This window comes from Corynebacterium sp. MSK073 (assembly GCF_030232085.1).
GTDB lineage: Bacteria > Actinomycetota > Actinomycetes > Mycobacteriales > Mycobacteriaceae > Corynebacterium.
The window spans coordinates 1-56275 of sequence record NZ_JASPIY010000012.1 but is presented as its reverse complement, the minus strand read 5'-3'; the positions used below and the strand labels follow the sequence as shown (position 1 = coordinate 56275).

Genomic DNA, 56275 nt, shown 5'->3' with positions numbered 1-56275 from the left:
GTCCAAATTATTGGTGGGCTCATCAAGCAAGAGGAATTGCGGGCTGGGATCGGCCAAAAGCACCCTGGCAAATTCCGCGCGGAAACGTTCGCCACCGGATAGCAGGCCGGTGCGGCGGTGCACCTGGTCATCGCGAAATAACAGCTGCGCCAATTGATCGCGGATGAGTTGTGGGGGAGCAGTGGGGTTGGCCTCTGTGACCATCTCTAAGATTGTGCGATCTTCCGGCAAGGTGATTTTCTGCCGCAAATATCCACAGTCCACGCTGTACTCAACGCCGCCCCGCGCAACCTCATTAAGGAACGTGGTTTTCCCGCTGCCGTTTGGACCCATAAGACGAACATGCTCAGGGCCGGTTATATCCACGATGTTACTGGTGAGCACGCGGGTGCCATTGGGCAACTGCGTGCCTGGGAGGTCAAGGTGAACGTGCTCGTCTGGGCGGATCTTATGTTGCGCAGCTTGATAGGCAGCAAATGCTTCCTGCACCGAACCCGATGCCTGAGCCGACCGCTTAGCCGCGGTATTTTGGGCGCGGTTCTTATCGTTTCCCATCGCCATCCCGGGCTTTCGGCGGTTGTGCGAGAAGGCTTTGCCGCGGCGATTGTCCCGGGAAATGCGCACCTGCATCGCCTCGCGCTCGCGCACTTGCTTGCGGTGTTCGGCTTTGGCCTCGCGAGTTTCTGCTTCGGCGGCGCGCTGTTCGGTTTCTATGGCCTCCCGGTAGGCGTGATAATTTCCGGAAAATAACCGCAAACTTCCCGCGTAGAGTTCTGCAATGTGCTCGACATGGGAGAGCAGGTCTAGGTCATGGGAGATGACAAGAATGGGCGTAGAAGCGCTGGAAATAAGGTTGATGACCTTGGATTTTCCTGCTGCGTCCAAGTTATTGGTCGGCTCATCGAGGATGACAAAGTCTGGGTGATCAAAAAAGGCGGCGTTTAATGCGATGGTGACCGCTTCGCCTCCAGACAGCGTACCGATGGTGCGATCTAGCGGGTAGGGAACGCCTGCGTTATGGAGGCAGGCATGAATCCTGTCTTCGATATCCCAGTCGTTACCAATGGTTTTCAGCAGTTCCTCGGAGTAATTTCCCGCTTCTAGTGCGTGGAGCGCGGCAATCTTTTCCGCCGCGCCGAATACTTCGGCGATGGTTAAGGAGTCACGCAAGCCAAGATCTTGGTCTAGATACGTGACCTCTGGTGCCGTGAATGTGCCCGAGGATGGTGCGATCTGGTGGGACAGGACCTTAGCAAGGGTTGATTTTCCGGATCCATTATCGCCAATCATTCCAGTAACCGAGTCAGGGATTGTTCCGGAAAGTTGGGAAAAGCAGGGCGTGCCGTCTGGCCACGACAGGCTGAGCTGGGAAAAAGAAATCGGCATGAAGAATCCACCTTTAAAGAACGAGTGTGCAAGGGACGTCGTACTAGGCGGAAATCTTCATAGACCTCAACAATAGCAGCTGTGGTGCAAAACACAAGGGCTCTAGCTAAAATTCATCTCTTGCTGGAACCAGAGGCCTGCAAGAGACAGACGCCAGATTAGAAGCGGCGGAAGAACTTACCCTGGGTGAGCTCCTCGAAGCCCGGTAGTGGCGTGGCGGACGCGATACCAGGGGCGGTTTGCTCGGCCGCGAGATCGATAGCGTTAGCAACGAGCAGGTCGTGGGCTCGGTCTGCTTCGTCGCCGGTGCCGTTCGTGGCGACGATGAGCTCGGGGATGTCCTCGGGGTCGAAGGGGGTGAGCCAGGTGGCATCGTCAAGCGGGTCAGCGCCCGGATCCCCAAGGAAGGCTGGGCCCTTGGCGGCGGCGGGGTAGTAGCGCAGGAGCGCGGCCCCCACGGGCTCTACAGTTGGGTCCTCGTTGGCGGCAAGGGGCAAGGCGATGACGCCGCCATCAACGATGGGGGACCAGTCCGCGATATGGGAAGGGAAGAGGCCCGCAAGGTAGTCGCGGTCCTCTTCCTTGGCCAAGCGAACACCAAGAGAAGAATCAGTCATTCTTCCAGGCTAGCTGGCGCGGCTACTTAATTTCCAGCAGCTGCGCGCCCTTGGTGGTGGACGAGCCGGCCTCGACCGCCAGCCCGGTTACTGTGCCGGACTTGTGGGCCTTGACGGGGTTTTCCATCTTCATGGCCTCAAGGACCATGACGATATCGCCCTCTTCTACCTCTTGGCCCTCTTCCACGTTGACCTTGATGACCGTGCCCTGCATCGGTGCGGTCACGGCATCGCCGGACACCGCAGACTTGGTGCCGGCACCCTTGCGCTTTTTCCGCTTGCGCGCGCCGGTAATGCCAAAGGTGGCGGGCAATGCTACCTCGATGCGGCGGCCGTCGATTTCCACGGTGTGGACCTGCGAGGCCTCGGGCGCGCCGGCTTCCGCATCGGTGGAATCATCGTGCGGCGTCAGCTGGTTATCCCACGCCTCCTCGATCCACTTGGTGTAGACATCGAAGGAACCATTTTCCGCGGTAAAGGCGGGATCTGCAACGATGGCTCTGTCAAAGGGCAGCACGGTGGGCAGGCCCTCAACCTGGTATTCATCCAGGGCTCGGGCGGAGCGCCGCAGGGCGGTTTCGCGGTCCGAACCCCAGACAATGAGCTTGGCCAGCATGGAATCGAATTGCCCGCCGATGACGGAGCCCTCGACGACGCCCGAGTCCACGCGGACGCCCGGCCCAGCGGGCTCGGAGTACTTGACGATGGTCCCGGGAGCGGGCATGAAGTCGGCCGCGGCGTCTTCGCCGTTGATGCGGAACTCAAAGGCATGCCCGCGCGGTGCTGGATCCTCACTGAGCGAAAGCTTTTCGCCTTGGGCAATCCGGAACTGCTCGCGCACGAGGTCCAGCCCGGTGGTTTCCTCCGAAACGGGGTGCTCCACCTGCAGGCGGGTATTGACCTCGAGGAAGGAAATCAGGCCATCGGCGCTGACCAAATACTCCACGGTGCCGGCACCGCAGTAGTCAGCCTCGCGGCAAATGCGCTTGGCGGACTCGTGGATGGAGGCGCGCTGCTCGTCGCTCAGGAAAGGCGCCGGCGCTTCTTCTACGAGCTTTTGGAAGCGGCGCTGCAGAGAGCAATCGCGCGTGCCGACGACCACCACATTGCCGTGCTTATCTGCCAAAACCTGGGCCTCCACGTGGCGGGCCTTATCGAGGTAGCGCTCGACAAAGCACTCGCCGCGGCCAAAGGCAGTGGTGGCCTCGCGGGTCGCGGATTCAAATAGCTCCGGAATCTCTTCAGCGGTGTGCGCGACCTTCATGCCGCGGCCGCCGCCGCCAAACGCCGCCTTGATGGCTACGGGCAAGCCGTGCTCATCCGCAAAGGCCTTGACCTCATCCGCGTTGGCCACCGGATCCTTGGTGCCAGGGGCCATGGGAGCTTCGGCGCGCTCGGCGATGTGGCGGGCCGTGACCTTATCTCCCAAAGCGCGGATGGATTGGGGAGGCGGGCCAATCCAGGTCAGGCCAGCATCGATAACTGCCTGGGCAAAATCGGCATTTTCGGACAAGAAACCATAGCCGGGGTGGATGGCATCCGCGCCGGACTTAGCGGCGGCATCCAGAATCTTGTCAAAGACAAGATAAGAATCAGCAGAGGTAGAACCGCCGAGGGCAAAAGCTTCATCGGCCAGCGTGACGAAGGGTGCCTGCGCGTCCGGCTCGGCATAAACGGCGACGGAGGAGATCCCGGCATCGCGAGCAGCACGAATAACGCGTACGGCGATCTCACCTCGGTTCGCTACGAGAACCTTGGAGATCTTCTTGGTTTCTACTGCCACGGCAGTAACCTCCTGAATACACTTCGTTTACTACGGGATCTATTGTTGCACACCAAAATATAAAGTCGTCCGTTTGGCAATGATTGTTACGTTTAAACAAAAATAAACCCACATCGCTGTGATGTGGGTAATTATTGGCCGGACGAAAATCTACTTTTCAATCGGCATATTGACCATGTTGCCCCACTCAGACCATGACCCATCGTAGACCTGCGCCTTTTTAAAGCCCAAAAGGTAAGTGAGCACGAACCACGTGAACGCGGCCTGCGCTCCTAGGTGGGAATACAAAATGGTGTGGGTATCAGGTTCCAGCATGCCGTAGTTGACCTTCAGGTCATCAACGTTGCGGAAACAGGAGTTGGGGTAGGTTGCGCGATCCCATTCCAAGTTGATCGCACCCGGAATGTGCCCGTGGCACATGGTGGTGCCATAAGGCGAGTTTCCATTGGGGTCGAACTCTGTCGCTTCACCTGCGAATTCTTCCGGCGGCCGGGTATCAACCAGGGAGCCGGTTGCCTCGTGTACGTCGGCGACAAAGGCGCGCAGGAGGGAGTCGTCCCGGGTTACCTCTGGATAGTTGGATTCGGGGAATTCTGGGACCATGAAGGAGGTATCGCGCTCTTCTGACATCCACGCATCGCGTCCGCCATCGAGGAGGCGGACGTCTTTGTGGCCAAAGAGGGTAAATACCCATAGTGCGTAGGCCGCCCACCAATTGGACTTATCGCCGTACAGGACAACGGTATCGTCTTCGTGGATGCCCTTTTCCCGCATCAAGCGGGTAAATTCCTCACCGTTGATAAAGTCGCGCGTGAGCGAGCTTATTAGCTCGGTGCGGAAGTTGATCCGCGTCGCTGTGGGAATGTGCCCGATATCGTACAAAAGAGAGTCTTCATCGACCTCGATAACGCGTAACCCTTTAATGCCTAGGCGCGCGGACAGCCACGGAGCGGAAACAAGCCGCTCTGGGTGCGCATATTGCTGGAATGGGGGATAGGGGTCTACGTCTGCCACTGCCCGCCTACCTTTCTAATAAACCTATTTTTTCGCTCCCACTACTTTAACTCGAATTTTCTCGATTTATCACATTGGAATAGTGAAAGTGGTTTTCCATACATAACGTGCGTGGAATGAATTGACTCGGTAGGGGCCGCGACGTTGCGAAGGGGTGAGCTGCGTCAGAGATGGATAAATTTTGGGTTGACGCTGTAACCTGCTTAGTGGCCCCGCGAATTAGTGGCGTGGGACACTTTCCTACCTACCCTGACTACAACTAAAAGGACCAGATAATGGCTGAAAACGACCGCAACTCTGACGCCCCTCAAAGCTTTACACCCCGTGATTTTTCGGAACAACCCCGTCAGAACACTGAAACTCCTGAGTCCGCCGTTCCTAAACCACAGAACGATCAGGCGCAGAAAAATGGTGGACAGGAGCCTCGTGCGCAGGAGGCCAAAGAACCTAGTACGTCTGCTGAGAATGCAGCTTCAACTCCAGGCGGCGATCAGCCTGTAGATGCTGGTTCGGATAAGTCCAGCCCCCAGGATTCCCAATCGTCCGCAGCAGATGCAGAATCCGCATCGCAGGACCATAAATCTGCTACTGATTCGGAGCCCTCGTCCGCAAACTCGGCAGAAAACAACCGCCGGCCTGCTAATGATGCTGGGCCAGACGCCGGGTGGGGCACGGGACAACAATCACAGGAGGCATCGGCTGCAGGCGGGTACAACCCGGAGGCAGGTTCTCACCCAAATTTTGGTCAACCCCCTCAGGGCACTGAGGCCCCTCAAAGCTATGGGCGAGTAGCTGGACAGAACAAACGTGGATTCGGTGCAGCTATGAAGGGCCTGGGGAATAAAAAAGGCCTCTTAGGTGGGCTTTGGGAATTTGAATTTAAAGATTTCATGACTCTGACCCATGTGAAGGCGATCTATGTCGTGGGCGGAGTTTGGTGGGCTCTCCACGTTCTAGTGGCATTTATTCTAGGGACCATCGTCGGTATAGATGGAATTTCGGAGGGCGAGTTTGGATACGTTCTCCTCAGCTTTATCGGATTCATCGTCCTCGTCCTGCTAGCTACTGTGGTTTTTTATGCTGGGATGGTGATCACAAGGCTCGCCTTGGAAGCGTTAGTGGCAAACGTGCGCACAGCGCAAAACACCGGAGACCTATTGGACAAGGAGTCTTAGGATAAAGACTGGGCACTATGAATTGTGCCTGAAACTCCTATAGATAATGACCCCGCGGCAATCCGCGGGGTCATTTTTATGTGGTGCGCGAAGACGAATGGAAGACGGCAACTCCTATGGCCTAGCCATAAGAACCGAGCATGAACGTCATGTGCTCATTCAAAGCCTTATTGAAAAGGTCAATATCGCCAGAGACTGGTTCCACCGAGTCACCATCAACCTGGAGGCGCACTGTGTGATGCGCGGTGATCCCCGCGGACGTAGTAATTGAGCGCTCTCCCCACGTGAAGTCGACTGCATCGTCTGAGACGCGGCTGACCTTATCAACCGAGTCAAACATGGTGACTTCATTCACGGGCTCTCCATGGACGTATAGGGCCAGTGCATGGCCGACCGATGCTGCGTTATTGTTGGGGCCATTTTTGTCCCCCACCTCACCGTTGAAAGTAATCCAACTGATGGGCGCACAGGGATCGTAGGAGTTGTCGATATCCGCGATCCAAAAGTTGAAGTCATCACCTCTATCAGAGGGCATGCGCCCGGGCGCGGTGCCAGATGCATAGGCTTCCCGGGGATCGTTTGGTAGATCCGCGCATTCGGAATCGGTGGAAGAATCCTTGCCCTTATTATCGTTGGGTTGTTCCGGGGCTTCTTCAGTGGGCGTTTCGGTTACCGTGTGGGTCTGCCCCGAGGTTTCTGGGCTGTGGGTAGAAAATTCGGATTGGGACGAAGCTGAATTAGATTCCTGATCGCCCGAGCCACACGCCGCCAAGCTAAGCAGCAGGGCCGCAGCGAGGAGCGTTATTGCGGCCTTGGAACTTAAGCAGCGGGATATATTTCTAGCAAACATACTTAATCGAGGAGCTGAGAGACGCTATCGGGGTCGGCATCGGAAAGCATCTGGCGAATGCGGTCGTATTCATCGTCCTCGCCGATGGCCTTGGCGGCACGTCCAAGGGCTGCAATGGCGCGCAGGACACCCTGGTTGGGCTCGTGGGAGAAGGGGACCGGGCCCCATCCCTTCCAGCCATTGCCGCGCAGGCGGTCTAAGCTGCGGTGGTAGCCGGTGCGGGCGTAGGCATAAGCGGTGATGTACTCGTTGGGATCCGCGCCCTCTAGCTTGTCGAGCTCCTGCTCCGCGAGCATGGCCCACAGCAACGGGGAATCCGGGTGGTCTACGATGCCGGCCGCAGGCGCGGCCGCGTCCTGAGCGCCGGGATCAGCGGGCAATTTAATCGGTTCTGGGGCAAGCATGTCTTTCATTTCCATAAGACACACTCTAGCGATGCTCGTGCGGGCCTACCAGAAATCAGAAACGCTGAGCCCAAAAGAGTAAAGCGCGCGGCGCACCACCGGCAGGGACAGCCCGATGACAGAAGAGGGATCGCCGTCGATGCTATCGATAAACCAGCCGCCCATGGCCTCCAAGGTAAACGCGCCCGCGCACTCCAAGGGCTCGCCGCTGCGAGCGTAGGCCTCGATATCGGTGGCAGAAGCCTCTGCGAACCGGATGGTCGTGGTAGAGGTTTCCACGTGGCGTTGCGTGCCAAAAATCAGGCAATGGCCGGTAAGTAGCTGCGCGGTGCGCCCAGCCTGTTGGTGCCAACGCTCGATTGTGGCATCGACGGTGTGCGGTTTGCCCTGCAACTGGCCATCCAATAGCAGCATGGAATCGCCGCCAATAACCGGCTCGTCGGGGTACCGGCAAGCGACCTTTTCGGCCTTGGCGGTGGCAAGCTTTGCCACGGTATCGGCAGGCGAGTGCCCCGCCAACTGGGTTTCCAGGGCGCGCTCGTCAATATCGGCGGGCTCGAGCACCGGTTCCACGCCGGCCGCGCGCAGGATGGCGGCGCGCGAGGGGGACTGCGAGGCCAAAATGAGGCGCATTAGTAATACCGCACGGTGTGGAAGGCAGATGGATTAAAGACGCGCTGCGCGCCGTAGTGGTCGAAGCGCTCACCGGGCCTGCCCCAGTGGTTGCGATCCCCAAAGGCACCGGAGTGGTCCTTTTGCATCTGCTTGAGCACCGTCGAGAGCGCGGCGGCCTCTTCTTCCGTGGGGTTTCCCTTCAGGACTTTGATTTCGGGTTCAGACATCTTTTCCTAAACAGTTCCGTGCTTCTTGGGTACCTGGGCCACGACCTTGCGCTCTAGCAGGCGCAGGCCTTCAACCAGGTAGTGGCGGGTAGCGGAAGGCTCGATGACATTATCGGCCAGTCCGCGCTCGGCGGCAGCGTAGGGGTGCAAGAAAAGCTCGTCCATTTCTTCCTGCTTATCCTCATCTCCGTAGATGGTCAGCGCGGTCTGGGCTGCCTCGGCGACGGCGATTTCCGCGGTCGGCCAGGCATAGACCAGATCCGCGCCCAGATCCTTGGATCCCATAAACGCGTAGGCCGGGCCAATGGCCTTGCGGGTGACCACCGTAAGCTTGCCGACGCTCGCTTCCGCCTGCGCATACGCAAACCCCGCCGCCCGGCGCAGGAGACCGGCCTTTTCTTCTGCCGGGGTGGCAACGAAACCGGGCGAGTCCACGAACTCAATGATTGGGGTATTAAAGGCATCGCACAGACGCACAAAGCGTGCCGCCTTTTCCGCCGCGGCCGAATCCAGCGCGCCGTCCAGCGCTAGCGGCTGGTTGGCGACGATACCCACGGCGCGGCCATCCACGAAGGCAAAGCCCGTGATGATATTGGGCGCGGCCTCGGCCGAAAGCTCAAAGAAGGAGCCCTTATCGACGACCGCGTTGACCACCTCACGCATGTCATAGGCATCCGCTGCCGAATCCGGGATGACGGAATCCAGATCGAATTCGGTGACCTCGCGCGTATCGATGCGCGTTGCCTCGGCGCGGTTATTGGCCGGCAGGTAAGCCAGTACGTCGCGGACCAAGTCGAGAGCTGCCTGCTCGCTCGGGGCGCTGATCTGCGCGGTGCCCGACTTCGCGTGGACTGCGGCACCACCAAAGGTTTCCGGTTCCGCTTCGGCGACATCGCTGCCTGCTTGGTGCAGGCTGGTGCCGTGGGTGACAATGAGGACATCGGCAAGCGTGGGCGCAAATGCCGCAATGCCGCTGGTATCCCCGGCCACCACGGAGATCTGCGGGATAAGACCTGAGGCCTCGGTCGCGCGGGCGAGGATGCGGGCGTAGCCAGCAAGTGTGACGATGCCCTCTTGCGCGCGCGGGCCGGTGGAATCATAGATGCCGACGATGGGCACGCCGGTTTTCAGCGCAAGGTCATAGACCTTGGTGAGCTTTTCCGCATAAACCTCACCCATCGTGCCGTCAAAGACGGTGGCATCCTGGCTGAAAATGCACACGCGGCGCCCGTCGATGGTGCCGTAACCGGTGACGATGCCATCGGTGTACGGGCGATCGTGCTCGCGGCCAAAGTCGGTGGAGCGGTGGCGGGCCAGTGCATCGGTTTCTACAAAGGAACCCTCATCTAGCAGCTGATTCACGCGAGTGCGGGCGGCTGGCTCGCCTTCCCCCAACGGCGCGCGGGACTCGGCGAGCTTGTTGTCCAGGTCCTCAATTTTGCCAGCGGTGGTCTTCAGGTCAGTCATAGGCGCTGAGTGTACTAGTGGAAGGCCAAAGATGCGGAAATTGTGCAGTTTGGGCATCGTCACAGGGGTCGGTGTCGGAGCGCTATCGGTGCGGCATCAGCGCAACCGGAGTACCTGCCAGACATTAGGAAATATTAGCTCCCCTTTATAGGGGTAAGGGTGAAATGTGATGTGCAGCGTTCGTTACCGGTAAGGGGCGTTTTCCCACCGTATCGACGATAAATGTCATAAAGAGAGATAGCCGTAACTGTTGAGGAGCTATAACGAAGAGCTTAATATCGGCTGTGTCTTCATGAATTATTTCTCGTATCCTTAAACAACCACAAGGACGGTCTTCTGGTGATTTCAAAGGGACTGCGACTTGTCGCGCCGCTTGCCATCGCGACACTTCTCGCGCCCGCGGCACATGCGCGCGATATTCCCCCGATGCCACAGGCATATCCCATTACCAACCTCTATAAAAGCTGCAGCGCCGCCGGAGATAACACCGAACGCGAATGGCGGTTTGCTGAAACAGGCCGTCGCTACATGAGCGACGGAACCTTGCAATTCAAAAACACCACCGACCAGGAGGTGCCGTACACCGCCGAGGTAGAAACCGGCACCAACCACGAAATTGACGCCAACTCCAAGGCCAAGTTGCCCTCTGGTTGGGACACCACCGCCAAATCCGATATTGGCCTAAAAATGGCCAATGGCTGGCGAGATAAAGAAACCTTCGGGCCCGTCAAACTCAAGCCGGGCGAATCCTTCCGCGTGGAATACGGCGTGGTGGAAAAGGACTTTATTTCCATGTTCGTCGGCTGCAATGATGACCGCCTCGAAAACATTCCCGGCGCCAACGTCATCCGCGGTAAAGCCCCAGCAGAGCGCTATGCCTTTGCCTATATCATCAAGGCTGATGGATCCGTATCGGACTTGGCAATGGAAATTCCGTCTCGTTCCGGCAGCACTAACTCTAAGCCCATCGAAGGTAACTACACTGCGGTTTCCGGACCCAGCTTGGAAAAGATCGCTGATCCGAGCAAAGACGAGATCATGCAACCAGCCGCCGAACCCCAACGCGATCCTGCGTGGCCCAAGGAAGGCGAAAAGTGCGAGGCCAACGATAACTCCTGGTATCCGCTGGATATCACGGCGGTGAAACCCACCTTCCGCAAACCCGGTTATTCCACCGACTTCCTCAACTGGTCTCAGGGTGACTATGAATTCGCGCCGGTAACGGACTTCGTAGTTGGTGCCCAGCACGATCCATATACCAATTGGCGAGGCAATAGGGGCGATATTCCCCAGGGCTGGCTCGAGTCGGTCGGCGCCATCAAGCGTGCCTATATGCCGGTTGGTACTGAGCTCAAACACGTAAACCTTGCGCCCGGAGAGCGCGTTCGCGTGGAATACGGCACCACCATGACCCGTATCAACTATCGCGAGGTGCACTGCGGAAAATCCGGCAAGTACGACCTTACTTCGAACTATAAACAGACCACCGCCCCGAGCGGTTTCTGGGCCGAAGCCACAATCACTTCCAAAGACGGTAGTACCCGCACCGTAGACGTCACCCCTGACGAATACCGCGATCTGCCCGTACCCACCCAAACCATCTACTAACTACCTGCTAGGAGTACATCTCATGCGCATTTCCAAGATTGCGTCCACCACCGCGGCTTTAGCCGTTGCCACCGGCGTATTCGCTGCCCCAGCCGCCAATGCATTGCCGCAGCGCGACCTGGGCCCAGCAAACCCCACCACGATTGGCGAGCGCTGCGCCAATCCTGGCGATACCGGCCAGACCATTGATATTAAGCGCACCTATTTCGACGGTTCCGCCGGCACCTGGACCGTTTCCAACTACAACGATGAGCCACTTCCAGTCACCCGTTCCATCAAGGAAACCAAGACCAAGTCTTGGGACGTTTCTGCTGGTGTGGACTTTAAGTTGTTGGATCTGATTCACTTCACCTTCTCCTCCAGCTACACCTCTAGCCAGACCTACGAGGTAGGCGAGCAGGTCGGCCCATACGATATTGCTCCGGGTAAGACTGCCGTGCTGAAGGCTGGCTGGGTAGTCTCTGACTTCGAGGGTCAAAAGACCGTGTGCGGTTCCGACCACACCTGGCAGGCCAATGGCGGTAAGTTTACCGCAACTCTGCCCAAGGAACGCCACGTCGCGGTCTCCACCCGTGATAACAACGATTGGGGTTAAACCTTGAAGGCTAAGACCATCGCTAGTGCAATCGCAGCGCTGAGCTTGGTGGCCGTTCCAGTAGCCCACGCCTCTGACTTCGGCGGAGACTTTGAACTGCCCCAGCGCTGGAACGATGACTATAAGCCCGGCACGCATTGCGCAACGCCGGGGGAGAACTCCACCTATGTCACCGCGAAGCGCCGCTGGTTCAAGCAAACTGATGCCGCCAGCGTGGCCAACCACAATGCTGAGCCGGTGCCGGTCAAACACACCGTATCCAAAGCGCGGACAGAAACCGTTGAGGTTTCCGGCTCCGTGCAGGGAGAGGGAGATTTGGCCAAGATCCTGACCAAGACCTACGGCTTCAACTACGTCAGCGAACAGCACTGGAAGATTAACCAGGTAGTTGGGCCATATACTTTGCCTGCAAATTCCCAAGGCAAGTTGGTGTGGGGCTTTACCATGCTGGATACCGATGGCCAGGATGTGCGCTGCAACCGAGACCAAGTATGGGAAACGGTAGGAAAACCATATTCGGCCACTGTCCCTGAAGCTCGCTATTCCGAGCTGCGCTTAGAAGACGCTCCGGACTGGAGTTAATTCATCAGGAAATGAGCCCACCCGCACCCTATGAATCGGGGTGTGGAGCTGGGCTCTTTTTGGCAGCTACGGTGCCTTATTAGAAGTGCATCCTCTGAAGTGCATCCTCCAAAGTGCAGGTTCCTCTGCAACATTTGAGGAAGATTTGCGATATCTGAGGGCCGGGTTTGCTCAGTTATCGCAGTGGAGGATGCACAAATGGCAAAGCCGGGCCCATCCACCGGCATGGCTGGCTGTGCAGTGGCTATGCAGGGCCGAAGGCGGCCGCTTTAAGCCGGCAACCACGCATACCCGTAAGGCCCAAGCTCAACGGGGCCTAGGTCAACGGAGCGGTCGCTGAAATTGTGCAGGCACAGCAGGTCGCCGCGCTGGTAACCGAGCACGCTTTCCTTACCGGTTTCCACCGGCTCGCAGGGTGCTGTACCCAGCTCGGGGTGCGCGTGGCGCTCCGTGATCATGGTGCGCACGCTGTGCAGCAGGGAAGTGGCATCATTGAGCTGCGATTCCACGGACGTGCCGCCGACAATAGGCAGCCGCGCCGGGGTGCGGGCACTAAAGCCCGCGGTTTCGCTATCGTCCCACTGCATAGGGGTGCGAACGGCATAGCGATCCGGCAAAGAGGTGTCATCGAGCATGCCAATTTCATCGCCGTAATAAATAAAGGGCGCACCCGGCAGGGTCATCAGTAGCGAAAACATCAGCTCCACCTTGCGGCGGTCCCCGCCCATGAGCGGCATGAGCCGCCTGGCGATGCCCACATGCGCCCGCATGCCTTCTTCTGGCAGGTAGGTCTGATACATCAGCTCGCGGACGTCATCGTCGACCATTTCCAAGGTCAACTCGTCATGGTTGCGCAGGAAGGTACCCCACTGGCACCCCTCGGGCAGCGGCGGTAGCTGGTTGAGGATGTCGTAGACGGGGGTGGCATCGCCAAGCGCGAGCGCCTGGTACAGCCGGGGCATGACCGGGAAGTTGAAGACCATGTGGAAGCGATTGCCGGAGCCGTAGTACTCCATGGTCTCCTTGGGAGGCTGGTTGGCCTCCGCAATGAGGACGGCCTCGGGATAGTGGGTATCCATAAAGGCGCGAATCTTTTCCACGAACTCCACCGTCTCCGGCAGGGACTCGCCGCCGAGCTCATCGCGCTCGAAGAGGTACGCGATGGCATCGAGGCGCAGGCCGTCGAGGCCCTTGTCCATCCAGAAGGACAAGATATTAAAGACCTCATCCTGCACGTCCGGGTTATCGTAATTGAGATCCGGCTGGTGGGAGTAGAAGCGGTGGAAATAGTACTGCTGGCGCTTATCATCCCAGGTCCAGTTGGAGGTTTCAACGTCGGTGAAAATGACGCGAATTTCGGGGTAGCGCTCGGGGTCATCGCCCCAGACGTAGAAATCCCCAAACGGGCCATCCGGGTCGGAGCGCGAGGCTTGGAACCACGGGTGATCGGAGCTGGTGTGGTTGAGCGCCAGGTCCGTCATGATGCGCATATCGCGACGGTGCAATTCCTCAACCAGTTCCTCGAAATCCGCCATCGTGCCGTAATCGGGGTGGATAGAGTAATAATCGGCGATATCGTAGCCGTCATCGCGCAGCGGCGAGGCATAAAACGGCGAGAGCCAGAGGCAGTCCACGCCCAACCACTGGAGGTAATCCAGCTTGTCGATGACCCCGCGCAGTGTACCGATCCCCTTATTCTCGGCCTCGTTATTGCCGGAGTCCTTAAACGAGCCCACCAGGGCTTGGTAGAAGACGGCGTTGTGGTGCCAGCTCATTGCAGATCCTTTCTTTTTGCCCGCCACGCAAAGTACGTCAGTGCGCACAGCACGCCGGCCACCAGGCTGGGCCATACGGCGGGAGAGTCTTCAAATAAGTTCACTACGGCTTGGATGACCGCAAGGCACGCGAAGAAGCCGAGGAATCCGAGGAGCGAATCCCACAGCAGGGACCGGCGCATTAGGCCTTGACACCTCCTGCGGTAAGCCCGGCGACGATGCGGTGCTGGAAAATGAGCACCATGATGATAAGCGGAATGGTCACCAATGCACCAGCCGCCATGGTTGCGGCATAAGGGTACTCGAAGGCCGAGGGGCCAGAGAAACGGGCGATGGCCACCGTGACCGGCTCGGTGCCCGTCGTGGACAGCTGCTTGGCCAGCATGAATTCATTCCACGTGGTGATAAAGGCAATGATCGCGGTGGTAAAGAGCGCCGGGGCGGCCAGCGGCAGGAGGATGAGCCGAAAGGCCTGGGCGCGGGACGCGCCATCCACGCGGGCGGCCTCCTCAAGCTCCCAGGGCAGCTGCCGGAAGAAGCTGAGCAGGGTATAGACCGTCAGCGGCAGGGCGAAGGAGATATTCGGGATGATCATCGCGCGGTAGGTGCCGATCCATTCCAGGCGCCCAAAGAGCTGGAAGAGCGGGGTAACCAGCGCGATGGCGGGAAACATGGAGGCTGCCAGGATGATGCCGGTGACGATACCCTTGCCGGGGAAGTCATAGCGGGAGAGCGCATACGCGGTAAATACGCCGACTAAAACGGCTACCGCGGTGGTCGCGAGAGAGATGAACAGCGAATTGCCCAGCGCGCCGAGGAAGTCATTGCCCTTGTCCGTCGCGAGGGCATCGCGGAAATTATCGAGCGTGATATGCGTTGGCCAGGGCGTGGTATCGAAGGTGAATTCCTGGCTGCGCAGGGCGGTGACCACCATCCAATAAAAGGGCGCAAGGCCCCAGAACATGATGAAGATAATGCCCGCGTAGTGTCCGAATTTACGCATTACTTTGCACCCTTTCTGCCGGAGACATCCGCACCGAGGAAGCGGATGAGGATGAAGGCGACGAAGAAGATGAGCAAGAAGATAAGGGTGGATAGCGCCGAGGCGGAATTGAAGTTACCTTGGCGCATATCTTCCACCACCAGCTGGGAAATGGTGGCGGTAGGGGAGTTAGACGAGCTCGAAATCATGATGACGGGAAGGTCATACATGCGCAGCGCATCCAGGGTGCGGAAGAGCACGGCCACCATCAGGGCTGGGCGCACCAGCGGCAGGGTGATGCGGAAGAAGGTTTGGATGCGGTTGGCGCCATCGACGCGGGCGGCATCGTAGACGTCCTTGGGGATCATCTGCAGGCCGGCCAGGATGAGCAGCGCCATAAATGGCGCGGTCTTCCACACGTCTGCGATGATAACGGCAAAGCGCGCATAAAACGGGTCCGTGGTCCAGGCGATATTCGTACCAAGCAAGGAATTGACGATGCCCTCTGGGGCGAACATGAACTGCCACAGCTTGGCCGTCACGGCGGTAGGAATGGCCCAGGGGATGAGCACGGCGGCGCGCACCAAGCCGCGGCCGCGGTACTCGCCGTTCATGATGATGGCCATGAACATGCCGAGGATGGTCTCCAAAGCGACGGTGACCACGGTGAAAAACAGCGTGATTTTTACGGCGGGCCAGAAGTCGGTGGCGATAACACCGGGCGGGCACGTCGTGATTTCCCCCGCACCGGAAACACAGCGGTTATTGATCCAGTACAGGTAATTGTCTAGGCCGGCAAAACCGCCTTCTTCAAAGATGCCCGTTTTGGGGTTCAGCTGCCGGTTTCCCTGGAAAGACAGGATGACCGCGCGCACGATGGGATAGCCGATGATGATGCCCAGCACGATGAGCGCTGGGGCGATCAGCGCGGCGGGCCGCCCGAAATTGGCAAACCTGCTGGAGCTAGGGGTGCGCTTGGGTTTCTTTGATGATGAGTGCGTCTGTTGCGTCGGCGAAGTGGTGACCACGGTTATTCGCCTTTCTGGTTCAGATAATTTCTGGTGCGCTAGATTCTATCCCCAACTAGGGTGGGAAAACCACAAAGGGTGAGGCTATGGCGTATGCGCCTTCCTCACCCATTTGTGCACTAGCGGTTCGCTATGTATTTCTCAGTTTTATGCATGCTCCCTGCTCGTGGGATACGAGGGGCAGGGAGCGTATCTTTAACCCTGCGAAGCAGAGTCGATGGCCGCCTTCATATCGGAGGTGGCATCTTCGACGGACTTGCCATCGGTCAGCGCGGCATAAGCGTTGTCCTGGATGGCCTTAGAGATGGCGGAGTAGAACGGCGATACTGGGCGCGGTGCGGCGTTTTCCAGGGATTCCTTCAGCGCTGGCAGGTAGGGGAATTCCTCCTGCAGCTGCGGGTCATCGTAGATGGAGGAAAGAACCGGCGGGAAGGACTGCTCAGCAAAGGACTTCTGGTTTTCCTCATTGATGATGAAGTTCATGAAGTCCAGGGCGGTGCCCTTGTTCTTGGAATTGATGTTGATGCCGTTGTTGTAGCCGCCCAAAGTGGATACGCCAACGCCGTCCTTGCCCAGCGGTGCCTGGACCTCGACGTCGAGGCCGGCATCGACCGCGTTGGTGTACATGTAGGGCCAGTTCACTGCGAAGGCGGTCTTGCCCTCGGTGAAGGCCATGTTGGTCTCTTCCTCGGTGGCGGCGGTGGAGTCCTTGGAGATGATTTCGTCTTCATAAGCATCCACCATGGCCTGCAGGCCTTCCTGGGCTTCCTTTGAGTCGACGGTGGCATTGCCGTCATCGTCAAGCACCGAGCCGCCCCAGCCCTCTATGAAGCCGGCGGTATTAAGAGCCAAGCCCTCGTACTGCTTGAGCTGCGTGGTCAGGCACTTTTTGCCGTCTTCCAGTGCCTTGCAGGCGGATTCGAGGTCGGCGAATTTCTCCGGGGTAGCGTCCGCGAGTTCAGTATTGCGGAACAGGAGCTGGCCATTGGTGTTTTGCGGGAGCGCATACAGCACGTCATTGTAGGTTGCGGATTCCACGGTGGCCGGCAAGAGCTCCGAGGTATCGGTCTCGAAGTCACCGTTGAGCGGCTGGAGCCACTGGTTGGCGGCGAATTCCGCGGTCCAGACCACGTCGAGGGCCATGACATCGTAGTCATCATTGCCGGCCTGGAGGGACTGCACGAGGGTCTCGCGCTGGGCATCTGCCTCGCCCGCGAGCTCCTTGAGCGTGACCTTTTCATCCGGATTTTCTTCATTCCACTTATCGATGATGGGAGTGATCTTATCCGTGTCGTTCTTGCCCATGGCAAAGGTGATGGGGCCGTGGGAGTCAGCGCCGGAACCGGAACCGGATGCGGAGCCATCTGCGTTATCTGCACCGTCGTCAGACGTGGAGCAGCCGGCTAGTGCCAGTACTGCCGTGGTGGCGACTGTGGTGCGAATGAAGTACTTCTTCATGGGGAATTCACCTTTCAGAAAGCTTGGGTGTTCCTTAAAAATAATTTACAAACACCGCGCGCAGAATAGATTTTGATTATTCACCTCTAAACGGGGGTGCTTTAAGAGGTAGCGATGCGCTGCCCGGTCTCTGGATCGAAGCGGTGTGCGGCGCTTTCATCAAAGGTCAATACAACCTCCTCGCCGCGCTGTGGCGGGGTGCCTTCGCAGCGCGCAACGAAACGCTCGCCACCCACCGTGGCGTAAACGAAGGATTCGGAACCCAATTCTTCAACTAGGTCGACCACGCCGCGCAGGCCCTCAGCGCCCTCATTGAGGTGCATGTTTTCCGGGCGCACGCCCAGGCGCTCGCTGTTGTGGTCAAAGATATTCATTGCAGGCGATCCGATAAAGCCAGCGACGAATTCGTTGGCTGGCTCCGCATAAAGCTCACGCGGTGGGGCAACCTGCTGCAATACGCCATCTTTTAACACCGCTACCCGGTGCCCCAGCGTCATCGCCTCGACCTGGTCGTGGGTGACATAGACCGTGGTGGTCCCAAGCCGCTGCTGCAGGCTCGCAAGCTCGGTACGAGTCTGCACGCGCAGCTTCGCATCCAGGTTAGAAAGCGGTTCATCCATGAGGAAGGCCTTAGGATTGCGCACGATGGCACGGCCCATGGCCACGCGCTGGCGCTGACCACCCGATAGGTCCTTGGGCTTGCGCTTGAGGAACTCGCTTAGGCCCAGCATGTCTGCTGCATCCTGGACCTTTTGCTTGATTTCAGCCTTCGAGAGCTTGGCCAGTTTGAGCGAAAAGCCCATGTTTTCTTCCACCGAAAGGTGCGGGTAGAGCGCATAATTTTGAAAAACCATCGCAATATCGCGATCGCCCGGTTCAAGGCCCGTGACATCCGCATCATCGATGAGAATCCGGCCACTAGAAATTGGTTCAAGGCCGGCCAGCGCGCGCAGCGTCGTGGACTTGCCGCAGCCAGACGGTCCCACCAAGACGAGGAACTCGCCGTCCGCGATTTCTAGGTCCAATTCCTTCACTGTGGGCGCCGCCGCGCCGGGGTAGGTGATATTTACCTTTTCAAAAGTGACCTTTGCCATGCGCAACACACTAGCACCACCGGCGGGCGGTATCTTGGAATCTATGACTGCACTTGATAAGCACCGCATCCGCACCGCCCTGGCAGAGGACTTCAGCACCATCGATTTTGTGGATCAGACCGGTTCCACCAATACCGACCTGATGCAGGCCACCAACGTTGCCGATGGCACCGTGCTGCTTGCCGATGAGCAGCTATCCGGCAAGGGCCGCCTCGGCCGGGCGTGGACGGCGCCCGCCGGATCCCAGGTGATCTTTTCCGTGCTGCTCTTGCCCGATTCCCTCGATTACTTGGGCACGCTTCCGCTGGCTGCGGGCCTGGCCGTGACCGATTCCATCGAGGGTTCCGTGCTCAAGTGGCCGAATGACGTGCATATAGATGGCAATAAACTCTGCGGCATCCTTGCCGAGGCCGGTCCGGTGGGCCAAGCCTTCAAGTCCGCTCCGAAGACCGAGCTCAACAAGACAGAACTCAATAAGACTGAGTTGAACAAGGCTGAGGTCAACAAAGCAGAAGTCAATAAAGCCGAGGTAAATAAGACCGTCGGCGGGCAGGCACCCTCCGCGCGCGTGGTCGTGGGTATGGGCATTAATGTCACACTCACCCGCGAGGAATTACCCATCGAAAGGGCCACCTCGCTGGCGCTTGAAGGCCGCGATACCGACCGCACCGAGCTGGCTATTACCGTGCTGAAAAACCTGCGCCGCCGCATTACGCAGTGGGAAAACCAGGATCCGCAGCTTATGCAGGATTACCGCGCGGTGTGCTCATCCATTGACCAGGAGGTGCGGTTGGAGACCCCGACTGGCGATGTCATCGGCCGCGTCGAGGGCATCGGCGATGACGGCCGCATTAACGTCGCGGGCGAGTACTACTCCGCCGGCGACGTGACGCATCTGCGCCCGGCACGATAGGTACTGCGCGGCGGGTGCTGCGGAGTCCGCGTGGTCTGAGCAGCACGGCCTCGCACTGGTACTATCCATGGCTATGGGATTGATGAAGATGGGCCAAGGCGAGGTAAAGCGCGCGGATGTATCCGCGCCGTTTCGCGCGCTCGTTTTCCCATTCTTGGAGCTCATCCTCATCACCGGCGTGCTGTGGATTGCCATCGGCTGGTGCGATGCCCAGGGAGTAGATCCGATGTTGCGCAATGGGCTCGTCGTCTTGTGGGCTGGGCTGAGCACGTGGCGCTTCCTTATTCCTTTATATAGGGCCCGCCGCAAGCGGTTCATCGTGACCAACCGCCGCGTCATCGTGCGAGAGGGCCGCCACATCGATTCGATTCCGCTGGAAGATATTCGCGGCGCCCGCAAGCGCCGCGGCGGCATTTCCATTGCACTCAACGGTTGGGACAGGGCCATGTATTTTCCCACCGTGGCCAAGTCAAAGCAGGTGGCGGAGATTATTAATGATCGCCCCTGGTTTTAACCTCGGTCGAGTGCAATTGCTTATCTAGGTCCTCCGGTGCGAGATTAGCGCTGCTGAATTCTTGGGTCAACGGAAGACGCAGTTCTAAATCGGAACCGGGGCAGAGCTCGATTTTCGCTTCATCCACGGTGTAATCCAGCACATGTCCGCCGGACTTACGCGCGGCGTCGATAAAGTGCACGTGGCAGCCGGGCACCGAAATCCCGCGCTCGTATACGGGAGTGCGGAAGCCACCGATGACGCCTTCGACATCGCTAAAGTGCAGCTCTTTATCGCCGCCGACCGCCTTGGTCATTGGGGGATAGGGCTTGGTTTGTTTGACCACGGTGCGCGTTGAGACCTCAGAAAACCTGCCCGTGATGCGGACGGCATACATGTAGTTGGCGGAAGGCTCTATCTCGTCGATGAAGGCGGAAAGCTCGTCGCGGCGCAGGCCCCGTGGGGCATCGACAAGAATGCGCGGCACAAAGTTGGTGGCCACGGAATAAGGAGTCTGCTGGTCCAAGTCCGCAACCCGCGCGGAGCCATCGCCGCGCAGCTGGTAGCAGGTCCCGTCCAAGATGATCATTTCACCATCGAGGCCGTTAAAGGTACCGATGCCAAAATTGCCCTTTCCTAGCAGCTCAGAGATGGTCATCTCGCCGTCATAAATGCCATCAAGGAGGGCGCTCATGAGGGAGTTCTGGAAGATCGAATGACGGGTAAACATGGTATCCAAGCTAATATTGTGGGCGTGAGTGTCTCAAAACCTATTGTAACTGTCTGTGGCGATGGTCAGCTGGCGCGCATGATGCAGCCTGCCGCCGCTGAACTCGATATTCATCTGCGGATTCTTGCTGGTAGCCCGGATTCTTCTACCGCGCAGGTTACCCCGGATATCGTGGTGGGCGATTACCACAAGTACGAGGACCTGCTCGCGGCAGCCCGCGGCGCGGATGCGGTTACCTTCGAGCATGAGCATGTGCCCAATGAGCATTCCGCCGCGCTTATCGATGCCTCCTTCAACGTCCAGCCCCAGCCCAGCGCCCTGCGCTATGCCCAGGACAAGCTGGACATGCGCGAAAAGCTTTCCGCTCTGGGGGCGCCCGTCCCGCGGTTTAGCGCCATCGAATCCGTCGCCGATGCCCGCGCTTTTTTCGATGCCGTAGACGGGCGCGTGTGCCTCAAGGCCCGCCGCGGTGGCTATGACGGCAAGGGCGTGTGGTTTCCCTCGGATGCCGATCTTGATGAGCTCGTCGCCGAGCTATTAGATGCCGGCACGCCGCTCATGGCCGAAGAGAAGGTGGATCTGACCCGCGAGCTGTCCATCTTGGTAGCGCGTCGCCCATCCGGTGAAGCCAAGGTCTGGCCCATTACCCAGTCCCGCCAGGCCAACGGCATCTGTGCCGAGGCCATCGCGCCCGCGCCCGATCTCTCGCCTGAGCTGGCAGAACGCGCCTCTGCGCTGGGGCTGAGCATTGCCGAATCCCTCGGCGTGACCGGCGTGCTGGCCGTGGAACTTTTCGCCTTCAACGGTGAGAATGGCGAGGACATCTCCGTTAATGAATTGGCCATGCGCCCGCACAATACCGGCCACTGGACCCAGGATGGCTGCGTGACCTCGCAGTTCGAACAGCACCTGCGCGCCGTACTCGACCTGCCTTTGGGCGCGGTGGATGCCCTCGCTCCGGTGACCGTGATGGCCAACGTGCTCGGTGCGGACGAAGACCCCAAGATGCCCATGCCGCAGCGCGTGCGCGAGGTCATGGAGCGCTTCCCACACGCCAAGATTCACCTGTACGGCAAGGACCACCGCGCTGGCCGCAAGATCGGCCACGTCAATGTCGCTGGTACATCGCTCGATGAGACCCACGATGCCGCCCGCCAGGCCGCGCACTTTCTGATGCACGCAACCTGGGCATAACTCTTAAAACCTAGAAAGGACATTATGGAACCGCAGGTAGGAATCATTATGGGCTCGGATTCGGATTGGCCCACCGTCGAACCCGCAGCGGAAGTCCTCGCGGACTTCGGCATCCCCTTTGAGGTTGGCGTGGTCAGCGCCCACCGTACCCCGGAAAAGATGTTGGCCTACGCCAAGGGCGCACACTCCCGCGGCCTTAAAGCCATCATCGCCTGTGCCGGTGGCGCCGCCCACCTGCCAGGCATGGTTGCTGCGGCCACGCCGTTGCCCGTTATCGGCATTCCGCGCGCACTCAAGGATCTCGATGGCCTAGACTCCCTGCTTTCTATCGTGCAGATGCCTAGCGGCGTTCCCGTGGCCACCGTCTCCATCGGCGGCGCAAAGAACGCCGGTCTGCTGGCCGTCCGCATCCTGGGCGCCGGAGACCCAGCGCTGCAAGACAAGATGGTTGCCTACCAAGAAAAGATGGCAGAAGAAGTCGAACAGAAGGATAAGAACCTGCGCTCGAAGTTGCTAGGGGAGTAGCCCCTAGTACTCTGCGTCCAAAACAACCGCGTTTCTCCAATTTGGGGTCTGATTTTTAGAGGAATGCGGTTGTTTTAGGCGTTTTTGTATGGCGTGCGTAGGTTTTCTGGCATCCAGGGCGTTGATCGGGCGGCGCTGCGTCCAAAACAACCGCGATTGTTCATTTTTTTGGCCAGATATTTAGAGGAACGCGGTTATTATGGACGCCTCAAGGCTGGGGTCGGTGGCACGTGGCCCTGCGAATCCGCGCTGCCTCACTTACAATTCCACTCGGGGCGTAACTGTTTCGAGGGGGGAGTAGATGAAGGAACTTTTAGTATCGGGGTTGAATCAAAGGCAACTGCGGTCCGGTCTGGCCAGCGGCAAGATAATTAAAATTCGCCGTGGGTTGTATACGTGGCGGAAACCTACGCCATTCGAGCTCGCTCGCATCGTGCATGAAAAATGGCCTGGAATAATGCTCGCGGGGAAATCTGCGGTTGAGCTCTATTCCAAGAAGGAACTGACCTTTCCGCTGCATTGTGCCTACGAGCACCCGCTGGCGAACTCTACTTGGTTAAAGGTGCAGCGTACGCGGCAGACAACGACCTTTAGCCAGGATGGCGTTCCTGTTCAGAATCCACTATTGGCTGCGGGAGAGGTAGGTGAAGCGGAAGCGCTGGCGATGCTAGAAGCGCGCTATCAGACGCGACGCGGGAAACAAGCCCTAGAGAAGGAATGGGGCGCTATCTCTCGGGTACCGGCAAGGGTCAAAGAACTGGTGAAAAGGCCGCCATCGGTGCCGATAGTGAAGTGGAGAGGAAGGTGGCCCGCGCATTGCAGAAGCGCGGTAAAAAGGTGCAGGTTAACCATCAAATCGGTCCGTACCTGTGGGACATTGTGGTGGGTAAGGTGGCGGTAGAGATTGATGGTTACGACTACCACAAGGCTGAAGACCTAGGTACCTTCATTAAGGACCGGTGGAAGGGAAATAACGCTGCGTTGAAAGGCTATACGGTGTTGCGGTACTCGGGGAGCTGCGTGAAGCACCACTTAGTTGATGTAGTGCAGCAAATAATCGAAGCAGACGAGGGCCACACCAACTTCACGTCGCACGTTCACAAGCCCGTGTGGCAGTGGCATTGGATTCTCGCCGGATTTGAGTCCGAACCAATCTACGGCTAGATACCACCGAACGCAGTTCTATTCTTGCGTTACCTCTGGCAACCTCGAAGAGGTCGTGGGATAGGACGGCTGGGCGCCGGCGCTAGTGGCGGCAAAGGCACCGACGCGGGCGGCGAAGGTGGCGGCATCGACAAGCGTGGCGCCTGCAAGGAGCTTGGTACAAAATGCACCGGCAAAGGCATCGCCGGCGCCGGTGGTATCGACCGCGGTGATCTGTGGGGTGGGGATATCCGTGTTGGATTCGGGCGTTGCCACGTAGGCGCCTTCGGCCCCGAGGGTCAGCACCACCGATTTAAAGCCGGCGGAAACCAGGCGGTGGGCGAGATCGCGCGGGGTGCCGGTGGAAGAAAGGCCCAGTTGCTCAAGGATGAGGCCAGCCTCGTGCTCGTTGGCCATGAGGGGATCGGCCTGCAGGAGCGCGTCGCGGTCCACCTCGATGACTGGGGCGAGGTTGACGACTACGCGTCCTTGGGCGGCATCGACTGCGGCTTTGAAACCGGAGGCGGGGATTTCGCCCTGGAGCAGGACCACGTCCGCATCGGCGATGGTGGATTGGCGGGCGGTGACGAAGGGGGCATCGACAAGAGCGTTCGCGCCGGGGGAGATGACGATGGTGTTTTCGCCATCGGCGGAGACCGTGATGACCGCCAAGCCGGTAGTGGTATCGGCCTGTTCCACCGCGTTGAGGTCGATGCCGGAGCTGTGCATGTAGTGCATGGCGGGCTCGGCGTAGGGATCGGAGCCGACCGCGCCGACGAAAGCTACATTGGCGCCCAATTGCGCAGCGGCGACCGCTTGGTTTGCGCCCTTGCCGCCAGCGAGGATCTCGCCGCCGGAGCCCAGCAGGGTTTCGCCGGGGTGCGGGTGGCGTTCGGCGTGGACAATAAGGTCAGCATTAATCGAGCCGACGACGGTGAGCTTGCTCATTGGAAATCCTCCTATGAATCGGATTCTACGGTGAATGCGGTGGACATGCGGGGGATATATCGCGTATCGATTATTGATCCTTGAGGCAGGCGCCTATTTTTGATGGCCGCGATGAGTTCTGCGGTGGCTATCTTGCCCATGTGATCGACGTTTTGGTCCACTACGGATATGGGTGCCGGCTGGAAGCGCAGGTAAATGAAGTCATCGAAACCGACGAGTGCGACTTCCTCTCCAATGGCCTTGCCGGAATTATGACAGGCTTCTAATGCGCCTGCAGTCATCATCGAATCAGCGGCGACGATGGCCGTAACCCCTGCATTAAGTAGTTCGATTGCACCCTTGTATCCCTCTCGGTGCCGGAAGCTGCCGTGGTGAATGTGGATATTAAGGTCGCGAGCCGCTTCTGTGAATACAGCGAGGCGCTGCCTGCCGGTAGAGGTTTCTTGGGGGCCGGAAAGATAGCCAATCGAGGTATGGCCTTTGTCCTTGAGCTGCGCAATTGCCCTGTGCATTCCCGGACTGGGATCAGAAATCACGGCGGGAAATTCTCCGAGTGTTCGGTCAATCAATAGCAACGGCCGATGGGAGTGGGCTTGGTCAATCGCCTCTTCTGCGCCATCGAGGGGAACAGTAATTATTCCATCGACCTGCCGCTGCGTGAGGGCATCGAGGGCGCGTTCCAAACGCGCAGGATCCTCGCCGCAACTAGTAATCATGGTGGCAAAACCGTGTGCATTAGCCTCTTGCTCAATTGCGGCGGCCATGGCGGCGAAATACGAGTTGTCCAGGCTTGGTATGACGAGGCCGATGGCATTGGACCGTGCGTTGCGCAGCGCGCGTGCCTGGGCATTTGGGCGGTAATTGAGCTGTTCAGCTGCCTGTTTTACGCGCGTGCGGGTGGCTACGGAAATAGCTGGGTTTCCTGCCAGTGCGCGCGAGGCGGTGGAAATGGACACCCCAGCAGCAGCGGCTACGTGCTTGAGGGTGGTTGCGGCCATTTCGGTTCCTAGGGGTAGAGCAGCTTCGACGGGGTGTGCAATCGATTGCACACTTATGTTTCAATTTACGGTTCAGTACCTGTGCCTGTCAAGGGTTCGCGCCGGTCTAAGCTAATGAGCATGGAAAATTCCCCACGAGATCCGCTCCTTGTTTTGGGCTCCCGGGTTACCCACGGTCATCCGGGCGCCATGCTGCGATCGCGTTTGGATAAGACGCTCGAACTCTATTCTGGGCAGACGGTCATCGTCTCTGGCCGCGGGGAAGCGGGCGCGATGGCCGAATACCTAATCCAGCGGGGTGTTGATCCTCGGGATGTGCTCGTGGAACCGGTTGCTACCAGTACAAATGAGAACCTAGAAAACGCGCACAGCCTCGCACCAGATGCCGTATTGCAGGTGGTCACCAACGATTTCCATGCCCTGCGCACCGCATTGTGGGCCTGGCATTTGGGCATTGCAATAACCGTTCACTCCGCGCGCACGCCGTGGCTGTCGATGCCGCGCAATTACCTGCGCGAGCTTGCGGCGACCCCGCATTCCGCGGCGCGAATCCTGTGGCGGCGACTGCGGAGGTAACCGAGGCTATACCACTTTGAGTGCCTTACTGATCCCGCTTTGCAAGGTAGGCCGAGATTGCTTCATGGGGTGGGCAATGGCGCGCAGCCCCATATACGCAATCTGATCGGCGGCGCGATTGAGCGGATCTCCGGCATGCCCGAGTACCCTGCGGATGTCCACTTCGCAGGTGCCTTCAAGGTCGCCCCAGGCCTGTTGGAAACGGGAACGCGCGCCAGACGAGACACCGCGCCACCTGCGTCCAGACCGTGCCGCCTTGGAGCCCTTCTTGTGCAGGATATGGTTGACCGCGTCCAGTGCCGCGACGGAATCGGATTCGATCACGGCCTTCGTTGCACCTACCTTGAGCAGGTACTTTAACGCGAGCGTGAGCGCTTCAAGCTCCAGTTCGTCCGTGCTAGCTTTCGTCTCGCGGGTGCGCAGGCGGTAGTCACCGTTTCCCGCCACGAAACACATTGAGCCCTTGAACACGGTATCGGAGGAGGCATCGGTGGCGATGCGCACCACCGCGCCCGCCGGCCACGACGTCGTGTGCGAGAAGTTGGGCCACCATTTCGCCTCTGGTGTTTCGACCTGGTTGGTTTCCTTCTTCTTCGGGGCCTCGCCCAGCTTGCGGGCCTTCCGTGCGGTCAAACCAGCTTGTTTGCGGCGTGCGGAGCTCGCGCTTGCCGATGCCCGATTCTCCCCCGCAAAGCTCCCCGTCACCGTATAGCCGCGCTTCTCGAGTGTCGCTCGCAGCGCATTTTGCCTACGCCCGGTGACAATCCAGGTGCGTCCATCTATTCCGTGCAAGGCCCGCTGTAGCTCGTTTACTGCAACTTTGACGATATCGCCTTTTTTGATCTGGCCTTTGCGCACGAAGCGTGCCTGCGGGGTGTTGACCGCGATGACCCACCCCTCGATAGTTCCGTCCTCCGCTGAGTCCCAGCGTTCATCCCACAACGCGATCGCCACATGCACCGGCGCAGACACCATGTTCTTGGTAATTTTGCGGGTGCCGTAGGTGCGCGATTGCGTGCCGGTGAGTGCTGAGAGCTCGAGGGGTTCCATTGGTACTAGTAAATCACGCCCCATTCCAGCTGTGAGCTGCACGCGCCTGATGTGGGCTCGATTCGTGAAGGTTCTCGATAGTTCTAGTACTCGTTGCGGCCAGTCTCGCAACAGTGCCACAAAAGAGCTGTGCAACGGATTGTTCAGGAAGCTGCGCAAAGGCCCCTTCAGGAAGCTCCGAAATGGGCTGTGCAAAGGCCCCTTCAGGTTGCTCCGCAACCGGTTGCTCAAAGGCCTCTTTAGGTTGCTCCGCAAAAGTGCAGGGTCCCATGCAACATTTGAAGAAGATTTGCGATATTTGAGGCGCTAGTTTGCTCAGTTATTGCAGTGGAGGATGACCATAGGAGGCTGACCATAGGAGGCTGACCCTCCAACCCCTGACTGAAAGCGGCCGACTACCTAGCCTTCCGCAACAGATGCTGGCCGTCCGCTCCGTGGACCGTCACCCGTTCGGTGCAGATTGCCGGCGGAGAGCTCAGAATGTGACCATTTGGAGCATCACGCCCGGCAGTTTCTCTAGGAAGCCGCGAAGATAAAGAGCATGTTAAATCATGAGTTAATTAATCTTCGTTACGCAGGTTCAACTAGTCCTTACTATCCCGCGCTGTACACGGGCGAATTAAAGCGAGTCGCTCCATGGATTGCAGTGAAAACAACGACGTGGGAAAGCTGGCCATGGCATAAGCAACAGCTTGCCCTTACTTTAGCGGCCGGCCTAAGTGCGCACCGAGCGTCATTGGTGGCTAAGTCGGCTGCGCGTATTTGGGGAATTTGGGTAATTCCGCGGAGAAATGAGGTCGTCGAACTCGCTTCACCTTCAGGAAGTATCCCACCGAAAACGCACTGGCCGCGAAAGTACTACCGAATGTCACGTATAGGGGAGACATCGGTGGAAAGGTCTGGGGTTCGGGTGACGAATCCGGCGCGGACGTGCTTGGATATCGCCAGGCTACATGGGTTTGCGGAGGGGCTTGTTGCGGTCGATTCCGCATTGCGTGCGGGCCTAGTTTCGGTAGAAGAACTAAAGGAAACCCGGGCAGTAATGGCTCGGATGAAGGGGCCTCTCCCCATGAAAATGGTGGTGGAGCATGCGTATGCCGGTTCTGAATCACCGTACGAGTCGCTGTTGCGGGCGTTAATTATTGAAAAGATTCCCTCGGCCACTGTGTACCCACAATTTCGCGTATTGGGAAAGTACCGGGCTGACTTATGCATCGATGGGTGGCTCATTATTGAGGTCGACGGGGATACCAAGTACGACGGTACTTATGGGAAAGCGCCGGAAACAGTGGTCAAGGAACAGATGCGCCGGCAACGAGAAATCGAAAACCAGCGATTTACGGTATTGAGGTTTGGGCCAAAAGAGCTGGTTAATGACCCGAATAGGGTCGTAGAGACAATAGTTGAATACCTGGGGCGAAAGACGGGAAAAGTAGCGTAGATCACCCCCGTGGTACCCCTAGCTATAGATGTTGTTGAACAACCTCCGTAATAGCAATTATGATGATGCGAATCACAATTAAGAGAGACCGGCGTCACGAAAGGTGAGACTAGTGAGTGCTGAAAAACAGGCTTCCGCCCCGTCACCGGCGGGGGCGGAGGCGGATGCGAAAACCCCGCCCAAGGGCATTGGCGCCATGGCGGGAGCCATGTTCCTCATGGCTACCTCGGCCATTGGCCCGGGCTTTTTGACCCAGACTTCGGTCTTTACCGTCCAGATGGGCGCTTCTTTTGCCTTCGCTATCGCGCTGTCCATCTTGGTGGACATTGCCATCCAGCTCAATGTGTGGCGCGTGCTCTGCGTGACGGGAATGCGCGCCAATACCTTGGGCAATACCGTCCTGCCCGGTCTAGGTTGGGTGCTCGCCGGCTTCGTCTTTTTCGGCGGGGCGATTTTTAATATCGGTAATATCGCCGGCGCAGGCTTGGGCTTGAACGCGATGCTGGGCATCGATGCGCGCATCGGCGGCGTCATTGCGGCGGCGATTGCGGTGTTTATCTTCCTCTCCCGCCGCGCCGGAATGGCGCTGGACCGCCTCGTGGCCGCCCTGGGCGCGGTGATGATCCTGCTCATGTTGTACGTGGCCATCGTCAGCCAGCCGCCGGTAGGGGAGGCGCTGAAGAATACAGTCGCGCCGGGTGAAATCGATTTCTTCGTTATCACCACCATCATCGGCGGCACCGTCGGTGGCTATATCACTTTCGCCGGCGCGCACCGGTTGATCGATGCGGGCTTATCTGGCGTTGAAAACGTGAAGAACATTACGCGGACCTCCGTTAGCGGCATCATCGTCACCGGTATTATGCGCATGCTGCTCTTCTTGGCGGTATTGGGCGTGGTGACTACCGGCGTCACGCTAAAAGAAAATAATACTGCCGCCGATGCCTTCTACCACGCGGCCGGTGAATTCGGTCTCCGCGCATTCGGCATGGTGCTCTTTGCTGCGGGCCTATCTTCCGTCATCGGTGCCGCTTATACCTCGGTATCCTTCGTGACCACCCAGGAAACTTCGGCCCGGACTCGGAATATCTTCACCGTCATCTTCATTACGGTCTGTACGGTCATTTTTGTAATAATCAACTCCGCGCCGCAAAAGCTCTTGATCTTCGCCGGTGCGATTAACGGGCTCATCCTTCCCATCGGCTTCGCGCTGGTGATGTGGGTGGCTTGGCGCCGCAAGGATCTGCTGCAGGGCTATAAGTACCCAAAGTGGCTCCTAATCCTTGGCGGCCTGGCCTGGCTGCTTACCATCTTCATCGGCCTCCGAGCAGTCTCAGGAATCACAGCGATATGGGCATAATGCACACGCCAGAAGAGGTGCGCGAGTTCGCGCGCACCCACGAGATGACCACCACCGCCGCGCATGCGCGGGGATACATGCAGGCCAACCTGCTCTCGCTGCCCAGCGCATACGCCTTCGACTTCCTGCTTTTTGCCCAGCGCAATCCCAAGCCGTGCCCCATCGTCGGCGTGCTTGAGGCGGGACAGTACACCTCTGATCTCCTGCCTGGCGGCGATATCCGCACCGATATCCCGGCCTATCGCATCTTTGAGCATGGTGAGCACACGGCCACGCTTGCCGATGCCACCTCCTATTACACCCCCGACATGGTCAGCTTCCTTATCGGCTGCTCGTTTACCTTTGAAACGGCGCTGGTGGATGCGGGTATCGAGATCGCGCATATTAAGCAGCAGCGCAATGTGCCGATGTACCGGACGAATATCCCTACTACTCCTGCGGGCGTATTCTCCGGACCGATGGTGGTATCGATGCGCCCGATTCCGGCATCGCAGGTCTCCGATGCGGTGCGCATTACCTCTCGCTATCCGTCCGTGCATGGCGCTCCGGTGCACGTGGGGGATCCGGCGGCTATCGGTATTGCGGATTTAGCGCACCCGGACTTTGGTGATGCGGTGGACATTCCAGAAGGTTGCCTGCCCGTCTTTTGGGCGTGTGGGGTTACCCCGCAGGCCATCGTGATGGAATCAAAGCCAGATCTGGCTATTTCCCATGCCCCGGGCAAGATGCTGGTGACCAATGCCCGCGATGCGGAGTACCTCATCCCTTAGGTATTGACCCCGCCGCTTAATTAGTCCGTGAAGGATAAGATGGTATCGCAAGTTTCTAAGAGGCTATCGCGCAAGTGTGTGGTGGCCTCTTCGCGTTTTCCATCCGCGATGAGCGTGGCCACATCCACGTTGCCTTGAATGTGCTCGGCGTGCAGCTGTGGGTAGCGGGGGATGACCAATAAAAAGGTAAGCCGCATGCGCGCGAGCAGGTTGCTCATCTGCTCATCCAAGGTGGGGGAACCCAGCCCTGCCACCAGGGCTTGGTGGAAGCGCTGGTTAATGGAGGAGACTTCCTGGTGCTTATCGCGCCTCGCGCACTCGAAGGCGGAGGAGGCGAGGGAGATAAGCGAGGGGGCATCGGCAAACGCGCCCCAGCGCGCCGCGGCCGGCTCGATGGCGGCGCGGGCGGCGAATAAATCGCGGATATAGGCGGCATCCGGGGTGGCGATGAAGACGCCGCGGTGGGGGATGCGCTCGACCAGGCGCTCGGCGGCGAGCGTGGTGAAAGCCTCGCGGAGGGTATTGCGGGAGCAACCGAATTGCTCGGCCACCTTTACCTCGCTGAGCTGCTCGCCGGGCTGAAAATTGCCGGCCGACATCTCTTGGCGCAAAGCGGTGGCGACGGACTGGGAAAGCATGACCCTCACCTTACTGAATGGGTGAGGCGTCAACGGCCATTCCGTATGACTTAAAGATCTAAAAGTTCTAAAGAGGTGGCAAAGTTCTAAAGGATCTAAATGGAAGCTCTGGCATAGTGATTCTGGATAAGAATCCTTTTCGCCCCAGTTTCGGCGCGTCGCCGGTGCAGCTGGCCGGGCGCGAATTTGAAATTAGCTCGTTTAACTATGGGCTCGTGGGCGGCGTGGGCAGCATGCAGCGCGCCTTGCTGGTGTCCTGTTGACTGTCGATGAGGTGCAAGCGGCTTCCGTGGATGAGCTTGCACAGCTCGCAACCGCCATCCAGGATCTCATTCGCGACGAATACGATATCGCCTTCGCCGCCGCGGGATTGACGTTTGGGGTAGAAGAACTTTTGGAGCATGAGGGCACCACCTTTTTGCGCCGCGCTCAAAGGCTGGATTTGGGGCTGCTTGATGATGCCACCGTAGCCGATACCCTGCACAGCACCGCTACCGCGGCTGGGCGCGGTTTCAGCGAGCACGCTTTAAAAGAGGCGACCGCATTGGTGCAGGGCTATCCGTACCTATTGCAGCTGGTCGGCGCTTTGGCGTGGACCCGTGCGGTACTCGATGGGGCGGATGCCATCGAGGAGCGTCACGTGTCCTCCATTGCGCGCGAGATTCCAGCGCACATGGGCAACCAGGTGCACAGGATTGCGTTGAAGAATGTTCCTGACGCCCAGCGCGCTTTTCTCAACGCCATGGCGGAGCTGGAAACCGAACACGGCGCTGATATTCCCACCGGTGCCATCGCCGCGAGCCTGGGCAAGACTCCCAATGCCATTTTCATGGCCCGCAAGCTGCTTTTAGAACGCGATCTCATCGCTAGCCGCCGCTATGGAACCGTGCGTTTCCTCTTGCCCTACCTTGGCGAGTATTTGCACGGCCAGGCGCCCAGGTAGGTGCGCGGGCCCACCGGCAGGCAGCATGCGCTAGTCGATGGTCGCAATCACCGTCGCGGAATCCAGGCGGTCGCCCTCTTCAGCAAGGATCTTGATGGTGCCGCCGCGCGGGGCCTTGATGGCAGATTCCATCTTCATGGCCTCAACCGTGGCGATGGAATCTCCTTCGGAGACGCTATCGCCATCGGATACATTCCAGGCCACGAGGTTGGCCTCGAAGGGGGAGGTGACCGCGCTATCGTCGGTGGACTGCGCCCCGGCCGTCGAGGGAGCGGTGGCACCAGAACCATCCGCGGCGCCCGCGCCAGCGCCGGCACCGGCGCCTGCGAGGAAATCCATGGGCACGCCGATATTGACGAGCTTGCCGTCGATTTCTACCGCGACCGTCCGGCGCTTGGTGTAGATTGCCTCGACCTTGTCTACCTGGTTGGCGGCAGAGGGCCGGTAGTTGTGATCGAGCCAGTCAGTAAAGACACCGATGTCGCTGGCGCCGGCATCGGCCTCAGCGGAAGACGCGGTGCCAATAAGTGCTGGCTCGTCCATCATGTCGCGGTGGAAGGGCAGCACCGTGCGCACGCCGGAGACATCGAACTCGCGCAGCGCCTGCCGCGAACGGGCGAGGGCTACCTCGCGCGTGGGCCCCCAGACGATGAGCTTGGCGATGAGCGAGTCATAGTACGGCGGAATGATAGAACCCGAGCGGACAGCAGAATCGACGCGGATGCCGGGGCCGGTTGGCGGCTCGAAGGAGACGATGGTGCCGGGGCAGGGGGCAAAGCCGTTGAGGATGTCCTCGGCATTGATGCGGAACTCGAAGGCGTGGCCGGTGGAGGCTGGATCCTCAGCGATGGAAAGGGGCTCGCCCGCGGCGATGCGGAATTGCTCGGCGATGATATCGGTGCCGGTCACCACCTCGGTCACGGGGTGTTCGACCTGGACGCGGGTATTGACCTCCAAGAAGGAGATGGTGCCATCCTCGGAAACGATGTATTCCACGGTGCCGGCTCCGGTATAGCCCACGTGGGAGCAGATGGAGCGGGCACCTTCGATGATGCCGGTGCGCTGGGCATCGGAAAGCGCGGGCGCGGGGGCCTCCTCGATGAGCTTTTGGAAGCGGCGCTGGGTGGAGCAATCGCGGGTGCCCAGCACGCGGACGTTGCCGTGGGTATCCGCCAGGACCTGCGCTTCTACGTGGCGCGGGTGGGTAAGGAACTTCTCCACGTAGCACTCGGCGCGGCCGAATGCCTCCATGGCCTCGCGCCCGGCGGAGTTGAACGCGCCCTCGATCTCATCCATGGAATCCACGACCTTAAGGCCGCGCCCGCCGCCGCCATAAGCGGCCTTGATGGCAATCGGCAGGCCATGCTCCTCGGCAAAGGCGCGGGCCTCCTGCCAATCATCAATGGGATCGGAGGTGCCCGGAGCCAGGGGCGCGCCGACCTCCTCGGCAACGCGGCGGGCGGCAATCTTATCGCCCAAAAGCTCGATGGATTCCGGCGAGGGGCCGATCCAGATCATGCCGGCATCGGTGACGGTGCGGGCAAAGTCGGCGTTTTCGGAGAGGAAACCGTAACCCGGGTGGATGGCATCCGCACCGGCGCGCACGGCGATATCCAGCAGCGCCGGGATATTCATATAGGTATCGGCAGCGGTATTGCCGGGCAGCGCATAGGCTTCATCGGCAACCTGGGTGTGCAGGGCACCGGCGTCGGCCTCGGAATAAATGGCGACGGACTTAATGCCCAAGTCGCGGGCCACGCGGGCGATGCGCACGGCGATTTCGCCGCGGTTAGCAATGAGGACGGTTTTAATCTGCATTTTCTTCTCCAGTATTTAAAGCTTGGGGTGTCACGAGGCGGAAGGTCACGCGCGCGCCGGGCGGGAGCTGCGCGGCGATGTCGATATCTTCTTCCAACACGGTGGCGATGACGGGGTAGCCGCCGGTGACGGCGTGGTCACGCAGGAAAACCACCGGTTTGCCATTCGGCGGGATCTGGATGGAACCGGCCACCATTCCCTCAGAGGGGAGCTCGCCGTCTTTCACGCGCTGCACGGTGATATCGGAAGTCTCTGCGCTGTCTTTAGCCCCGGAAAGCCGCAGGCCAACGCGGTTGGAATCAGAGGAAACGACCCATTCGGTATCTAGGAAGGTGGAGATATTATCGCCAAACCAGTCATCGCGCGGGCCTAGCACGCAGCGCAGCGTCGCGCGCGTCTTGCCAGCGGAATCAGCGGATACGCGCAGGGGGTTGACCAATTGTGCATCCGTCATGCCGGTCGAGCGCGGCAGCACACCGATGACATCGCCAGTGGTGACGGGGTCGGGGCCGAGGCCGGAGAGGACATCGGTGGCAGAGGAGCCGAGCTCGGATTCGGCGATGATGCCGCCGCGAATGGCTACGTAGTTGCGCATGCCCACGGTTGCGGCACCGACCGTCACGGTCTGGCCGGCGGTAACGAGCACCGGGCGGGCGAGGTGCACGGGCATCTCACCCAGGCGGACGCGGGCGGTGGCGCCGGTAACGCAGATGACGGTATCGGTAAGCGCGCGCAGCTTGATGCCGCCGATATTTTCTAGCACCGTCGCGCCCCGCGGATTGCCCACGGCAACGTTCGCGGTTGCCGCGGCGGCGTGGTCGGCGGCACCGGACGGGGTCACGCCGAGGTCGCCCACACCGGGGCGGCCTAGGTCTTGATAAAGCGTGAGCAGGCCCGCATCGAGGACCTCCATGCGGGGCAGGCGGGCCGGCGAGCGCTTGGATTCCGCGCTGCGATCCACCAAGTCCGGCAGCTCGTCCACGGCGCGGTAGCGCACGCGGTCACCGGGCTGCACCAGCGCGGGCGGGTTCGCGTGCGAATCCCACATCGGGGTATTGGTGGTACCGAGCAGCTGCCAGCCGCCTGGCGAAACGCGCGGGTAGACCGCAGAGAATTCGCCCGCGATGCCCACGGCGCCAGCCGGAACGGCCGTGCGCGGATCGGAGCGGCGTGGCACGGCCTTGGCCTGGGCCGGATCGGAAGGCGCGCAGTAGGTAAAACCGGGGGCAAAACCACCAAAGGCGGCGGTCCATTCGGCAGAGGTATGCCAGTCAATCAAGGCCTCGCGCGACATGCCGAGGAGCTCGGCGGCGGCGTCGACGTCTTCGCCATCGTAAAGCACGTCGATGTCTACCGTGCGCGCTTCCTTCGCGGTAGCGGCGGCAGGGGAGAAGTCTGCCAGAAACTCTGCGGCCGCGCGCGCGGAATTAGGCGCCTCAAAGGTAATGAGCAACGTGGTGGCGGCGGCAATGCAATCCACCTGATTCTTCAGCGGTTTAGCGGACAGCGCCGCATGCCACGCCATGACCTGTTCAAGCCCGTCCAAATCAATGAGCAGGGCGCGGGTGCCAACGAAGTGAATATGCGGCATTAGATAAAGCTCCGAATGTCGATTCCTTCCGCGCTGAGGCGCTCGACCACACCGCGCAGCAGTTTCACGGAGCCCGGCGAGTCACCGTGGGTGCACACGGATTGGGCATCCACATCGAGCGTGGTGCCATCGATGGCGGTAATGGAGCCGGTTTGGGCGACTTCAAGCACGCGCTTGACGACATCCCCTTCATCCCCCATCACCGCATTGTCCTGCTTGCGTGAGACCAGCGTGCCATCCGGGTTGTAGTTGCGATCCGCGAAGGCCTCGCGGATGACGGTGAGGCCTTGCGATTCTGCGATATCGACCGCGAGGCCGCCCGGCAGCAGCATCACGGGGAGGTCACCGAAGGCCTTGATGCCTGCGATAACTCCCTTGGCTTGTGCTTCGTCTTTGACGATGGTGTTGTACATCGCGCCGTGCGGCTTCACATAAGACACCCGCGTGCCATTGGCGCGCGCCAGCGCATCGAGCGCACCAATTTGGTAGGTGACCTCGTCCGCGAGCTCCGCTGCATTGTAGTCGATGAAGCGGCGGCCAAAGCCGGCCGGATCGTTATAGCCCACGTGTGCTCCGACCGTGACTCCCGCACGCGCCGCAGCCTTCAGGGTCTGGGCAATGGAGTGCGGATCACCGGCGTGGAAGCCGGTGGCGACATTGGCGGAGGAGACCATCTCCAGCATCGCGGCATCATCGGCTACCGGGTTGCCGGCGGTGGTTTCACCCAAGTCCGCGTTGAGATCAATGTGGAGCGAAGCCATTCAACACCATCCTTAATTGTTGAACAATAAGTGTGGTTCCAAGTGTAACCCGTGCCACTGCCATTTGTGAAGGCGGTTACTCTTTGGGCGGAGTGGTGTCGATAGAACAGCTCCTCTCAGGAGCGGCCGTGGGCAAGGAAGAAAACTAAGACTCCACGGCGGCTTGGGGTTCGACCTGGAGGACAGAGGAGATGATCCCTTCTGCTTCTTCACAGGAGCTGGCCTCGTGCAGCTGGGCGCGGAAATCCTCCTTCATGATGGCGCGGGCGAGGGTGGACAGCAGCTTTAAGTGCTGTTTTCCGGCGTCATCGGGAACGGCGATAAGGAACGCTAAAGTCGTGGGCTCTTCGCCGCTTGCCCAGGTGATACCGCCCTCGGGAAGCCGGGCGAAGGCCAGAGTTGGTGCGGAAACTCCGGCGGAACGAGCGTGCGGGATGGCCACGCCGTGGCCCACGCCGGTGGAGTGTTGGGCCTCGCGGTTCAGGGCGGCATCGGCAACCGCGGCGGCGTCGTTAATGCGGCCATCGGCGGCGGCGAGGGAAACGAGCGACTTGATGACGTCCTTCGGATCGGAACCGAGCGGTTCATCGAGGCTGATAGTAGAGGTACCGAGAAGAGGGAGCACTGCGGGTGACTCCGTTTCCTTGTCTGTTTCCGGGGAGCGCTGTGTCAGGCGAATGAGCAGGAGCATGAGCGCGGCACACACGGCAACGCCGCAGAGCATGGACAGGAAGAACCACGCCACTTGATCCACCGCGCCGAGGACGGCGACGATGGGGCCACCGTGCATGACATGATCTTGGACCCCGAACGCGCCCGCCATCGCACCGGCGACGGCACCACCGGCGACGTTGGCCGGGATGACCTGCAGGGGACGCGCCGCCGCTAGGGGAATGGCGCCTTCGGTGATGCCGAAAAATCCCATGAATAGCGCGGCGATACCGGAATCCTTTTCCGCCTTATTGAACCAACCACGGCGCAGGAGGGTGGACACGCCCACTGCGAGCGGCGGAACCGCAATCGCGGCGGCGGCCATACCCATCGGGGCTGCATTCCCCGCGGCGATCATGCCGCCGCCAAACAGGAAGGCTGTCTTATTGAAGGGCCCGCCCATATCGAAGGCGATCATCGCACCAATGATAAGACCCAGCACAATCGCAGACGAGCCCTGCAGCCCACCGAGGTATTCGGTCATGGCCTCGAAGGCGCTGGCAATCGGCGCGCCGATGAAATAGATGAAGGCCAAGCCCACTATCAGCGTGGTGAAAATCGGGATGACGATAATCGGCCAAATCGGCGCGATGAATTTGTGCACCGGAATCTTCTTGATTGCAAGGGCCACGTAGCCGGAGAGGATACCGGTGACGATACCTCCCAAGAATCCGGCTCCGGCCTCGGACCCGTACAGCGAACCGGTCGTGGCGATGAGCCCGGTGATAAGCCCTGGCGCTAACCCCGGCCTATCCGCGATGCCAACGGCAATGTAACCAGACAAGACCGGCACCATCAGCGAAAATGCCAGGCCACCAAGTTCATTGAGCGTATTCCAGAAGCTATCTTCAGGAATCGACAGCCCCTCCGGCGTGGGCGTGCCGCCCAAGGACAGCGCCACGGCGATGAGCAATCCGCCGGTAACCACGAAGGGAATCATGTGGGAAACGCCATTCATCAGCGCCTTGTACATGGTCTGCCCAATACCGCGCAGCCCAGCATCTCCCGCAGCGTCCTCCGCCTCGCTTTCCGATGCCCCGTTATCCTCACCCTTCCACGCTGCTGCCTCCAAGGACTTGGTTAACAGCCGCTCTGGGTGCTTGATGGCCTCGTCCACACCGGTTGCCACCAAGCGCTTGCCGTGGAATCGGTCCTTCGCGATGGTCGTATCGGCACCGATAACAATCGAATCGGCTTCCTCGATGTCTTGTGTACTGAAGTTGCCCTCCACGCCGATGGAACCGTGCGTTTCAATCTTGATGCGGTAGCCCAGCTTTTTGGCGGCGGCCTCCAAGTTCTCGGCGGCCATATAGGTATGGGCGATACCCGTTGGGCACGCCGTGATGGCGAGAATGAAAGGCGAAGAATCTGATGTGCTCATACTCTTATTAAAGGCACCCGTGTAAACGAGCACAAGGAAAAGGGGAGGTTCTTTGCGCAGAGTCCGCTGTATGGGGGCCTATGCGCGGGAGCCAATGCGCAGTGCCCGATGTACAACCTCTTCTGTGCAGGGTCTTATGCGCAACCTCCTATGCGCATCCTCCTCTGCGTCAATTGAAGGCGCGATGCGATTTTTGAGGGGCGACTTTGCTCAAAATGAGCATGGGACCTATAGCATCGCGGAGATCGAACGATTGTTGACCGGCGGTACCCTAGAAACAGAACCGAAACCGCCCGCATCTTGGGCACACGAATGAATCGTGCCCACTTGAACCGAAGAAAGCCGCATCGTGAGTACAGCATCGCCGGATAATATCCTGCTCTACCTGCCGAAAAAGCAGGAAGAGCAGATTCGGGAGATCTTTGCAGGTCTTGCCGAGCGCGGATTCCCCGTACAAAATCAGCGCCCGCATATTACGGTGACTTTCGCGCAGGAGATGGAGCCCCACGTTGTAGAGCTTGCCGCGGAGCTTTTACCGCCGGTCATTCCGGCGACGTTTCGGCGCGTGGGAAACGTCATCTTCGGCACGAAGAGGAAACGGACCGTGGCATGCTTATTAGAGACCAGCGATGAACTCGAAATGGCAGCGCGGAAGATTAGCGCCGCCAATCCTGAGGGCCGCGGTCCGCGCTGGACGCCGCACCTGACCATGGGCCTGCGTTTACCGCGCGAGGATGTGGGTGGCTATTTAACCGCGATGGATGAGCTGACGTCCTCGCATTTCAAGGAACTTAACGCAGTAGAAGCGGCGTATTGGCGCCCGCACACGCAAGAAAAGACGGTGCTAGCGGGAGGCTAGCCAGCGCGAAATCGATTTAACATATTGCGTATATACATCTAATACTCGCGGGATTGAATTGGAGACGATTCCCAAATCCACTTCAACGTATTGGTGAGTAATGACATTGCGCAAAGCCGCACTCTTATAGAAATCTTGCTCCAGGTCGGAGGGCAAAACGCCCGCGCGAATGAGATCTTCGAAACCGCGACGGCTATTAGAGTCCGCAACGTTTAAGGTCGTTGCCGCAATGTGTTGGTTAATATCCGTGGCAAGATCGATTACTTGCTGCAGCATGAAAAACACGGCATACATTTGTGAAAGGTCAGAGCGCAGTTCTTCCACGTCTGAATCCCGGTATTTTTCAAGTTCTCCAAGTATGCGCTGGAGGGAGACAAGCCTTTTGCGGATAGTGTCTGATTGAAAATCCCGTGGACTCATGACATTAAGCTCCTGAGCTCGAACTCGCGGCGGTACGCCGTATTGATGTACTCCCGTGCCGCCATCATTTGCAGCGTTCCATATTTGGTATTGGATGGATCGACCAAGAGGTCGCACTTTTGCAGAGCTTCATGCTGCGCCACCGTGTCCGCAGTATCCAGGCACATGAGATCGATGCCGTCGCCATAGCGGGAGTAAAACGCCGTGGCAACGTCGAGCACGTTCGGCCGGTCAGCTTTCGCACGCGAGAAATCGATCGAATAGGCAAGGTCAACATCATTCGCATTGGCGGCATTGACGTGCGCGCTGCCAAAAAGAACCAGCAGGTCAATGCCGGTATCCAAGCAGAATGACTCCAAGGACCCGTCATCGGCCTCGGCGCGCAACCGCGCGGCAAGCTGTGCTGGAGTGCTCATAACCATCACCTTACCAACGCCGTGAGCAGGCGGATGCACGAAGAATTGTACTGTGCCTAAAGCAGCGCCTGAATCTCGCGGGCGACGCGCAAAACGGTGAGGTCTTGGCCCGGCTTGCCGATGACCTGCACCGCATCACCCACCCCCGTGGTTTCCCTCGTGCGCAGCGGGATAGTGATCGCCGGCCAGCCCAAGACATTGAATGGCTCGGTCCAGCGGCGCAGGCTGCCAGCAGAATCCGCAGTATTTTCTGCAGTGATGTCGTCCCACCTGATGGGACCGGCGTCGAGGGTGGGGGCGAGGATGATGGGGGAGGCATCGACAAGCGTTAGTGCTTCCGTACGCAGTTGTTGTACCTGCTGCGCTGCAGCGTCGTATTCTGCCTGAGTAATATCCTGCCCGCCCAGGACGCGCTCCAAGATGACGCCCTGGTACTTATCCCGCTGATCGAGGTAGGGCTGGTGGACGGCGTAGGCCTCCTTGAGGCGCATCGGCGCGTAGAGCTTCGCGGTGGCAGCAATGGTGGATTCGAGCTGGGAGTAATCGAGGTCTTCTACGGCGGTGAACGTGGAATCCTGCAGCGCAGACAGCAGACCAGCAAAGCGCTCACCTTTGGTATTCAGCGCAGAGACATCGATGGTGGATACATTCTCGGCCGGCTCCGGTGTCTTATCCGCCGTTGCTAGCAGGGCCTGCTCGATGAGGTCGATGGAGCTGGCGAAGAATCCGATGCAATCGAAGCTTGGCGCGAAGGGGAAGACCCCATCGAGCGGGATCGTGCCGGTGGTTGGCTTAAATCCCAGCACGCCTTGGCTGGCGGCCGGGACACGCACAGAACCTGCGCTATCGGAACCCACCGTGAGATCGAGCGCTCCGCACGCAACCAGCGCCGCCGACCCAGAGCTGGATCCGCCGCCGCAGACCTGCGGATCACGCGGATTGATGACGCGGCCATACGCGGAGGCATCGCCCAAGATGCCATAGGAAAATTCCTGGAGGTTGGCCTTGGCCACGGGAATCGCGCCGGCATCCATTAGCCGCTGTGCCACCGTGGCATTCTGCGTTGGAGCCGGTCCCGTATCAACGTTGGTGCCACAGGTCGTTGGCACTCCGGCGATATCCACGATGTCTTTAAAGGCAACGGGTAATCCGTGCAGCGTAGGGGCAGTATCCACGGTGTCCTCATCAAAAGGGATGGTGGAAATTACCGCGTTAAACTCCTGCTGCGCGTGAGTCAGGCGGTCAGAAACTGTCGACATGGTGGGGCGAATTCCTTTCCACGACGGTTCATACCGTTTGCGGGGTGACTTGCTGCTTTCCAGGGTACAGCTGGTGAGCACGGAGGAAATGAAGCTGTGCCACACGATGAAACCGTGGCGGTCTTCACCGACCAAAAGTAGGCTCGAGACATGACGCGAAAAATTATTCTGGATTGCGACCCTGGCCACGATGATGCGGTAGCCCTGCTCTTGGCCATGGGAAACCCCAACATCGATCTGCTGGGCATTACCACTGTCGGCGGCAACCAGACCTTGGACAAGGTTGCCCGCAATGCCCTCGTGGTCAAGGATATTGCCGGCCACCCAGAGATTCCTGTCTACGCCGGTTGCGATCGCCCGCTCGTGCGCCCCGTAGAAGTCGCTGAGGCGATCCACGGCTCCACCGGCATGGACGTCAACGGCGTCGATCTTCCGGAGCCCAGCACCGCGCTTGCCGATGCCCACGCCATCGACTTCATCATCGACACCGTCATGTCCCACGAACCCGGCACCATTACCTTGGTCCCAACGGGGCCGTTGACCAATATCGCTATGGCGGCGCGTAAAGAACCGCGCATCGTCGAGCGCGTCAAAGAGGTCGTGCTCATGGGCGGCGGCTACCACGAGGGCAATTGGTCCCCAGTCGCCGAATTCAATATCAAGATCGATCCTGAGGCAGCACATATCGTCTTCGAAGAGCCGTGGCTGGTCACCATGGTCGGGCTCGACCTTACCCACCAAGCACTAGCAACAGCCGAGGTCGAAGCTGCAATTAAGGCGTTGAATACACCCGTCTCGGACTTTGTTGTCGGACTCTTCGGTTTCTTCCGCGAGGCGTATCAGCAAAACCAAGGCTTTACGGATCCCCCGGTGCACGATCCGTGTACGGTGGCTTACCTCATCGATCCGAGCATCGTACAAACCCGCAAAGCGCCCGTCCATGTCGAGCTTGCCGGCGCACTTACCACCGGCATGACCGTGACTGACTTACGTGAACCCGCCGATGACAGCTGCCATACCCAAGTCGCTACCAAGTTGGATCACGCGGGGTTCTGGCGCTTGGTTACTGACGCGTTAAAGAACCTGGCCTAAAAGTGAGCCATTAGCCCTGTTACAGCCGCTGTATTGCTAATTGCAGGGCATATCACGGCTGTTTGGGGCTCTGTAAAAGTCCTCATGGGTTTTATGAAAACTCGCTCAATCGGTGAATTAGCTCAGCGATTGAGCCGTTAATTATTTCTTGGTGGAGATAACTTCCACCAAGCATTTGAGACACTTTGATGTGCTGAGTGAGTACAGCTAGGACTTGGTCGTCGCTCATTTCAGGGATCGCGGTGGACGAAATGAATTCCGCGAGCTCTTTACCGCCAAATAATGCTTGGGGGTCTGTGACACTAAAGTATTCAAAGTCCTTAATGAACTCACTGCGAAGTGACTCGGTACTCTGGGGCGTACCCTTTAGCTCTTGTGCTTCAACCAGTTGATCATAGAACTTAGTGAGCTCTGCATACTTGCCTGAAGTGTCGCTGCTATCTTGGTCTCCTGTGTCATCTGTCCGACCTGTTTTGGATACAGGGAAGGTGAATACAAGATCTTCTGGATCTAAGTCGAGATATTCGAAAAGGCTTCGAAGGAACCAGATTTTGGCAGAAGTGTTGTTGCCAACCTGAACATAAAGGCCTTCCTCAATCTTTCGGAAAGACCCAGTTTTTTCGGTGGTAGGCTTTTTAGACCGAAGGAATTTCGAAGATTCTGCGAAAGAAAGAATTTCAGTCCGGTGCTCGTGAAGTAAATACTTCAGTACTGCTTCGACCATGTCAGCCCACGATTTAGTGGTCTTTCTAAAGTCGCCGAATTCAAATCCGCTAATTTTTCGACCACTGAATTCTTCGCTTTCACCCATCGGCTCCTTTGGGAGTACTGCCTCTGGCGGTGCGAAGTTGGTTGACTTAGTTTCCCAGAAATCTAATGCTTTATCGGTAAGGACCTCGTTTCTCTTTTCAATCTGGGGTAAGGACCAGCGATCGGATTCCCGCAGGAGCTCATTGAGGCGATACGGCGAGCTGTCGAAGCCGTTCTCCATGGTTTTCTTGATGGTAAATGGAGAATTCGAGTAGGAAGAGTTGTAGCCGGTGACCGTGAGATTGCCAATTCGGTTTAACCATGACTCGTGAATTTCTTCGGCCCTGTCACCGAGCTCCTGGCGCCAAGCATCAGTAAGGGTCTGGGGCATGATGTGCTCGATGGAAATCCTATTTTCAGCAAGCGCCTTGGAGACATCGCGAATATCCTTTGAATCACCGTTTTCCAGGCAATTGAAAAGGTACTGCCGCCAGTATGCCCGAATGTTGTAGAAGTCTTTGGTGGCAAAGGCTTCCTTGAACTCAGCATCGGTGGGGAAACGACCGCTGCCTGAACGCCTGTTGATCTGATAGATGACGATTGGGGCGAATGGGGTGCCGTCTGAGTGAAGCTTACTGACCTCCGCGTACATAGTCGCGAAGATTTTATTGAGTGAGTTGGTAGCGATGCCGGTGACAAATCGGCGGACGATATAGGACTCGATGGTGAGCAGCACTTCGAGGAAGTCCTCAGGCGTCGTCTTGGATTCGTGGACATCGCGAAGAAGCGGCATAAGGAATGGTAGAACCACAGCGCCCATAAATTCGTTCATGCGCTTTAGCTGCGTGTCTATTTCAGGATAACCGGTATCGGATTCGCGTATTTCACGGAAATACTTGGAATAGGCGTATAAATCATCCAAGAGCTCTGGCATATTCGTCTTGCGCTTGGAAGCGAAAGATTTGAATGCCTCATAAACGTCTTGTTCGCGTGGGGTCTTGGTGGTGTACGTAGTGAGATACCAGCGAATGAAAGAGTCGGTCTGAAAGTTGCAGTTGTCTTCAATCGGATTCCAGCGTTCGTTATATAACCTTTCCTGTTGCGTAGAGTCCAAGCCCATGAGGACAAAGTTGCGAATTTTGTCAGCTTCTTTAAGTTCCAAACCGGTGGAGTTTAAGCTTTCGAAGATGCGCTGGGGCTCGTCGTATTCCTCCAAATCCAAGTGCATTACTTCGAGGCGGCAGATCGCTTTCCAAACCTGGTCAGCGTCTAAAGGGGTAGAACGCAGCTTTTCTCGGAAGAAACGGTAGTTAGACGTTACATTCGATGAGTTGATGAATTCACTTTCAGGACCAAATAGTTTCTGATAAGCATTGTCATCGTCTTTTACAGGCTTAAGCTTGAAACGCGGGTTCTCCTTGTTGTGGCCGATTCGCAGGTAGTCAGAAATAATTTTCTCAGCAAGCGAGGGATCTTCACTCTGGATTTCGCCATCTCGGAGGGCATGAGCGAAAGCAAGCATGAGGATGCTGACGGTGGTAAGCCTCTGTTGGCCATCGATGACAATCCAATTCCAGGAATCTTGGTTCTTCCCGACTACCGCGCCGAAGAAGTGTTTCTTTCGGTCGCTAAGGATTATTTCCTCGAGATCGTCAAAAAGCCGGGCACATTGTTTGTGCTGCCAGTCGTAATTGCGCTGGTATACGGGGATGAGGAGACGGCGATTATTGCCATCATAAAGCGTATAGATTTCGCGGATGCTGCCGCGCATGGGAGACCTTTCGCGAGAAGGAAATTAGGAGGACAAGGCTATATTAGGTCAAGTCCGGTGGAGTGGTGTATCTGTCCTTTCTGAATCTGTGAATCGGGTGACAGTGTTGGGGTCCGGCTCAGGGTTGATGTCGGTTCATTAGGAGGCTGCTCCTCCTCGAGATTTGCATCCGCAAATTCACAGTTCGGGGCTGGTAACTCGATGCGGATAAAATGAATGGGAATAACCCCAACCCAAGGAGCCACCATGAACCAGAACAAATTCCGTCATGTCGTCGTCATGGGAGTCTCTGGCTCTGGCAAGACAACGGTGGGGGAGGCCCTGTCGCCGCTGGTTGGGCTAGAGTACCGCGACGGCGATGATATGCATCCGCAGGCGAATATCGACAAGATGGCCGCTGGGGCGCCGCTGAATGATGAGGACCGCGAGCCGTGGCTGAGGCAGATCGGTCAGTGGCTAGCGGAAAGACCAGAAGGCGCGATGGTGGGGTGTAGCGCGCTGAAGCGAAAATACCGGGACCTGATTCGGGAGTACTGCCCTGGCGTGGCGTTTGTGCATGTACACGGTGACTTTGATGTGTTGTATGAGCGGATGCAACACCGGCCGGGACACTTCATGCCAGCGTCGTTGTTGCAATCGCAATTCGATACCTTGGAGCCACTGGAAGAAGATGAAACTGGCCGCGTCTTCGATGTGACGCGGCCAGTAAAAGAGATTGCTAAAGACGCTACTGCCTGGATAAAGGCTGGCTCCTAAAAGACTGCAGCCGCACCGTAGAGGACGAGCACGAGTGCGAAGCCGATGACGGAGATGAGCATCTGATTAACGGTCCACGTCTTCAGAGTTGTCATCGTGTCCATGCCCATCAGGCGGCCTACGAGCCAGAAGCCGGAATCGTTGACGTGGGAGCCGAAGACCGAACCGGCGGCTGTGGCCACAACGATGAGTGCGAGTTGGAGCTCGTTGAAACCGCCAGCTTCCACGGCGGGGACCATGAGGGCAGCGGCCGTGGTGAGGGCTACGGTGGCTGAACCTTGTGCCAAACGGAGGGCTACGGCGATGAGATAGCAGGCCAGGATGACAGGGATGCCGAGGCCGGAGAGGGAATCGGCAAGCGCATCGCCAATGCCGGAAGTGCGGAGCACGCCGCCGAACATGCCGCCCGCGCCGGTGATGAGCACGACGGAACAGATAGGGCCAAGCGAGGAGTCAACGAGCTTTTCCAGCGCCGTCTTTTCCACGCCGCGGCGCAGACCGAGGACTACCAGTGCGATAAGCACCGTAATCAGCAATGCGATTGGAGTTTGGCCGAGCATGACGAAGAACCTGACCCACGTGGCATCGGCGTCGATGGTGCCGTAGGAAGCTAGGGCGTTGAGCCCGGTATTGAAGAAAATGAGCACCATCGGGATGAGCAAAATGGAAATTACTGTGGTGGCGGAGGCAGGTTTTAAGGGTTGTTCTTCTTCATTAACGATGGGCCCGGCGATGGCGTCAGTGACCTTGAAAGGGAACTTCTTTCCAGCAAAAAGGCCGAAGCGGTAGCCGGAGATATACCAGGTAGGCAGAGCCAGTAACAGGCCGACGAGCAGCACCAAGCCGAGGTCGGCGCCGTAGAATTCACTGGCGGCGACAGGACCGGGGTGCGGTGGCATGTAGACATGCATGACAGAGAATGCGCCGGCGGCCGGCAGGCCAAAGGCAAGGACCGGGCCATTCAAGCGGCGGGCGACGGCAAAGATAACCGGAAGCATCACGATAAGCCCAGCATCGAAGAAGATTGGAAAGCCCATAATCAGCGAGGCGATGCCGAGTGCAAGGGGTGCTTTATTTTCGCCGAAGCGGCGAACCATGGCGTCGGCAAGCGACTGGGCACCGCCGGAAGCCTCCACGAGCCGGCCGATCATGGCGCCGAGGCCCACCAGAAGCGCCACCGAGCCAAGGGTGGAGCTGAAACTTTCCGTCATCGTAGGGACGATGCCTTCCAGTGGTATGCCAGATGCAAGTGCTGTCAGCGCGGAGACCACCAGCAGAGTGAGAAAAGCGTGGAGCTTGAAATATATGACCAGTACCAAAATCACAGCGACCGCAGCGACCGCAATCCCCAGCAGCGGACCAGTGGACAATGTGGGTTCCCACGTCTCCATAGAAAAGGCTCCTTTTCTTGTGCAAACCTTTGAATATGGGCAACGTTAGCAGTAGCTCTGCTAGCCGATGCCCACATTCACCAACGCGGCTTATCTACCGCCCCGAAACTGGGCATATAAAAATCCCCTGATTCTCGTTGAGAACCAAGGGGGAGCAGAGGCGAGCTTAGTCGAACTGGCCTTGGATAATGGCGGCCGCATCAAGCGGCGTTACGTGATAGGAGATCGGGTTCTGGTTGGAACCTGCCATAAGTGCGCCGGCGCAGGAGTGTCCCGCGCCCATCATGTGGCCTAGCTCGTGAGCGATGGTGCCTTGGAGAGCCTCAGGGTAAGTAGCATTGGGCATCTTGATGGAGACTAATTTGTGATCCGGGTAAGCCGAGCCTTGGACGTAGCCGCGAGGATCTGGATTGTAGATGATGGAAATGGTGTCATCATCAGCTTCGGAAGGCTTTACTTCCTTAAGGGAAGCCTTCCCCTCGAGAGCCTCGTTCCACTCGGCAACGGCGGCGTCTAGCTGCTTGCGGTAGGGGAAGTTATCCGCCACTTTGTACTTCAGTACGCCATCGCTGAAATAAGGTTTTACAGAGTCCTCATCGTGGAGGATGGAAGGATCTGGGACCGGTTTCCCTTCGTTAGCCAGTTTGGTGATGGCCTTGCAGGTTCCAGGATCGATGATGGAACGTACTGGGTCGCTCTTTGCGTTCGCGGCCGGCGCGGCGATAGTACCGAGTATGGCGGTGGTGGCAAGGGCGGTGACAGATAGCTTCTTCAGAGAGCGCATCGGCAGTTAGTGACCTTTCGATTGGCTTATCGTTCGTGGAGTGCAGTTTGCCTTAGCAATATCCGCGGAAAAGAATTGCGTGGATGCCTCAGGCAAGCGAGTAATAATCATTTTTTACTACACCGGCCAAAGTAGAAATTTACATTGTTAACTTCGCTTTGTCGACTCTAATTTAGACGCTCACCAGTAGTAGAGCTAAATAGGTGGACACGGTCAGGATCGGGAGAGACGTGGAAAGTATCACCAATTGCGTAATCACAGCGAGCGCTTACCAACATGCCAGTTTGTCCGCCCATTCGGGTCGTCGACTGCAGATCTTCGCCGGAGTCCGCTAAGTCACCATAGAGGTAGGTTTGATTGCCTAGTTCTTCAACGTGTTTAACGGTGAATTCCGCACCTTCCTCTGTGTGCACCCAATCTTCGGGGCGAACGCCAACGGTAACGGATTTCCCACCATCGAAGTCGTAATTCGCCAAGTTGATGCGAGTCGACCCCAGGGTGAGCCGGCTAGAGGTGTGTGCGAGGTCGTAGATATTCATGGCAGGGGAGCCGATGAACCCAGCAACGAAGACGTTCTGGGGGCGGTCGTAGATTTCACGAGTGGTATCTACTTGTTGTAGGACACCTGCATTAAGCACCGCGACGCGGTCACCCATGGTCATTGCTTCGGTTTGGTCGTGGGTCACGTACACCGTGGTAGTGCCAAGGCGGCGTTGCAAATTCGAAATCTGCGCGCGGGTGGATACGCGCAGTTTTGCATCCAAGTTGGACAATGGTTCGTCCATGCAGAATACAGCTGGTTCGCGCACGATGGCGCGGCCCATCGCTACGCGCTGGCGCTGGCCGCCTGACAGATTCGCGGGCTTCCGGTCAAGCAAATCCTCCATCTGCAAAATTTTGGCGGCTTCTTGTACCCGTGTCTTAATCTGGTCCTTGGGTACTTTCCGGTTTTCCAAGGCGAAAGACATATTTTGTGCGACCGACATATTCGGGTACAGGGCGTAGTTTTGAAAGACCATGGCTACGTCACGATCTGATGGGCTGACTCCAGTGACGTCTTTTCCGCCGATCCGAATGGAACCTCGGTCTGTCGGCTCAAGGCCAGCGAGCATTCGTAGGCTGGTGGATTTTCCGCAGCCAGAAGGCCCGACGAGGACCAAAAACTCGCCATCGGAAATATCTAGATTAAGACGGTCAACTGCGGGGCGCTCCGCGTCTTTGGAATAGATGCGGCTTGCACCATCAAATGTGACAGTAGCCATGGTGTTACCTTTCAGATACTAAGGAAAATTGGCAAGATTAGCCGTTAATGACGGGCTTTACCTGGTTGTCATAAATGGATTGCAGAGTCTTTTCTAGATCCGTAAGCACCTTGGTGACATCGTCGCGGTTGGTGACGATCTTCTCAAAGGCACCACCAATCTCCTGATCTGCACCAGGGAGGAATACACGGGCGTTGTCCTGTGGGCGAGTTTCTGGAAGCTGCTTGATAGCAGTCTCGAAATTCGGGTTCTCTTCCATGAATTTCTTCTGATCCTCGTTGTCGGCAGCAGAAGAGCGGACTGGCATATAACCCACATTTTGGGACCAATACGAGGTGTTTTCCTCGTTCGTGATGAAATCAATCAGCTTGATGGCTGCCACCTGGCGGTTCTTGCTAATACCGGAAGGAATGGCGAGGCCTGCACCTCCGGTGGGGCAAGCGCCGTCTCCCTTTGGATTGGGAAGGAATGCGGTTCCTAACTCGAAGTCAGCGGTATCAGAGATACCTGCGAGATCGCCTGTGGATAGGACAGTGGCTGCAGCGCGTCCGGTGCCGAATTCCATAGCCATGTCATTGCCCATGTAGGAGTAGCCATTCTTGCTATCGGTAGCATCCTTGAGCCATTCCACAGCTTCGATGGTTTTGTCATCAGTGAACTTCAAATCCCATTCATCGGAGTAGGCACCGCCCTTAGACCACAAGGGGCCTTGGAAAATCCATCCCAAGTAGCCGACTGCATCGCCCCAGCCAAAGGGCTTCATCTTAGAATCCGCGCTGGCGAGCTTTTTAGACCACTCATCCATTTCGTCCCAAGACTCCGGTCCACGGTCTGGCAAGCCAGCCTTCTTCCATGCGTCCTTGTTGTAGTAGAACAGGGGAGTTGACCGGGCAAAGGGAAGCGCGAAGTGGCCGCCGTCGTAGTTATAGTCCTCATAGAGCGGCTGGACATAGGTCGAGAGGTCAATATCGGCTTCTTTGGCTAGATCATCAACATTGGCAATCTGCCCATTGATAGCGAAGTTGTACCACCACACATCAGACAGAACCACGATGTCTGGAAGATCAGAGCCGGTAAGTGCAGCATTAAACTTTTGCGCTGCCTCTTCGTAGTTCTTTCCAGCGTCAACAAGGGTGACCTTGATGTCAGGGTTTTCCTTCTCGAAGCGAGAGATGATTTCCTTTTCGATGTCCTTTGAGGAAGCCGGGTGGTTGGACCACCACGTCAATTCCGTGACCTCGCCACCATCGCCACCGTCGCTACTGCCCTGGGAACTGGTAGATGAGGTGCCAGCACAAGCGGCAAGAAATGAAGCGGTAGAAGCAGTGGAGGCTAGCGCGAGAAACTTACGGCGAAGCATGGGTATCTCCTTAAATTGAAGTCAGATTGAGAAGAATAGGGCGACAACGGCGAGCGTGATAAGGATAGAAGCCTTCTAACCTTTTACGGCGCCAGTGGTGAGACCTTGAATCATGTATTTCTGCAGGCCAAGGAAAATGACGACCATCGGGAGAATGGTTAGAACGGTTGCGGCCATTACTGGTCCCCAGTTAGTAACGCCATCGTTGTTTTGCAGCATGGTCAGACCCACCTGCAGGGGAGCAACCCGTTCTGTATCCGCCATCAGGAATGGCCACAAGTAGGTATTCCATTCGTTTACTAGGGTGATCACGGAAAAAGCTGTCAATGTTGGCCAAGAAACGGGAAGAAGCACCTTGGTGAGCAAGCGAATGGGGCCGGCGCCGTCCATGCGAGCAGCTTCCACAAGCTCATAAGGCAAGGACAGGAAGTGATTGCGCATGAGGAAGGTGCCGAATGCAACACCAGCCAGCGGGACGATGATGCCTACAAAGGTATTACGCCAGCCCAAGGAATTGACCAAGGCGTAGTTGGAAATCACCGTGATTTCTGCGGGGACCATCAGGGAAGAAATCACCACGATGAACACTAGATTGCGTCCTGGGAAGCGAAGGATAGATAACGCGTAGGCGGAGACGACACCAAGCACAATCTTTATAGCGGATAGCACCGCGGTAATGAAGACTGAGTTACGCAGGTAGGTCCAGAAAGGGACGCGCGTTGTGGCATCTGCGTAATTTTTGGTTTCCCACGTCGGCGGTAGCCAGTTAACTGGGTCGGTGTAAATATCACCTCTGGCCTTGAATGAGGTCATTAAGATCCAGAACAACGGCAGTCCCACGAGTAGGAGGACGAGGATAATTCCTACGTACCCACCGATGAGTTTGGCACGCCTTGCTACAGGGGAAGAGTCTGTGATCATGTGAAGATTTGAATCAGCCATAGGGTGGGTTAACCTCGCTTATCCATGATGCGGACCTGAATCAACGTAACGACGAGCAGGATGAGGAATAGGATTGTCGCAGCAGTGGCGCCGTAACCAGCACGGAAGTTGACAAAGGTTTCGTTATAAATCTGAAAAACCAGGGTCTGGGTGCCGTTTCCTTGAGGGCCGCCCCGGGTCATGACGTTGATGATGTCGAAGACCTGCACAGAGTTGAGCAGTACCGTAATGGAAAGGAAGAAGGTGGTATTGCGCAGTTGCGGCATTGTCACGCGCCAGAATTTGCGCCAACGGCCTGTTCCATCAATGGCGGCAGCTTCGTCTAATTCCTTATCTAGGCCCTGTAGGGCAGCCAAGTAGATGACAAACGTATAACCCAAGTTCTTCCACACGAATGTAAATGTCACCATGAACAACGCCCAGCCAGGCACGGCATAAAAGTTTGGAGAACTAATGCCAAACCATCCGAGGATTTCTTGAATCAACCCAAAGTTGGGGTCGAATACGAACTGGAAGGCGATACCGATTGCGGCACCGGAGATGGCGTAGGGCGCGAAGACCACCGAGCGTGCGAAGTTGCGGCCTCTGATCTTTTGATTGAGAAGTAGCGCAAGCGCGAGCCCAATAACCATGGAGCCGATGACCGTGAAAAAGGTGAAAATGACGGTATTAAAGACGATCGTCTTTGTATCGTCGCGCGTGAACCACTCCACGTAATTATCAAAACCAACAAAAGTGGAGCTTGAACTAGAAATATTCCAGTTAAAAAAGGAAAGCCGAATATTATCCAGTAGTGGCCGGTAGGTAAAAATGGCCAGCAAGATGAGGTTGGGCGCCAAAAGCGCGGCAGCCAGCAACCATTCCTTATGTCGGCTCTTTGTAGCCTTTCGCACGAGCTCCGATGAATTATCGTTGCTCGGGCCGGTGGCCGTGGCAGTCGCGATGCCGTTCTTAGCGTCGGCGTGGTCATCCCTGAGAGTCACCCAGCCAACGTAAACCGCGTAGATTACGGGGTGTTTCACATAATGGAAACTTTTGATGAATTTAAAACGTCGAGTCCGTAAAGGCTAGGGGGCTATTGCGAACTCTATTGAAAACAACTCCAGCGCCCGGGCCTCAGTGAAGGGCCGCAGGGCGCTGGAGCTGGTTCTCTCTATCTCTCTTGCGCTCTCTCGAACGCTAAGAAAAGTATGGCGCTAGACCCTGTTATGGGCATTGAAGAAAGCTGAAATTTTCCTGGAAGTTAGTGGAGGGTAAGAAGGCCGCGAGGGAGGCGCACGGTGCGCTAGTCTGGGAGGTAGAAGAAACAGCCAAAATGTGGGTGGAAGCTGGGGCAATGGCCGCCGAGAAGTGGCCTGGATCGCAGCTTTCCCGCGAGGTAGAGGTGGAAGATTTGTCGTCGCAGTATGATCCGAATTTTCACCGGCAGATGGGCGTGGAAGCTGACGTCGTCTTGCGCGTCGGAATGATGCTGATGGGGGCGGGCACATCGGGCTATCGCGTCCTGCGCGGTATGAAGCGCAGCGCCCGGGCACTGGGATTTGATTATTTGGACGCAAACGTGGGCCTGACGCAGATTACCTGTACTTTTCACCGGGGCGATTCCTTTCGCACGGTGATTGCGCGCACGCATTCGCCGGCCGTTGATGCTTCCCGCATTGAGGCATTGGAGGACCTCACCCATAACCACTTGTATTCCGGCATTACCGCGGAAGAGCTTGCGGGGATGCTCGATTCCATAGAAAGCGATGTGAAAAAGCGCTGGAGCGTGTGGGTCCTATCCACGGCGGCCGCGGTCGCGTGCGCGGCGTTCGCTTACCTGAATTTCTTCCCAGTGCAAGCGGTAGGGCTCGTGGCGCTGGCGGCATTCGTGGGGCAATTTGTACGCTATGAGGTGCTTCACCAGCACGTGCACCAAATTGGCGGGATCATCGCTGGTGGCGCGGCAGCCAGCATCACCTTCTTTATCCTCATTGAGCTCCTCGGATTTGCTGGGGTGGTGGAGCCGAGCGAGCTGTCCTCAGGCTATGTCGCAGCGGTACTCTTTTTGATCCCGGGGTTCCCGCTCTTTTCGGCGCTGATCGATATTGCGCGCTTTGATTTTGATGCGGGCATCGCCAGGCTGGGCTATGCGTTCACGGTCATCTTTACCGCTACGTTTACCGTCTCCATGGTCAGTTGGCTAACGGATCTCAGCCCAGATCCGCCGGTTCCCGCCCCGGATACGCGGTGGTACCTGCTGGCGTTTGTTGCCAGTTTCTTCGGCATCGCGGGCTTTGCCTTCCTCTTTAATTCCTCGCGCCGCATGGTGCTGGTGGCTGCAAGTGTGGGAACCGTGGCCAACGCGGTGCGCCTTGGCCTCCTTGAGCTGGGCACGACCATCTACTTTGCAGCGTTTATCGGCGGGCTCATTATCGGGCTCTTGGGCGCGGTGGCCTCGCAAAAGGCGCGGTTGCCGCGCATTACCACCACCGTGCCGGCCGCCGTCATCATGATCCCTGGGGTGACGATGTTCCGCGCGGTCTACTACCTCAATGATGGCCAGATGGATCAGGCGGTGGCGAATGTAGCCACGGGCTTGATGGTGGTAGGCGCCATCGGTGCTGGGATGGTATTTGCCCGGCTGCTGACGGACCGCGATTGGGCGCTGGGACGCCTTATTGATTTCGATAAGGAAATCCCGCGGAAAAAGCCCTCTTAGTTCGGGTGGTCTAGCAGTGGGGCGGCCAGAGGCAGCAGGCAGTAGCGGCACCCCACAACGCAGAACCAGTAAAACGCCAGCGGCACCCGGTTCCTTTCGGTTCCGAGTGCCGCTGGCGTCTCTCTCTACAAGGGTGTTTCCATGTATCGGTTTTCACCGCCCTCTGGAAACTGAGGGGTTCTCTCTATCTCTCTCGTATGCGCTCTCTCAAACGCATGATTTAAGTATGGGGCACGCGGCTGAGCTCACCATGGAATCTGCCTGAAAGGTTGCTGCTAAGTGCTGTGAGTTGGGTGGGGAAGGGAGGCATCGGCAAGCAAAGCTTGTAGGCGAGGCTATAAAGGCATATAAAAGTGACATAAACCATAGTAAATTCTGTAGGCTCGTTGCTATGGGTGCAGACTATGCTGCGCCATTTTTGCGAAAAGCTCAACAGAAACGAGGTGAGGAGCATGGCTCCTCTGATAGCCCCACCGCCAGCGAGTGACGAATCTGCCCCAACGGATGTGGACGTTCCTGGCACTTCACACGAACAGCGCGCTTCCGCTATCAAGGCCGCATTCATCGGCACGTTTATTGAGTGGTTCGATTATGCGGCCTATATCTATATGTCCGCGATTATCTCGCGTGTCTTCTTCCCAGAAATGGAAGGCCGCCGCGCGCTGATTTTGACCTTCGCGCTCTTCGCGCTGTCATTCCTGGTGCGCCCCATCGGTGGAATCGTCTGGGGCCATATTGGTGATAAGCACGGCCGCATCCACACGTTGACCTATTCCATCGTGCTGATGTCGCTGGCGACCGCCTGCATCGGCCTATTGCCTGGGTATGCCACCATCGGCTTTGCCGCCACGCTCTTGCTCCTTATGTGCCGCATGGTGCAAGGCTTTTCCGCCGCCGGTGAATATGCCGGCGCCGCCACCCACCTGGCTGAGATTGCCCCACCTGGAAAACGCGGGATTTATGCCGCGGTGGTGCCCTCGGCCACCGCATCCGGGCTGCTCTTGGGCTCGCTCATCGCGGCTTTTCTTACCGGCGTGCTTGATGATGGTGCCCTGCATTCCTGGGGCTGGCGCGTGCCCTTCCTGGTAGCGCTGCCGCTGGGCCTGTACGGCTTGTGGATCCGCCGCCACACGGAGGAATCCAACCGCTTTGAAAAGCACGCGGACACCGAGCTTTCGCCCCTGCGACAGGTGCTGAAATACCCCAAGGCCCTGGCTATTGCCTTTGCCGGCGCGGTGCTCAACGCGATTGGCTTCTACGTCATCTTGACCTACCTGCCCACCTATCTTTCAGAGGAGCTGGGCATGGCAGAAACCCCGGCGTTTATCGCGTCCTCGGTGGCCTCCGCGTTCTACGTGGGGTTTGCGCTACTTACCGGCCTGCTCTCTGATCGCCTGGGCCGGCGGACTACCATGCTGTGCGCCGCGCTCTTTATGGGCCTTGCCATCATTCCGGCATTCATGCTTCTCGATGGCGCAGGCATCCTGCTCGTCATCATCATTCAGGTGTGCCTGGGTGGGGTGCTGGCGCTTAACGATGGCGTCTTGCCCTCCTTCCTTTCCGAGCAGTTCCCCACGCACGTGCGCCTGTCTGGCTTCGCGCTGACGTTTAATACGGCCAATGCCATCTTCGGCGGTACCGCCCCGATGATCGCGACGTGGCTGATTGATACCACCGGAAATAGACTCGCCCCGGCCTTTTACCTGGTGGCCGCGGCGATCGTGACGGGCACCGCCGTGCTCTTCGCGCCGCGCAAGAACGACCTGGTGGCATAACCCGTGCGGGTTATGCCTGTGGAACTAGCAAAACGCCAGCGGCACTCGGTTCCTTTCGGTTCCGAGTGCCGCTGGCGTCTCTCTCTACAAGGG

General features: G+C 58.1%; 54 protein-coding genes (1 of these 54 cut by a window edge). 20 read left to right on the top strand and 34 right to left on the bottom strand.

Features of this window, described 5'->3' with window-relative positions; genetic code table 11:
• From QP970_RS08885 to QP970_RS08870, 4 genes are all read right to left on the bottom strand, one after another.
• On the bottom strand, window positions 1-1386 hold the 5' portion of the coding sequence (locus QP970_RS08885; RefSeq protein ID WP_284849743.1) for an ATP-binding cassette domain-containing protein. It extends 120 nt beyond the left edge of the window; only the first 1386 of its 1506 coding nucleotides appear in the window; it begins with the start codon at window positions 1384-1386; its stop codon lies beyond the left edge, outside the window.
• 158 nt (window positions 1387-1544) lie between these two features.
• Window positions 1545-2003 (bottom strand): hypothetical protein, encoded by a 459-nt coding sequence (locus QP970_RS08880; protein ID WP_239275604.1) that lies wholly within the window; start codon window positions 2001-2003, stop codon window positions 1545-1547.
• Between the two features lie 22 nt (window positions 2004-2025).
• Window positions 2026-3786, bottom strand: a complete 1761-nt coding sequence (locus QP970_RS08875; RefSeq protein WP_239275602.1) for an acetyl-CoA carboxylase biotin carboxylase subunit — start codon at window positions 3784-3786, stop codon at window positions 2026-2028.
• A 150-nt stretch (window positions 3787-3936) separates the two neighbouring features.
• The gene (locus tag QP970_RS08870) at window positions 3937-4800 is read right to left on the bottom strand and encodes a sulfurtransferase (RefSeq protein WP_239269345.1); all 864 of its coding nucleotides are present in this window, start codon (window positions 4798-4800) and stop codon (window positions 3937-3939) included.
• A 275-nt stretch (window positions 4801-5075) separates the two neighbouring features.
• Here QP970_RS08870 and QP970_RS08865 point away from each other — a divergent pair, with 275 nt between their 5' ends.
• The gene (locus QP970_RS08865; RefSeq protein WP_284869863.1) at window positions 5076-5975 is read left to right on the top strand and encodes a DUF4282 domain-containing protein; all 900 of its coding nucleotides are present in this window, start codon (window positions 5076-5078) and stop codon (window positions 5973-5975) included.
• A 121-nt stretch (window positions 5976-6096) separates the two neighbouring features.
• Here the strand turns inward: QP970_RS08865 and QP970_RS08860 are convergent, their stop codons facing one another.
• The 5 genes from QP970_RS08860 to QP970_RS08840 are packed head-to-tail and all read right to left on the bottom strand — an operon-like array spanning window position 6097 to window position 9538.
• The gene (locus QP970_RS08860) at window positions 6097-6825 is read right to left on the bottom strand and encodes an LppP/LprE family lipoprotein (protein ID WP_239269347.1); all 729 of its coding nucleotides are present in this window, start codon (window positions 6823-6825) and stop codon (window positions 6097-6099) included.
• Window positions 6826-6827: 2 nt separating this feature from the next.
• Window positions 6828-7244 (bottom strand): DUF3151 domain-containing protein, encoded by a 417-nt coding sequence (locus QP970_RS08855; protein WP_239269348.1) that lies wholly within the window; start codon window positions 7242-7244, stop codon window positions 6828-6830.
• A gap of 30 nt (window positions 7245-7274) precedes the next feature.
• Window positions 7275-7862: a Maf family protein gene (locus QP970_RS08850; protein WP_239269349.1), complete on the bottom strand. Its 588-nt coding sequence runs from the start codon at window positions 7860-7862 to the stop codon at window positions 7275-7277.
• Window positions 7862-8071 carry an acyl-CoA carboxylase subunit epsilon gene (locus QP970_RS08845; protein WP_239269350.1) on the bottom strand — a complete coding sequence of 70 codons (210 nt, stop codon included), beginning with the start codon at window positions 8069-8071 and terminating at the stop codon, window positions 7862-7864. The genes QP970_RS08850 and QP970_RS08845 overlap by 1 nt, the downstream gene beginning before the upstream one ends.
• Window positions 8072-8077: 6 nt before the next feature.
• A complete protein-coding gene (locus QP970_RS08840; RefSeq protein WP_239269351.1) occupies window positions 8078-9538 on the bottom strand; it encodes an acyl-CoA carboxylase subunit beta in 1461 nt (486 codons plus the stop codon).
• Window positions 9539-9877: 339 nt separating this feature from the next.
• Here QP970_RS08840 and QP970_RS08835 point away from each other — a divergent pair, with 339 nt between their 5' ends.
• Genes QP970_RS08835 through QP970_RS08825 form a run of 3 tightly spaced genes read left to right on the top strand, consistent with a single transcriptional unit; the run spans window position 9878 to window position 12323 of the window.
• Entirely contained in the window at window positions 9878-11146 is a 1269-nt protein-coding gene (locus QP970_RS08835; RefSeq protein ID WP_239269352.1) for a hypothetical protein, read from the top strand.
• A gap of 22 nt (window positions 11147-11168) precedes the next feature.
• The gene (locus QP970_RS08830) at window positions 11169-11741 is read left to right on the top strand and encodes a hypothetical protein (RefSeq protein ID WP_239269353.1); all 573 of its coding nucleotides are present in this window, start codon (window positions 11169-11171) and stop codon (window positions 11739-11741) included.
• A gap of 3 nt (window positions 11742-11744) precedes the next feature.
• Complete coding sequence (locus QP970_RS08825; RefSeq protein WP_239269354.1) at window positions 11745-12323, top strand: hypothetical protein; 579 nt, start codon at window positions 11745-11747, stop codon at window positions 12321-12323.
• A gap of 269 nt (window positions 12324-12592) precedes the next feature.
• On the opposite strand, the gene QP970_RS08820 is transcribed toward QP970_RS08825, so the two are convergent.
• The 6 genes from QP970_RS08820 to QP970_RS08795 all read right to left on the bottom strand — a co-directional run bounded on the left by QP970_RS08820 (window position 12593) and on the right by QP970_RS08795 (window position 18660).
• Window positions 12593-14098 carry an alpha-amylase family protein gene (locus QP970_RS08820; RefSeq protein ID WP_239269355.1) on the bottom strand — a complete coding sequence of 502 codons (1506 nt, stop codon included), beginning with the start codon at window positions 14096-14098 and terminating at the stop codon, window positions 12593-12595.
• Window positions 14095-14280, bottom strand: a complete 186-nt coding sequence (locus QP970_RS08815) for a hypothetical protein (RefSeq protein ID WP_239269356.1) — start codon at window positions 14278-14280, stop codon at window positions 14095-14097. The genes QP970_RS08820 and QP970_RS08815 overlap by 4 nt, the downstream gene beginning before the upstream one ends.
• Window positions 14280-15101 carry a carbohydrate ABC transporter permease gene (locus QP970_RS08810; RefSeq protein WP_023016855.1) on the bottom strand — a complete coding sequence of 274 codons (822 nt, stop codon included), beginning with the start codon at window positions 15099-15101 and terminating at the stop codon, window positions 14280-14282. Before QP970_RS08810 ends, QP970_RS08815 begins: the two co-directional genes overlap by 1 nt.
• Window positions 15101-16108, bottom strand: a complete 1008-nt coding sequence (locus QP970_RS08805) for a carbohydrate ABC transporter permease (protein WP_284608956.1) — start codon at window positions 16106-16108, stop codon at window positions 15101-15103. The genes QP970_RS08810 and QP970_RS08805 overlap by 1 nt, the downstream gene beginning before the upstream one ends.
• A gap of 195 nt (window positions 16109-16303) precedes the next feature.
• Window positions 16304-17566, bottom strand: coding sequence for an ABC transporter substrate-binding protein (locus QP970_RS08800; RefSeq protein ID WP_284869862.1), 1263 nt, complete (start codon window positions 17564-17566; stop codon window positions 16304-16306).
• Between the two features lie 101 nt (window positions 17567-17667).
• Window positions 17668-18660: an ABC transporter ATP-binding protein gene (locus QP970_RS08795; protein WP_284869861.1), complete on the bottom strand. Its 993-nt coding sequence runs from the start codon at window positions 18658-18660 to the stop codon at window positions 17668-17670.
• A 43-nt stretch (window positions 18661-18703) separates the two neighbouring features.
• On the opposite strand from QP970_RS08795, the gene QP970_RS08790 reads away from it, so the two are divergent.
• The gene (locus tag QP970_RS08790) at window positions 18704-19573 is read left to right on the top strand and encodes a biotin--[acetyl-CoA-carboxylase] ligase (protein WP_239269359.1); all 870 of its coding nucleotides are present in this window, start codon (window positions 18704-18706) and stop codon (window positions 19571-19573) included.
• A gap of 73 nt (window positions 19574-19646) precedes the next feature.
• Complete coding sequence (locus tag QP970_RS08785; RefSeq protein ID WP_239269360.1) at window positions 19647-20087, top strand: YdbT family protein; 441 nt, start codon at window positions 19647-19649, stop codon at window positions 20085-20087.
• Here QP970_RS08785 and budA read toward each other — a convergent pair.
• Window positions 20065-20796 carry an acetolactate decarboxylase gene (budA, locus tag QP970_RS08780; protein ID WP_284771785.1) on the bottom strand — a complete coding sequence of 244 codons (732 nt, stop codon included), beginning with the start codon at window positions 20794-20796 and terminating at the stop codon, window positions 20065-20067. The genes QP970_RS08785 and budA overlap by 23 nt on opposite strands.
• Between budA and QP970_RS08775 the strand changes: the two genes are divergently transcribed.
• From QP970_RS08775 to QP970_RS08765, 3 genes are all read left to right on the top strand, one after another.
• A complete protein-coding gene (locus QP970_RS08775) occupies window positions 20782-21990 on the top strand; it encodes a 5-(carboxyamino)imidazole ribonucleotide synthase (protein WP_239269362.1) in 1209 nt (402 codons plus the stop codon). The two genes, budA and QP970_RS08775, sit on opposite strands and share 15 nt — an antisense overlap.
• 24 nt (window positions 21991-22014) lie before the next feature.
• A complete protein-coding gene (purE, locus tag QP970_RS08770; RefSeq protein WP_239269363.1) occupies window positions 22015-22515 on the top strand; it encodes a 5-(carboxyamino)imidazole ribonucleotide mutase in 501 nt (166 codons plus the stop codon).
• Window positions 22516-23232: 717 nt separating this feature from the next.
• Window positions 23233-23679, top strand: a complete 447-nt coding sequence (locus QP970_RS08765; RefSeq protein WP_284869860.1) for an endonuclease domain-containing protein — start codon at window positions 23233-23235, stop codon at window positions 23677-23679.
• Between the two features lie 18 nt (window positions 23680-23697).
• Here QP970_RS08765 and QP970_RS08760 read toward each other — a convergent pair whose 3' ends face one another.
• Both QP970_RS08760 and QP970_RS08755 read right to left on the bottom strand, forming a co-directional pair.
• Window positions 23698-24606, bottom strand: a complete 909-nt coding sequence (locus QP970_RS08760) for a ribokinase (RefSeq protein ID WP_284869859.1) — start codon at window positions 24604-24606, stop codon at window positions 23698-23700.
• 11 nt (window positions 24607-24617) lie between these two features.
• Window positions 24618-25604 (bottom strand): LacI family DNA-binding transcriptional regulator, encoded by a 987-nt coding sequence (locus QP970_RS08755; RefSeq protein ID WP_239269366.1) that lies wholly within the window; start codon window positions 25602-25604, stop codon window positions 24618-24620.
• A gap of 120 nt (window positions 25605-25724) precedes the next feature.
• Between QP970_RS08755 and QP970_RS08750 the strand changes: the two genes are divergently transcribed.
• Window positions 25725-26180, top strand: coding sequence for a YdcF family protein (locus QP970_RS08750; protein ID WP_239269367.1), 456 nt, complete (start codon window positions 25725-25727; stop codon window positions 26178-26180).
• Between the two features lie 6 nt (window positions 26181-26186).
• Here the strand turns inward: QP970_RS08750 and QP970_RS08745 are convergent, their stop codons facing one another.
• Window positions 26187-27230 carry an RNase H family protein gene (locus tag QP970_RS08745; RefSeq protein ID WP_239269368.1) on the bottom strand — a complete coding sequence of 348 codons (1044 nt, stop codon included), beginning with the start codon at window positions 27228-27230 and terminating at the stop codon, window positions 26187-26189.
• Between the two features lie 541 nt (window positions 27231-27771).
• Here QP970_RS08745 and QP970_RS08740 point away from each other — a divergent pair.
• From QP970_RS08740 to QP970_RS08730, 3 genes are all read left to right on the top strand, one after another.
• On the top strand, window positions 27772-28671 hold the full coding sequence (locus tag QP970_RS08740) for a DUF559 domain-containing protein (protein ID WP_239269369.1): 900 nt from the start codon (window positions 27772-27774) through the stop codon (window positions 28669-28671).
• Between the two features lie 196 nt (window positions 28672-28867).
• A complete protein-coding gene (locus tag QP970_RS08735) occupies window positions 28868-30031 on the top strand; it encodes an NRAMP family divalent metal transporter (protein ID WP_239269443.1) in 1164 nt (387 codons plus the stop codon).
• Window positions 30022-30801 (top strand): putative hydro-lyase, encoded by a 780-nt coding sequence (locus QP970_RS08730; RefSeq protein ID WP_239269370.1) that lies wholly within the window; start codon window positions 30022-30024, stop codon window positions 30799-30801. Before QP970_RS08735 ends, QP970_RS08730 begins: the two co-directional genes overlap by 10 nt.
• A gap of 20 nt (window positions 30802-30821) precedes the next feature.
• On the opposite strand, the gene QP970_RS08725 is transcribed toward QP970_RS08730, so the two are convergent.
• Window positions 30822-31439 carry a GntR family transcriptional regulator gene (locus QP970_RS08725; RefSeq protein ID WP_239269371.1) on the bottom strand — a complete coding sequence of 206 codons (618 nt, stop codon included), beginning with the start codon at window positions 31437-31439 and terminating at the stop codon, window positions 30822-30824.
• A gap of 116 nt (window positions 31440-31555) precedes the next feature.
• Between QP970_RS08725 and QP970_RS08720 the strand changes: the two genes are divergently transcribed.
• Together QP970_RS08720 and QP970_RS08715 are read left to right on the top strand one after the other, a co-directional pair.
• Window positions 31556-31702 carry a hypothetical protein gene (locus tag QP970_RS08720; protein WP_239269372.1) on the top strand — a complete coding sequence of 49 codons (147 nt, stop codon included), beginning with the start codon at window positions 31556-31558 and terminating at the stop codon, window positions 31700-31702.
• Window positions 31699-32382, top strand: a complete 684-nt coding sequence (locus QP970_RS08715) for a DUF8462 domain-containing protein (protein WP_239269373.1) — start codon at window positions 31699-31701, stop codon at window positions 32380-32382. Before QP970_RS08720 ends, QP970_RS08715 begins: the two co-directional genes overlap by 4 nt.
• Window positions 32383-32412: 30 nt before the next feature.
• On the opposite strand, the gene QP970_RS08710 is transcribed toward QP970_RS08715, so the two are convergent.
• The 4 genes from QP970_RS08710 to QP970_RS08695 all read right to left on the bottom strand — a co-directional run bounded on the left by QP970_RS08710 (window position 32413) and on the right by QP970_RS08695 (window position 38644).
• Window positions 32413-34200: an acetyl/propionyl/methylcrotonyl-CoA carboxylase subunit alpha gene (locus tag QP970_RS08710; RefSeq protein WP_284771780.1), complete on the bottom strand. Its 1788-nt coding sequence runs from the start codon at window positions 34198-34200 to the stop codon at window positions 32413-32415.
• Complete coding sequence (locus tag QP970_RS08705; protein WP_284771779.1) at window positions 34190-35791, bottom strand: 5-oxoprolinase subunit B/C family protein; 1602 nt, start codon at window positions 35789-35791, stop codon at window positions 34190-34192. The genes QP970_RS08710 and QP970_RS08705 overlap by 11 nt, the downstream gene beginning before the upstream one ends.
• On the bottom strand, window positions 35791-36552 hold the full coding sequence (locus QP970_RS08700; protein WP_005277447.1) for a LamB/YcsF family protein: 762 nt from the start codon (window positions 36550-36552) through the stop codon (window positions 35791-35793). Before QP970_RS08700 ends, QP970_RS08705 begins: the two co-directional genes overlap by 1 nt.
• A gap of 145 nt (window positions 36553-36697) precedes the next feature.
• Window positions 36698-38644: a fructose-specific PTS transporter subunit EIIC gene (locus tag QP970_RS08695; RefSeq protein ID WP_239269376.1), complete on the bottom strand. Its 1947-nt coding sequence runs from the start codon at window positions 38642-38644 to the stop codon at window positions 36698-36700.
• Window positions 38645-38993: 349 nt separating this feature from the next.
• On the opposite strand from QP970_RS08695, the gene QP970_RS08690 reads away from it, so the two are divergent.
• The gene (locus QP970_RS08690; RefSeq protein WP_239269377.1) at window positions 38994-39503 is read left to right on the top strand and encodes a 2'-5' RNA ligase family protein; all 510 of its coding nucleotides are present in this window, start codon (window positions 38994-38996) and stop codon (window positions 39501-39503) included.
• Here QP970_RS08690 and hepT read toward each other — a convergent pair.
• Genes hepT through QP970_RS08675 form a run of 3 tightly spaced genes read right to left on the bottom strand, consistent with a single transcriptional unit; the run spans window position 39489 to window position 41598 of the window.
• Window positions 39489-39923 (bottom strand): type VII toxin-antitoxin system HepT family RNase toxin, encoded by a 435-nt coding sequence (hepT, locus tag QP970_RS08685; protein WP_239269378.1) that lies wholly within the window; start codon window positions 39921-39923, stop codon window positions 39489-39491. The genes QP970_RS08690 and hepT overlap by 15 nt on opposite strands.
• Window positions 39920-40339: a hypothetical protein gene (locus QP970_RS08680; RefSeq protein ID WP_239269379.1), complete on the bottom strand. Its 420-nt coding sequence runs from the start codon at window positions 40337-40339 to the stop codon at window positions 39920-39922. Before QP970_RS08680 ends, hepT begins: the two co-directional genes overlap by 4 nt.
• 56 nt (window positions 40340-40395) lie before the next feature.
• The gene (locus tag QP970_RS08675; protein WP_239269380.1) at window positions 40396-41598 is read right to left on the bottom strand and encodes an amidase; all 1203 of its coding nucleotides are present in this window, start codon (window positions 41596-41598) and stop codon (window positions 40396-40398) included.
• Between the two features lie 150 nt (window positions 41599-41748).
• Between QP970_RS08675 and uriH the strand changes: the two genes are divergently transcribed.
• Window positions 41749-42690, top strand: coding sequence for a uridine-preferring nucleoside hydrolase UriH (gene uriH, locus QP970_RS08670; protein ID WP_284869858.1), 942 nt, complete (start codon window positions 41749-41751; stop codon window positions 42688-42690).
• A 91-nt stretch (window positions 42691-42781) separates the two neighbouring features.
• Here uriH and QP970_RS08665 read toward each other — a convergent pair whose 3' ends face one another.
• The gene (locus QP970_RS08665) at window positions 42782-45211 is read right to left on the bottom strand and encodes a DUF262 domain-containing protein (RefSeq protein WP_239269382.1); all 2430 of its coding nucleotides are present in this window, start codon (window positions 45209-45211) and stop codon (window positions 42782-42784) included.
• Window positions 45212-45457: 246 nt separating this feature from the next.
• On the opposite strand from QP970_RS08665, the gene QP970_RS08660 reads away from it, so the two are divergent.
• The gene (locus tag QP970_RS08660; protein ID WP_284869857.1) at window positions 45458-45967 is read left to right on the top strand and encodes a gluconokinase; all 510 of its coding nucleotides are present in this window, start codon (window positions 45458-45460) and stop codon (window positions 45965-45967) included.
• Here QP970_RS08660 and QP970_RS08655 read toward each other — a convergent pair.
• The 6 genes from QP970_RS08655 to QP970_RS08630 all read right to left on the bottom strand — a co-directional run bounded on the left by QP970_RS08655 (window position 45964) and on the right by QP970_RS08630 (window position 52599).
• A complete protein-coding gene (locus QP970_RS08655) occupies window positions 45964-47358 on the bottom strand; it encodes a GntP family permease (protein ID WP_239269384.1) in 1395 nt (464 codons plus the stop codon). The genes QP970_RS08660 and QP970_RS08655 overlap by 4 nt on opposite strands.
• Window positions 47359-47524: 166 nt before the next feature.
• Window positions 47525-48142: a zinc metalloprotease gene (locus QP970_RS08650; RefSeq protein WP_239269385.1), complete on the bottom strand. Its 618-nt coding sequence runs from the start codon at window positions 48140-48142 to the stop codon at window positions 47525-47527.
• 167 nt (window positions 48143-48309) lie between these two features.
• The gene (locus QP970_RS08645; protein ID WP_239269386.1) at window positions 48310-49404 is read right to left on the bottom strand and encodes an ABC transporter ATP-binding protein; all 1095 of its coding nucleotides are present in this window, start codon (window positions 49402-49404) and stop codon (window positions 48310-48312) included.
• A gap of 37 nt (window positions 49405-49441) precedes the next feature.
• A complete protein-coding gene (locus QP970_RS08640) occupies window positions 49442-50764 on the bottom strand; it encodes an ABC transporter substrate-binding protein (RefSeq protein WP_284869856.1) in 1323 nt (440 codons plus the stop codon).
• A gap of 75 nt (window positions 50765-50839) precedes the next feature.
• Window positions 50840-51685 (bottom strand): carbohydrate ABC transporter permease, encoded by an 846-nt coding sequence (locus QP970_RS08635; RefSeq protein ID WP_239269444.1) that lies wholly within the window; start codon window positions 51683-51685, stop codon window positions 50840-50842.
• 29 nt (window positions 51686-51714) lie between these two features.
• Window positions 51715-52599: a carbohydrate ABC transporter permease gene (locus QP970_RS08630; protein WP_239269445.1), complete on the bottom strand. Its 885-nt coding sequence runs from the start codon at window positions 52597-52599 to the stop codon at window positions 51715-51717.
• Window positions 52600-53135: 536 nt separating this feature from the next.
• Between QP970_RS08630 and QP970_RS08625 the strand changes: the two genes are divergently transcribed.
• Window positions 53136-54407, top strand: a complete 1272-nt coding sequence (locus QP970_RS08625; RefSeq protein ID WP_239269446.1) for a threonine/serine exporter family protein — start codon at window positions 53136-53138, stop codon at window positions 54405-54407.
• A 452-nt stretch (window positions 54408-54859) separates the two neighbouring features.
• Window positions 54860-56182: an MFS transporter gene (locus QP970_RS08620; protein WP_239269388.1), complete on the top strand. Its 1323-nt coding sequence runs from the start codon at window positions 54860-54862 to the stop codon at window positions 56180-56182.
• The last annotated feature ends 93 nt before the right edge of the window (window positions 56183-56275 follow it).

Excerpts from the sequence above, each read along its gene's own strand:
- QP970_RS08645 (WP_239269386.1), bottom strand. The coding sequence starts at position 49,404 with ATGGCTACTGTCACATTTGATGGTGCAAGCCGCATCTATTCCAAAGAC.
- QP970_RS08820 (WP_239269355.1), bottom strand. The coding sequence starts at position 14,098 with ATGAGCTGGCACCACAACGCCGTCTTCTACCAAGCCCTGGTGGGCTCG.
- QP970_RS08850 (WP_239269349.1), bottom strand. The coding sequence starts at position 7,862 with ATGCGCCTCATTTTGGCCTCGCAGTCCCCCTCGCGCGCCGCCATCCTG.
- QP970_RS08865 (WP_284869863.1), top strand. The coding sequence starts at position 5,076 with ATGGCTGAAAACGACCGCAACTCTGACGCCCCTCAAAGCTTTACACCC.
- QP970_RS08735 (WP_239269443.1), top strand. The coding sequence starts at position 28,868 with ATGGCGGGAGCCATGTTCCTCATGGCTACCTCGGCCATTGGCCCGGGC.
- QP970_RS08790 (WP_239269359.1), top strand. The coding sequence starts at position 18,704 with ATGACTGCACTTGATAAGCACCGCATCCGCACCGCCCTGGCAGAGGAC.
- QP970_RS08650 (WP_239269385.1), bottom strand. The coding sequence starts at position 48,142 with ATGCGCTCTCTGAAGAAGCTATCTGTCACCGCCCTTGCCACCACCGCC.
- QP970_RS08800 (WP_284869862.1), bottom strand. The coding sequence starts at position 17,566 with ATGAAGAAGTACTTCATTCGCACCACAGTCGCCACCACGGCAGTACTG.
- QP970_RS08660 (WP_284869857.1), top strand. The coding sequence starts at position 45,458 with ATGAACCAGAACAAATTCCGTCATGTCGTCGTCATGGGAGTCTCTGGC.
- QP970_RS08880 (WP_239275604.1), bottom strand. The coding sequence starts at position 2,003 with ATGACTGATTCTTCTCTTGGTGTTCGCTTGGCCAAGGAAGAGGACCGC.
- QP970_RS08625 (WP_239269446.1), top strand. The coding sequence starts at position 53,136 with ATGGGCGTGGAAGCTGACGTCGTCTTGCGCGTCGGAATGATGCTGATG.
- purE (WP_239269363.1), top strand. The coding sequence starts at position 22,015 with ATGGAACCGCAGGTAGGAATCATTATGGGCTCGGATTCGGATTGGCCC.
- QP970_RS08635 (WP_239269444.1), bottom strand. The coding sequence starts at position 51,685 with ATGATCACAGACTCTTCCCCTGTAGCAAGGCGTGCCAAACTCATCGGT.
- QP970_RS08795 (WP_284869861.1), bottom strand. The coding sequence starts at position 18,660 with ATGGCAAAGGTCACTTTTGAAAAGGTAAATATCACCTACCCCGGCGCG.
- QP970_RS08815 (WP_239269356.1), bottom strand. The coding sequence starts at position 14,280 with ATGCGCCGGTCCCTGCTGTGGGATTCGCTCCTCGGATTCCTCGGCTTC.
- QP970_RS08765 (WP_284869860.1), top strand. The coding sequence starts at position 23,233 with ATGGGGCGCTATCTCTCGGGTACCGGCAAGGGTCAAAGAACTGGTGAA.
- QP970_RS08755 (WP_239269366.1), bottom strand. The coding sequence starts at position 25,604 with ATGGCCGCAACCACCCTCAAGCACGTAGCCGCTGCTGCTGGGGTGTCC.
- QP970_RS08855 (WP_239269348.1), bottom strand. The coding sequence starts at position 7,244 with ATGGAAATGAAAGACATGCTTGCCCCAGAACCGATTAAATTGCCCGCT.
- QP970_RS08810 (WP_023016855.1), bottom strand. The coding sequence starts at position 15,101 with ATGCGTAAATTCGGACACTACGCGGGCATTATCTTCATCATGTTCTGG.
- uriH (WP_284869858.1), top strand. The coding sequence starts at position 41,749 with ATGACGCGAAAAATTATTCTGGATTGCGACCCTGGCCACGATGATGCG.
- QP970_RS08830 (WP_239269353.1), top strand. The coding sequence starts at position 11,169 with ATGCGCATTTCCAAGATTGCGTCCACCACCGCGGCTTTAGCCGTTGCC.
- QP970_RS08665 (WP_239269382.1), bottom strand. The coding sequence starts at position 45,211 with ATGCGCGGCAGCATCCGCGAAATCTATACGCTTTATGATGGCAATAAT.
- QP970_RS08675 (WP_239269380.1), bottom strand. The coding sequence starts at position 41,598 with ATGTCGACAGTTTCTGACCGCCTGACTCACGCGCAGCAGGAGTTTAAC.
- budA (WP_284771785.1), bottom strand. The coding sequence starts at position 20,796 with ATGTTTACCCGTCATTCGATCTTCCAGAACTCCCTCATGAGCGCCCTC.
- QP970_RS08705 (WP_284771779.1), bottom strand. The coding sequence starts at position 35,791 with ATGCCGCATATTCACTTCGTTGGCACCCGCGCCCTGCTCATTGATTTG.
- QP970_RS08860 (WP_239269347.1), bottom strand. The coding sequence starts at position 6,825 with ATGTTTGCTAGAAATATATCCCGCTGCTTAAGTTCCAAGGCCGCAATA.
- QP970_RS08740 (WP_239269369.1), top strand. The coding sequence starts at position 27,772 with ATGTTAAATCATGAGTTAATTAATCTTCGTTACGCAGGTTCAACTAGT.
- hepT (WP_239269378.1), bottom strand. The coding sequence starts at position 39,923 with ATGAGTCCACGGGATTTTCAATCAGACACTATCCGCAAAAGGCTTGTC.
- QP970_RS08655 (WP_239269384.1), bottom strand. The coding sequence starts at position 47,358 with ATGGAGACGTGGGAACCCACATTGTCCACTGGTCCGCTGCTGGGGATT.
- QP970_RS08745 (WP_239269368.1), bottom strand. The coding sequence starts at position 27,230 with ATGGAACCCCTCGAGCTCTCAGCACTCACCGGCACGCAATCGCGCACC.
- QP970_RS08775 (WP_239269362.1), top strand. The coding sequence starts at position 20,782 with ATGACGGGTAAACATGGTATCCAAGCTAATATTGTGGGCGTGAGTGTC.
- QP970_RS08730 (WP_239269370.1), top strand. The coding sequence starts at position 30,022 with ATGGGCATAATGCACACGCCAGAAGAGGTGCGCGAGTTCGCGCGCACC.
- QP970_RS08620 (WP_239269388.1), top strand. The coding sequence starts at position 54,860 with ATGGCTCCTCTGATAGCCCCACCGCCAGCGAGTGACGAATCTGCCCCA.
- QP970_RS08640 (WP_284869856.1), bottom strand. The coding sequence starts at position 50,764 with ATGCTTCGCCGTAAGTTTCTCGCGCTAGCCTCCACTGCTTCTACCGCT.
- QP970_RS08760 (WP_284869859.1), bottom strand. The coding sequence starts at position 24,606 with ATGAGCAAGCTCACCGTCGTCGGCTCGATTAATGCTGACCTTATTGTC.
- QP970_RS08750 (WP_239269367.1), top strand. The coding sequence starts at position 25,725 with ATGGAAAATTCCCCACGAGATCCGCTCCTTGTTTTGGGCTCCCGGGTT.
- QP970_RS08695 (WP_239269376.1), bottom strand. The coding sequence starts at position 38,644 with ATGAGCACATCAGATTCTTCGCCTTTCATTCTCGCCATCACGGCGTGC.
- QP970_RS08710 (WP_284771780.1), bottom strand. The coding sequence starts at position 34,200 with ATGCAGATTAAAACCGTCCTCATTGCTAACCGCGGCGAAATCGCCGTG.
- QP970_RS08725 (WP_239269371.1), bottom strand. The coding sequence starts at position 31,439 with ATGCTTTCCCAGTCCGTCGCCACCGCTTTGCGCCAAGAGATGTCGGCC.
- QP970_RS08680 (WP_239269379.1), bottom strand. The coding sequence starts at position 40,339 with ATGAGCACTCCAGCACAGCTTGCCGCGCGGTTGCGCGCCGAGGCCGAT.
- QP970_RS08785 (WP_239269360.1), top strand. The coding sequence starts at position 19,647 with ATGGGATTGATGAAGATGGGCCAAGGCGAGGTAAAGCGCGCGGATGTA.
- QP970_RS08700 (WP_005277447.1), bottom strand. The coding sequence starts at position 36,552 with ATGGCTTCGCTCCACATTGATCTCAACGCGGACTTGGGTGAAACCACC.
- QP970_RS08840 (WP_239269351.1), bottom strand. The coding sequence starts at position 9,538 with ATGACTGACCTGAAGACCACCGCTGGCAAAATTGAGGACCTGGACAAC.
- QP970_RS08845 (WP_239269350.1), bottom strand. The coding sequence starts at position 8,071 with ATGTCTGAACCCGAAATCAAAGTCCTGAAGGGAAACCCCACGGAAGAA.